At 42.6% G+C, this 57,671-nt stretch carries 43 protein-coding genes (2 of these 43 only partly in view); 35 read left to right on the top strand and 8 right to left on the bottom strand.

Going from position 1 to position 57,671, the window contains the following annotated elements; genetic code table 11:
* Window positions 1-1,178 carry the 5' portion of a peptidase domain-containing ABC transporter gene (locus BLQ87_RS10900; RefSeq protein WP_074606375.1) on the bottom strand. Its footprint begins 1,027 nt before the window's first position, so only the first 1,178 of its 2,205 coding nucleotides appear in the window; the start codon lies at window positions 1,176-1,178; its stop codon lies off the left edge, out of view.
* Between the two features lie 77 nt (window positions 1,179-1,255).
* Here BLQ87_RS10900 and BLQ87_RS10895 point away from each other — a divergent pair, with 77 nt between their 5' ends.
* From BLQ87_RS10895 to BLQ87_RS10880, 4 genes are read left to right on the top strand one after another with little or no spacing between them, the layout of a single operon-like run.
* A complete protein-coding gene (locus BLQ87_RS10895) occupies window positions 1,256-2,683 on the top strand; it encodes a DUF3526 domain-containing protein (RefSeq protein WP_074606373.1) in 1,428 nt (475 codons plus the stop codon).
* A 3-nt stretch (window positions 2,684-2,686) separates the two neighbouring features.
* Entirely contained in the window at window positions 2,687-4,111 is a 1,425-nt protein-coding gene (locus BLQ87_RS10890) for a DUF3526 domain-containing protein (protein WP_074606371.1), read from the top strand.
* A gap of 11 nt (window positions 4,112-4,122) precedes the next feature.
* On the top strand, window positions 4,123-6,297 hold the full coding sequence (locus tag BLQ87_RS10885) for a TonB-dependent siderophore receptor (RefSeq protein WP_074606369.1): 2,175 nt from the start codon (window positions 4,123-4,125) through the stop codon (window positions 6,295-6,297).
* A 10-nt stretch (window positions 6,298-6,307) separates the two neighbouring features.
* A complete protein-coding gene (locus tag BLQ87_RS10880; protein WP_216857748.1) occupies window positions 6,308-7,006 on the top strand; it encodes an ABC transporter ATP-binding protein in 699 nt (232 codons plus the stop codon).
* A gap of 108 nt (window positions 7,007-7,114) precedes the next feature.
* Here BLQ87_RS10880 and BLQ87_RS10875 read toward each other — a convergent pair whose 3' ends face one another.
* Window positions 7,115-8,029 (bottom strand): DUF6268 family outer membrane beta-barrel protein, encoded by a 915-nt coding sequence (locus tag BLQ87_RS10875; RefSeq protein ID WP_143010408.1) that lies wholly within the window; start codon window positions 8,027-8,029, stop codon window positions 7,115-7,117.
* A 313-nt stretch (window positions 8,030-8,342) separates the two neighbouring features.
* Here BLQ87_RS10875 and BLQ87_RS10870 point away from each other — a divergent pair, with 313 nt between their 5' ends.
* Genes BLQ87_RS10870 through BLQ87_RS10860 form a run of 3 tightly spaced genes read left to right on the top strand, consistent with a single transcriptional unit; the run spans window position 8,343 to window position 12,578 of the window.
* A complete protein-coding gene (locus BLQ87_RS10870) occupies window positions 8,343-11,777 on the top strand; it encodes a pyruvate carboxylase (protein ID WP_074606364.1) in 3,435 nt (1,144 codons plus the stop codon).
* A 24-nt stretch (window positions 11,778-11,801) separates the two neighbouring features.
* Window positions 11,802-11,990, top strand: a complete 189-nt coding sequence (locus BLQ87_RS10865) for a hypothetical protein (RefSeq protein ID WP_074606362.1) — start codon at window positions 11,802-11,804, stop codon at window positions 11,988-11,990.
* A gap of 48 nt (window positions 11,991-12,038) precedes the next feature.
* Window positions 12,039-12,578 carry a DinB family protein gene (locus BLQ87_RS10860; RefSeq protein ID WP_074606360.1) on the top strand — a complete coding sequence of 180 codons (540 nt, stop codon included), beginning with the start codon at window positions 12,039-12,041 and terminating at the stop codon, window positions 12,576-12,578.
* 17 nt (window positions 12,579-12,595) lie between these two features.
* On the opposite strand, the gene BLQ87_RS10855 is transcribed toward BLQ87_RS10860, so the two are convergent.
* On the bottom strand, window positions 12,596-12,970 hold the full coding sequence (locus tag BLQ87_RS10855) for a hypothetical protein (RefSeq protein ID WP_074606358.1): 375 nt from the start codon (window positions 12,968-12,970) through the stop codon (window positions 12,596-12,598).
* Window positions 12,971-13,019: 49 nt separating this feature from the next.
* A complete protein-coding gene (locus tag BLQ87_RS10850; RefSeq protein WP_074606356.1) occupies window positions 13,020-13,715 on the bottom strand; it encodes a LytR/AlgR family response regulator transcription factor in 696 nt (231 codons plus the stop codon).
* Window positions 13,716-13,901: 186 nt separating this feature from the next.
* Between BLQ87_RS10850 and BLQ87_RS10845 the strand changes: the two genes are divergently transcribed.
* The 12 genes from BLQ87_RS10845 (at window position 13,902) to BLQ87_RS10795 (ending at window position 31,699) form a co-directional block, all read left to right on the top strand.
* Window positions 13,902-14,366, top strand: coding sequence for a hypothetical protein (locus BLQ87_RS10845; protein WP_074606353.1), 465 nt, complete (start codon window positions 13,902-13,904; stop codon window positions 14,364-14,366).
* Window positions 14,367-14,647: 281 nt separating this feature from the next.
* Complete coding sequence (locus BLQ87_RS33745) at window positions 14,648-14,785, top strand: hypothetical protein (protein WP_172664752.1); 138 nt, start codon at window positions 14,648-14,650, stop codon at window positions 14,783-14,785.
* A 166-nt stretch (window positions 14,786-14,951) separates the two neighbouring features.
* On the top strand, window positions 14,952-15,524 hold the full coding sequence (locus tag BLQ87_RS10840) for an insulinase family protein (protein ID WP_074606351.1): 573 nt from the start codon (window positions 14,952-14,954) through the stop codon (window positions 15,522-15,524).
* Between the two features lie 114 nt (window positions 15,525-15,638).
* A complete protein-coding gene (locus tag BLQ87_RS10835; protein WP_245723837.1) occupies window positions 15,639-16,271 on the top strand; it encodes an alpha-ketoglutarate-dependent dioxygenase AlkB family protein in 633 nt (210 codons plus the stop codon).
* A 114-nt stretch (window positions 16,272-16,385) separates the two neighbouring features.
* Window positions 16,386-16,991 (top strand): TetR/AcrR family transcriptional regulator, encoded by a 606-nt coding sequence (locus BLQ87_RS10830; protein ID WP_074606347.1) that lies wholly within the window; start codon window positions 16,386-16,388, stop codon window positions 16,989-16,991.
* 61 nt (window positions 16,992-17,052) lie between these two features.
* Window positions 17,053-17,484, top strand: coding sequence for a DoxX family protein (locus BLQ87_RS10825; protein ID WP_074606345.1), 432 nt, complete (start codon window positions 17,053-17,055; stop codon window positions 17,482-17,484).
* 139 nt (window positions 17,485-17,623) lie between these two features.
* Window positions 17,624-21,688, top strand: a complete 4,065-nt coding sequence (locus tag BLQ87_RS10820) for a hybrid sensor histidine kinase/response regulator transcription factor (RefSeq protein WP_245723836.1) — start codon at window positions 17,624-17,626, stop codon at window positions 21,686-21,688.
* 76 nt (window positions 21,689-21,764) lie between these two features.
* Window positions 21,765-23,201 (top strand): sulfatase, encoded by a 1,437-nt coding sequence (locus BLQ87_RS10815; protein WP_245723835.1) that lies wholly within the window; start codon window positions 21,765-21,767, stop codon window positions 23,199-23,201.
* A 16-nt stretch (window positions 23,202-23,217) separates the two neighbouring features.
* On the top strand, window positions 23,218-25,329 hold the full coding sequence (cslA, locus tag BLQ87_RS10810) for a chondroitinase-AC (RefSeq protein ID WP_074606343.1): 2,112 nt from the start codon (window positions 23,218-23,220) through the stop codon (window positions 25,327-25,329).
* 118 nt (window positions 25,330-25,447) lie between these two features.
* On the top strand, window positions 25,448-28,567 hold the full coding sequence (locus BLQ87_RS10805; protein WP_245723834.1) for a SusC/RagA family TonB-linked outer membrane protein: 3,120 nt from the start codon (window positions 25,448-25,450) through the stop codon (window positions 28,565-28,567).
* A 17-nt stretch (window positions 28,568-28,584) separates the two neighbouring features.
* On the top strand, window positions 28,585-30,402 hold the full coding sequence (locus tag BLQ87_RS10800; protein WP_074606339.1) for a RagB/SusD family nutrient uptake outer membrane protein: 1,818 nt from the start codon (window positions 28,585-28,587) through the stop codon (window positions 30,400-30,402).
* A 31-nt stretch (window positions 30,403-30,433) separates the two neighbouring features.
* Window positions 30,434-31,699 (top strand): glycoside hydrolase family 88 protein, encoded by a 1,266-nt coding sequence (locus tag BLQ87_RS10795; RefSeq protein WP_074606337.1) that lies wholly within the window; start codon window positions 30,434-30,436, stop codon window positions 31,697-31,699.
* Between the two features lie 58 nt (window positions 31,700-31,757).
* On the opposite strand, the gene BLQ87_RS10790 is transcribed toward BLQ87_RS10795, so the two are convergent.
* Entirely contained in the window at window positions 31,758-32,747 is a 990-nt protein-coding gene (locus BLQ87_RS10790) for a PDDEXK nuclease domain-containing protein (RefSeq protein ID WP_074606334.1), read from the bottom strand.
* 269 nt (window positions 32,748-33,016) lie between these two features.
* On the opposite strand from BLQ87_RS10790, the gene BLQ87_RS10785 reads away from it, so the two are divergent.
* The 13 genes from BLQ87_RS10785 (at window position 33,017) to BLQ87_RS10725 (ending at window position 50,793) form a co-directional block, all read left to right on the top strand.
* Window positions 33,017-33,562: a sigma-70 family RNA polymerase sigma factor gene (locus BLQ87_RS10785; RefSeq protein ID WP_074606332.1), complete on the top strand. Its 546-nt coding sequence runs from the start codon at window positions 33,017-33,019 to the stop codon at window positions 33,560-33,562.
* Between the two features lie 126 nt (window positions 33,563-33,688).
* A complete protein-coding gene (locus tag BLQ87_RS10780; RefSeq protein WP_074606330.1) occupies window positions 33,689-34,654 on the top strand; it encodes a FecR family protein in 966 nt (321 codons plus the stop codon).
* Window positions 34,655-34,735: 81 nt separating this feature from the next.
* On the top strand, window positions 34,736-37,348 hold the full coding sequence (locus tag BLQ87_RS10775; protein ID WP_172664753.1) for a TonB-dependent receptor: 2,613 nt from the start codon (window positions 34,736-34,738) through the stop codon (window positions 37,346-37,348).
* A gap of 87 nt (window positions 37,349-37,435) precedes the next feature.
* Complete coding sequence (locus BLQ87_RS10770) at window positions 37,436-38,959, top strand: pyridoxal phosphate-dependent decarboxylase family protein (protein WP_083361795.1); 1,524 nt, start codon at window positions 37,436-37,438, stop codon at window positions 38,957-38,959.
* The gene (locus BLQ87_RS10765) at window positions 38,931-41,366 is read left to right on the top strand and encodes a GNAT family N-acetyltransferase (RefSeq protein WP_074606328.1); all 2,436 of its coding nucleotides are present in this window, start codon (window positions 38,931-38,933) and stop codon (window positions 41,364-41,366) included. The genes BLQ87_RS10770 and BLQ87_RS10765 overlap by 29 nt, the downstream gene beginning before the upstream one ends.
* Window positions 41,367-41,469: 103 nt before the next feature.
* On the top strand, window positions 41,470-42,759 hold the full coding sequence (locus BLQ87_RS10760; protein ID WP_074606326.1) for a lysine N(6)-hydroxylase/L-ornithine N(5)-oxygenase family protein: 1,290 nt from the start codon (window positions 41,470-41,472) through the stop codon (window positions 42,757-42,759).
* Between the two features lie 6 nt (window positions 42,760-42,765).
* Window positions 42,766-44,118, top strand: a complete 1,353-nt coding sequence (locus BLQ87_RS10755) for an MATE family efflux transporter (protein WP_074606323.1) — start codon at window positions 42,766-42,768, stop codon at window positions 44,116-44,118.
* A 13-nt stretch (window positions 44,119-44,131) separates the two neighbouring features.
* A complete protein-coding gene (locus BLQ87_RS10750; protein WP_074606321.1) occupies window positions 44,132-44,743 on the top strand; it encodes a Crp/Fnr family transcriptional regulator in 612 nt (203 codons plus the stop codon).
* 56 nt (window positions 44,744-44,799) lie between these two features.
* On the top strand, window positions 44,800-45,426 hold the full coding sequence (locus BLQ87_RS10745; RefSeq protein WP_074606319.1) for an FMN-dependent NADH-azoreductase: 627 nt from the start codon (window positions 44,800-44,802) through the stop codon (window positions 45,424-45,426).
* Window positions 45,427-45,538: 112 nt separating this feature from the next.
* Window positions 45,539-46,138, top strand: coding sequence for an LEA type 2 family protein (locus tag BLQ87_RS10740; protein ID WP_074606316.1), 600 nt, complete (start codon window positions 45,539-45,541; stop codon window positions 46,136-46,138).
* Window positions 46,139-46,233: 95 nt separating this feature from the next.
* Window positions 46,234-48,672, top strand: a complete 2,439-nt coding sequence (locus tag BLQ87_RS10735) for a PIG-L family deacetylase (protein ID WP_074606315.1) — start codon at window positions 46,234-46,236, stop codon at window positions 48,670-48,672.
* Window positions 48,673-48,760: 88 nt separating this feature from the next.
* A complete protein-coding gene (locus BLQ87_RS10730; protein WP_074606313.1) occupies window positions 48,761-50,464 on the top strand; it encodes a sodium:solute symporter family protein in 1,704 nt (567 codons plus the stop codon).
* An 89-nt stretch (window positions 50,465-50,553) separates the two neighbouring features.
* Window positions 50,554-50,793, top strand: coding sequence for a hypothetical protein (locus tag BLQ87_RS10725; RefSeq protein ID WP_074606311.1), 240 nt, complete (start codon window positions 50,554-50,556; stop codon window positions 50,791-50,793).
* 232 nt (window positions 50,794-51,025) lie between these two features.
* Here BLQ87_RS10725 and BLQ87_RS10715 read toward each other — a convergent pair whose 3' ends face one another.
* Window positions 51,026-51,874, bottom strand: coding sequence for a DUF2911 domain-containing protein (locus BLQ87_RS10715; protein WP_074606307.1), 849 nt, complete (start codon window positions 51,872-51,874; stop codon window positions 51,026-51,028).
* 116 nt (window positions 51,875-51,990) lie between these two features.
* On the opposite strand from BLQ87_RS10715, the gene BLQ87_RS10710 reads away from it, so the two are divergent.
* On the top strand, window positions 51,991-54,558 hold the full coding sequence (locus BLQ87_RS10710; protein WP_074606305.1) for a M1 family aminopeptidase: 2,568 nt from the start codon (window positions 51,991-51,993) through the stop codon (window positions 54,556-54,558).
* Here the strand turns inward: BLQ87_RS10710 and BLQ87_RS10705 are convergent, their stop codons facing one another.
* Window positions 54,559-55,386: a hypothetical protein gene (locus BLQ87_RS10705; RefSeq protein ID WP_074606303.1), complete on the bottom strand. Its 828-nt coding sequence runs from the start codon at window positions 55,384-55,386 to the stop codon at window positions 54,559-54,561.
* A 175-nt stretch (window positions 55,387-55,561) separates the two neighbouring features.
* Between BLQ87_RS10705 and BLQ87_RS10700 the strand changes: the two genes are divergently transcribed.
* Together BLQ87_RS10700 and BLQ87_RS10695 are read left to right on the top strand one after the other, a co-directional pair.
* The gene (locus tag BLQ87_RS10700) at window positions 55,562-55,924 is read left to right on the top strand and encodes a BlaI/MecI/CopY family transcriptional regulator (RefSeq protein ID WP_073233275.1); all 363 of its coding nucleotides are present in this window, start codon (window positions 55,562-55,564) and stop codon (window positions 55,922-55,924) included.
* A gap of 4 nt (window positions 55,925-55,928) precedes the next feature.
* Window positions 55,929-57,377, top strand: coding sequence for a M56 family metallopeptidase (locus tag BLQ87_RS10695; protein ID WP_074606301.1), 1,449 nt, complete (start codon window positions 55,929-55,931; stop codon window positions 57,375-57,377).
* Here BLQ87_RS10695 and BLQ87_RS10690 read toward each other — a convergent pair.
* Window positions 57,361-57,671, bottom strand: partial view of a TonB-dependent receptor gene (locus BLQ87_RS10690; protein WP_074606298.1) — the 3' end only. It continues 2,356 nt past the right edge of the window; only the last 311 of its 2,667 coding nucleotides appear in the window; its start codon lies beyond the right edge, outside the window — the gene reads right to left on this strand; it ends in the stop codon at window positions 57,361-57,363. The genes BLQ87_RS10695 and BLQ87_RS10690 overlap by 17 nt on opposite strands.

Genomic DNA, 57,671 nt, shown 5'->3' with positions numbered 1-57,671 from the left:
GCTTCCAGCTTCAGATCGTAAGAACGGTCTTGTAAACCTTCCCATAATTGTTGTTTTTCTTTTTCACTGCCCGTCAGTTTAATCTCCTGCATGGCATAAAAAATCTCCAGCAAAAGCTGTTGATTGGCAGAGAGCACTTTGAATTTCTTCTGGTCGATGATTTTTCTTTTTTGCTTAAATGAATTGGACCATAAGACACTGAGTGTTGCCCCAGCGAGGAAAATCAGAAAAATTTGCCAGTTGTAGTACCATAATACTCCACCCAGGACAAGGAGGGTGATCAGGGAGAGGATAAAGCTGATTAGTGAATTGGTCAGGAATTCTTCCACACGCTGGTTATCATTCACCCTTTGCATATTGTCGCCCGCCTGCCGGTTGTCAAAAAAGGAAAAAGGCAATTGCATCAGCTTCGCAAGAAACTCTTTTAACAGCGTAATACTCGTTCGGGCTCCCAGCCTGAATAAAAGACGGGCACGAAGGAAATCCATGAGCATTCGTCCGGAAAACAACATGAGCTGGCCGATGCAGATCAGAAAAAGAAGATTGGTGTTTTTTCCGTTTATCCCTTTATCAACAATCAGTTGGGTCAGTAATGGAATGATTAAAGAGAAAACACTGGCAAGAATCAGGCTAAGACCGATGGGAATTAAACTTTTGCGATGTAATTTGAGGTAGGGGAGCAATGACCATAAAGAAGCGGATTGTTCAGGAACGTTTTGTTGCTCCTGAAAGTCAGGAGTGGTTTCCAGAAGCAAAACCCTGCCTATATCACTACCTTCTTCTATCCGCCAGGAATGGAGGAAATCACTGGTTTTGATCTTCAGCTTGCTGGTCATTGCAGGATCTGATAACCAGGCGTATTTATCAGTAATATGGTATAAAACCACGTAATGTTCTTTTTCCCAGTGAAGGATGCAGGGAAGGGGTACCTTGTTCCGCAGTTGCAGGTAAGGTAATTCTGCGGCAAGTGTCTTAAAGCCCAGTGACTTCGAAGCTGAAATCATACTGGCCATGGTGGTTCCCTGTTTTCCGAGGTTGCATAATTTCCGGAAATGTGACAAAGGGAAAGTCTTTCCATAATACTCCGTAATGATCTTCAGGCAGACAGGCCCGCAGTCCATTGCATCTGGTTGTTTGTGAAAAGGAAACTTCCTGCCGAAAGAAAAAAAAGAGTACATATACAAAAGGTATTAAATACAACACTGTTGCAAATATGATAATTATAATGCAACTTTGATGCAATTAATTTATGTAAATGTCTTTGAACTTATTCCCTACATTACGGACGATAGTCCGGAAAGAATTCCAGCTGGCTTACCGGGACCGCATCATGAGTACATTGGCGGTCATCGTTTATACTTTGTTTGTAGTAAGTGGTTTACTCACTGTTTTTCAATATCAGCAGGATCAGCAAAGCCGGGAGTTTTCCAATGCGAAGTTTCGCGATCAGTTTAAAGCCCAGCATACCAATCCACATGATGCCGCCCATTTCGGGACTGTTCTTTTTAAGCCATTAAATCTGATCAGTGCATTTGATCCGGGATTAAATGATTACTTCGGTACCACCTATCGGGTAGAGGCACATGTGCAGCATGAGGTTGATTACAGCAATGCAGAAAGTAATGATGCCCTGATGCGTTTCGGTTCTTTTACGCTGGCCATGATCATGCAATTGCTCATTCCTTTATTGTTGCTGTTTATCAGTTCCTCATCCCTGACTTTTGAAAAGGAATCGGGTACGTTTAAAATGTTGATGGCTCAAGGACTAAAACCAGTTCAGCTCGTATGGGGGAAGGTTTTTGCCAATTACCTTTTTGTGATCCTGCTGGTTCTGCCCATTTTTACAGTAGTGTTGCTCTTCCTGTTTTTTGTACCTTCAGGAACAGCGTTAATCGGCCGGTTTCTCATCATTGTTGCCGGATATTTGTTGTTCTATCTGCTCCTGACTTTAACAGGGGTCCTTGTATCCGTATTGAGCAGGCGCTCAGCAACTGCGATTATGGTGATTTTAAGCCTGTGGCTTCTTAGCTGTGTCTTGTTGCCTAAAATAGCAACAGGAATGGCGGATAAACGCTATCCTTTAATGTCAAGGGCCGCCTTCAAGGACCATATCAGGGCAGGTTTTTTAAAAGGTATTAATGGTGATCCACCTTATCAGGAAAGAGCCGAAAATTACCTGAATGCCTTACTGAAAAAATATAAAGCAGCTATCGCCAGTCAGTTGCCAGTGAATGCGGATGGCTTAATCCTGCAGTACAATGAAGATTACCAGAATAAGGTGTTTGATCATTACTATGCGGAGTTGGAATATACCTTTAACCAGCAGCAATCTTTTCTGAATAATGCAGGGTTACTGAACCCTTTTATCAGTTTGAAACGGCTCTCTATGGCCATGTCGGGGACAGATTTTTTCCACCATCAGAATTTCTTTATGCAGGCAAAAAAATACCGGAACGGATTGATCCGGGAGTTAAATCTGGAACTGGCAAATCATCCTCAGAAAGGTCAGCAGGCTTACATTGCAAGTCCGGAATTTTTCCGGCAGCTGAAGGATTTTCAGTATGATTTCCCTTCTCTTTCCAAGGTTGCCGGGATGCAGAAAACGGGAATAATTTCCATCTGCTGCTGGGTATTGCTGCTCTCCCTGTCTTTACACTTCGTTTCGAAATCTTCACTGTTTTAGGATATGCCATTACTTAAATTAATTTTCAGCTTTGAATGGCGGCAATTTCTTCGTCAGCCTGCTCAGCTACTGATTCTTATCTTCTTCCTGTTGATGGGCTTTTATAGCCTGAGTACAGGACATCACTTTGTCGGACAACAACTTTCAGGACTGGATACCTTGGTTCAAAACCAAAAATCTCATTTTCAGGAGCTGCTTGGGCGTTTTGATGCAGACACGAGTACCAGCAAAGGAAAGACATTGGCTGCGCAGGCAGGATTACCTCAGGTGATTGAATACCGGGCATCGCCAATTGCTACCAATCCACCAAAGGGATTGGCTTTAATGGCGATCGGTCAACGCGATATTCTTCCTTATTTTGACATCATTAACAGTAAACGGGATATCCTTACTCCGCCCAATGCAGAGATCGCCAATCCGGAGAAACTGGCTTCAGGAAATTTTGATTTTTCTTTTGTACTGATCTATTTATTTCCGCTATTGATCATTACCCTTTGCTATGATCTGCATGCCAAAGAAAAGGAGCAACAGACAGACCGTTTGTTAAATGTGCAAAGCGGGGACCTCAACCGGATTCTGTTTCATAAACTGCTGTTTCGTTTGTTAATGGTTTGCATGCTTGGCTGGAGCCTGAGCACGATTGGTTTTTTATTGCATCCAAGGGGGACTTTATTGTCAGGAGCTGATGTGCTCCTTTGGTTTTTCGTGCTGACCACTTATCTTTTATTCTGGTTTTCTATCTGCTGGCTGGTCGTGGTTTTACGCAAATCTTCCCGTATCAACTCCCTGACTTTGCTGGGGATCTGGTTGCTGCTGACTTTAATTCTGCCGGCTGTTATGAATAAACTGGCCGCATTGAAATATCCTATGCCTTTACGAACTGAACTGGTTTCCCATCAAAGAGAAACGATGCTGGATACCTGGGAAATGCCCATTAAGGAGTTGCTGGTTCATTTTTACCGCAATAACCCGCAGTATCTACCCTTAAAACAATCATCGGATACCGCCCAATATGGAAACAAAAGATTTGTGGCTTACTATGACCTGCTTGGCAGACGGATGAACGAAAATGTAAAAAAATACCATGCCGGAGCAAGGGCACATAATTCCTGGTTAAGCAAAACGGCCTGGTTAAATCCTGTCGCTCAAATGCAAAGTCTGATCAATGCAACCGCCCAGACTGATTTAAGGGATTATCTCTTTTACCAGCAACAAGCAGGAGACTTTCAAAACCGTTGGGTGAAACTGATGAACAGCTATCTCCTGGCCAATAAAAAATTAAGCCGTAAAGAGGTGATGAACCTACCCGTTTTTCAGCTTGCAGAGGATGAAACAAGAATTAGCCGGATTTTAACTAATACCATACCCCTTTGGTTGGCGATTGCCCTGGTTTTATGGATGGCAAGAAAAAAAAGCATACTCAAATAACCCATACATAAATGAAAAAAATAATTTACTTAACCTTCCTCTATTTGATCTATCAGCCCCTGAGTTACGGACAGAAGAGCGATACTGCTTCCCGTGTTCAGAAAGTCAACAAGTTAAAGGAGGTCAATGTGGTGAAACAGAGGGTGGTCAGGCTACGCCCAGAGACCCTTACCAATACCTTGAAATTACTGCAACCTCTATTGCAGACTCCCCAGAGTATCATCAGCATTCCCTCTTCACTGCTACAACAACAAGGTGGTTTGGAGCTTAGAGATGCTGCGAGAAACGTCAGCGGTGTTTATTTTGCACTCAACAGCACTCCTTTTGACAATTCTGCTACCGCTCAGATCCGGGGATTTAATGCTTTTTCCACTTACAATGGCATGTCACGCCGCTTCAGTTATGGCGCTTTGATCGACGATGAATCGCTGGTCGAAAGCATAGAATTTGTGAAAGGCCCCGCAGGGTTTTTAAATTCCTATGGAGAACCCGGAGGATCGATAAACATTTCCACCAAGACACCTGGTCAGAAACTATTGAATGTGGTGGTCAATGGCGGAAGTTTTAACTTCTTCCGGACATCAGTTGATATTGGCTCTGAGGTTAAGAAAAAAGGTTTTTCTTACCGTTTCAATACCACTTATCAGCACAGGGATTCTTATCTGAATGATCTGCGTACGGATAAATATGTGATCGCACCTGTATTGCAATACAACTTTAGCCCCAACACCTTTGTATTGGCAGAGTATAATCTGGTAAGAGGGGAAAGTCAATATGGATCGTCTCTTGATAAAGTACGAAGTGAAGCAGATAAACTCAGCGGGCCAATCGGCATTAATTACAGTGCAGGAAATGGACTGCCAATCAGCTATGCACAAAATCAAACCGGCAGAATTTATGCGGTTCATAAATTTAACAAAGACTGGCAGCTGACTTCGCAGTCGTCTTATTTATTGGCTCCCTACTCCAGTTGGAACATGACTTCCAAAGGGAGTAAGGTGTATTTCAGACCGGATGGAATGACGGAGAGAAGGTCAAGCCGGAGCATGGGGTCAGGAAAAACATTTTCATCCCAATTGTTCGCAAGTGGTAAAATCAGGACTGGCCCAATTCGTCATCAGTTATTATTTGGCGCCGAATATACGAACAGCAGAGACTCCTTGTCACTGAATAATGGCAAAATCGAATTCCCTTACGCTTTAGCAAATCCTTCAAATTTTGTAGATCCCGATCAGGCCCGTCAAACGACACGCCTGACCAGAATCACCAACAATACTTTTTTAAAATCTGCTTTTGCCTACGACAATATTCAACTGCATAAGCAGCTGTTGTTAACGATCGGTGCGAGGTATACCTGGTTTACAAATGAGAAAATAACCACCAATGCGAGAGGAGTGGTTCCTGTTAAACAACACCAGAATGCCCTTTCTCCACGTGCAGCGCTAACTTACCTGATCGATAGCTCCACTACTGCTTTCTTTTTGTATGATCAGTCTTTTGTTCCGCAAACCGGCCAGAAAGCGATTGTCAATGCCGCAAGAGAAGTGATTGGTGCGGAACCTTTGGATCCTCAGAGGGGAAAAAATCTGGAGATCGGCCTGAAACGGAATTGGTTTAATTCCCGTTTGTATACCACTTTAACAGGTTTTCATACCATCAGAATTAATACTGCAGCCAACGATGAAGTGAATGCTGGCTATAGGATACAGTTTGGAGAGGTGACCAGCAAGGGCATAGAACTGGATATTATCGGTAACATCACCGATCAACTTTCATTGGTCACGAATTATACTTTTGTAAAAGCGGTCATTACCAAAGATAAAAATCCCGAACGTCTGGATAAACAAATGCCGCAGACACCGCAACAGATCTTCAATACCTGGATACAGTATAAGTTCCCTTTAAGGAATCTGGCGAGTCTGAACCTGAGTCTGGGACAAACCACAATCATCAAACGGAGCACTTCAGATAAAGACCAGTTCATCCCTGATTACACCAAATTTGATGCAGGAATCAGTTATGTTCAGGATAAATATTTTTTCCGTATGATCGCCGATAACCTGACGGGGAAACGTTATATGTCATCAGGTGATATCATTTCGAGTTTTCCTTATGAAGGACGTAATTTCTATTATATAGATGGAGATCCCTTTAATGTGAAATTATCTGTAGGTATAAAATTTTAATCTGAACCAGATGATGTTACAAGCAATAGAACTGACTAAAAAATATGGGGGTCAAACGGCTCTTGACCGATTGAACCTGAGTGTTGAACCTGGCGAAGTATTCTGTCTGTTAGGACAAAATGGAGCCGGCAAAACCACCACTATCAATCTGTTTCTGGGATTTACAGCAGCAAGTTCCGGGCAGGCTTTGGTGAACGGGGTATTGGTATCTCCAAATCAGGCAGACACCAAACGGTTTCTGGCCTATATTCCGGAAGTGGTCATGTTGTATGCCAACCTGACGAGTCTGGAAAACCTGGATTTCTTTAGCAGGATTGCTGGATTTCAGTATAAAAGAGCAGAGCTTGAACAGTATTTGCTTCAGGCAGGTTTACAGCCGGAAGCTTTTCATAAACGGGTAGGGAATTATAGCAAAGGGATGCGGCAGAAAGTAGGCATTGCCATTGCCGTGGCAAAAAATGCAGGGGTAATCCTGATGGATGAGCCGACGAGTGGATTGGATCCTAAAGCCACCCATGAATTCAGCGAAATTGTGAAACAACTTTCAGCATCCGGGAAAACGGTGTTTATGGCTACCCATGATATTTTTAATGCTGTAAATGTTGGAACGAGGATCGGAATTATGCGTCAGGGCGCATTGGTTCATACCTTAAATGCAAAAGACATTTCTGCCGGAGATCTGCAGAAATTGTATTTGGAAACGATTTGAGACCGGACCGCAGGTTAAAATCTACCCGAACTAAACTGCCTTTCCATTTGGAGAGGCAGTTTAGTTTTACTTAAGTGCTACATCACGAGATCCATGTTTTGAATCAGCTTATTTTGAGGCTGACCTTAACCGGTAGCTGATCCCGGCATTGACATATATATTGCCATTTAATTTATTTGTCGGCGTGCTTTTAAACATGTTCTTAATGCCACCTTCTTTGAGCTGGAAATTCCTGATGAACAGGTATCCGCCACCCAATGTGAAATCAAAACGTTTACTTTTCCATTTTCCTTCCAGCCCCAGCGGAAGTTCCATATAGTTGAGGTACCGCCTTTTGGGATTCATTTTGTTCTGAACATCATAACTGATATTCCTGTACCTTAATGCCAGCTTTACTTCCATTGCTTTATTCACTTCGTAAGCTGCGCTGACTTCGGTAGGCAGGTCTATTTTGAACTTAAATTTCCCATCTGTTCTTAGCTGAAAGATCACCGCAGGCAGAATAAGGGGGGCATTGGTGGCATTGGCGACAAAGACACCGAAGCCATAGGAAAACTTAGGGCTTTGGTTTTTAATAAAAATCAACCCTCCGCTAACAAACAGATCGTGGATATCGAATTTCTTCAGGTCGGTATTTACGCCCAGCTGGATCAATTTTACCATTCCCCATTTATTGCCTATAGAACGGTAATTGACAACTGCGAACTGTGTACTGAACAAACGATGAGGCATCAGGTCATTTTCATTCAATGGTTTGCCCAGTTGAGTATAACTTCCGTCGACCATTGCTGTCCAGCTGTTGATCTTTCTGGTCAGGGTATCGACTTTGTTGGAGATGATGAAACTATAGCCCAGATCAATTCGCCGCTGAGTCTTTTCAGTATTTTCTAAGGATCCATCCTTTTGTATGTATTTACTTCCCGGAACATAGGTCGTATTGATGTCAATGGTATTTACTGGTGTAAGCTGGGCAAAAACATTTTTTCCTGATAAGATGAGGAGGATCATCAGCAGCTTCTTCATTAAGGATTTTTCTTTATACATGTTGTGCTTTGATGGAGTTGAGGAACAGGAATACTTTTAGCATTTTCTGACCTGTTCAGGTATGTGACAACAGGTTTCCCTTTTACCCCTATCCGGGGCTGATGTTTATTATGAAAGCTGGCTGCGGATCTGCCTCGATCCTGTAAAGCAAGACCCGGGAGATAGAGTGCTTCGTGTTTTAGAAGTAAGGATAGTGTATCTTTTACAAGATAACTACCTGATAATAAATTGATTTTAATAGTGTTGGTTTAACCGGAATGTGATATTTTTGATACAATCTACAACCAAATTTATGAACATTAAGAAAGTACTGATTGCCAATCGGGGCGAAATCGCAATCCGTATTGAACGGGCATGCAGTGAACTGAACATCCAGACCGTGGCAGTTTATACTTATGAAGACAGGTATTCCCTCCACCGGTACAAGGCCGACGAAGCTTACCAGATCGGGGCCGATCATGAACCTTTAAAACCTTATCTCGACATTAAAGGGATGATTGCTATGGCAAAATATTGCGGAGCAGATGCCATACATCCCGGATATGGGTTTTTATCGGAAAATGAGGATTTTGCTGCGCAGTGTGCAGAGAACGGAATTGTCTTTATCGGTCCCAGACCGGATGTGATGCGGGCGCTGGGGGATAAGGTAACGGCAAAAAAAGTAGCGAAAACCGCGGGTTTGCCGATTATTGAAAGCAATGAGGTCGAACTCAATACCATTGAACTCGCTTTAAGCGAAGCCAACCGGATTGGTTATCCTTTAATGATTAAAGCGGCTTCCGGCGGTGGCGGACGTGGAATGCGCATTGTACAAAACGACGATCAGCTGAAAAAGAGTTTCTTTGAAGCCAGGAGTGAGGCGAAGAATGCTTTTGGTGATGATACAGTCTTTCTGGAGAAATTTATCAACAGGCCGAGACATATCGAGGTACAGATCGTAGCAGATAACTATTCGGAGGTGGTTCATTTGTTTGAACGTGACTGCTCCGTACAGCGTCGTTTTCAAAAAGTCGTGGAAGTGGCACCTTCGCTCAATTTAAGTCAGCAGACCAGAGATCAGCTGTATCATTATGCCACCTCGATTGCAAAAGCCGTAAAATATAATAATGTAGGGACGGTTGAATTCTTAATTGACGAACAGGAGCATATTTATTTTATCGAGGTAAATCCCCGGATTCAGGTGGAGCATACGGTAACCGAAATGGTGACCGGGATTGACCTCATCAAAACCCAGTTGTTTATTGCAGACGGTTATCACCTTGCCGATGCAGAAATTGGGATTAAAAATCAGGAAGCGATCCGTTGCAATGGTTTTGCCATGCAATGCCGCATCACGACAGAAGATCCTGCGGACAACTTTAAGCCGGATTATGGCACTTTAATTACCTATAGAAATGCCACTGGATTTGGCATCAGACTGGATGAAGGGAGTACCTATCCGGGGATGAAAATCAGTCCGTTTTTTGATTCCATGCTGGTAAAAGTAAGTACCAGCGGACATACGCTGGACGATGCGGCCAGGAAAATGCACCGGGCACTGAGAGAATTCAGGATTCGTGGGGTAAAAAATAATGTCCAGTTTCTGGAAAGTCTGATCAGCCATCCCATTTTTGTACAGGGAAAGGCGACCGTTAATTTTATTCAGGAACATCCGGAACTTTTTGAATCGAAAAGGAGGCTGGATCGTGGAACGAGGATTCTCACTTATCTGGGTGAAGTTTCTGTAAACGGGAATCCGGATGTACGTGAGGTAGATGAAAATAAACGGTTTGAAAAGCCAGTCGTGCCGGTGGCAGATCAGGTCGATTATCCAAAAGGAACCAAAGATCTGTTGACAGAACTGGGGCCGGAAGGATTCTCGAAATGGCTGAAAGCAGAAAAGAAAATACACTATACGGACACGACTTTCCGGGATGCCCATCAATCTTTACTGGCCACCAGGATGCGTACCTACGATATGCTCAAAGTGGCAGAAGGATTTGCCAAACAACATGCCCAAACCTTTAGTATGGAAGCCTGGGGTGGGGCAACCTTTGATGTCTGCCTGCGCTTTTTAAATGAGGATCCCTGGAGACGCCTGGAAAAATTGCGTGCTGCCATGCCCAATATTTTAATTCAAATGCTCATCCGTGGTTGTAATGGAGTGGGCTATGCGGCCTATCCCGATAACCTGATTGAATCTTTCGTCGAGAAGAGCTGGGAAAAAGGCGTAGATATTTTCAGGATCTTTGATTCCTTAAACTGGATGGAAAACATTGCGCCCTGCATTGACATGGTGCGCAAAAAGACAAATGGCCTGGCCGAGGGTTCACTTTGTTATACCGGTGATATTCTGGATCCGAAACGCAGTAAGTACAACCTGGAATATTATTTGAAGATGGCCAAAGACCTGGAAAATGCAGGAAGCCATATTTTAGGGGTTAAGGACATGTCGGGTTTGCTGAAGCCTTATGCCGCTAAAATTTTAATTGAAGCCCTTAAAGACACGGTTAAAATCCCGATTCATTTACATACACACGATACCTCTTCCTTACAGCCTGCCACTTATCTGATGGCCATTGAAGCAGGAGTCGATGTGATTGATTGTGCGTTGGGCGCCTTATCCGGCAGTACTGCACAGCCGAACTTTAATGCCATTGTGGAAATGATGCGCTTTCATGAGCGTGAAAACCCTTATGACATCAAATCTTTAAATGCCTATTCGAATTATTGGGAAACCGTAAGGGAATATTATTATCCTTTTGAATCCGGATTAAAAGCCAGCTCGGCTGAAGTGTTTGAACATGAAATTCCGGGCGGACAATATTCCAATTTAAAACCTCAGGCGATTGCACTTGGATTGGGGGATAAGTTTGAGCTGATTAAACAGCGTTATGCCGATGTCAATACCATGTTTGGGGACATTGTGAAGGTGACGCCGAGTTCTAAAGTGGTGGGTGATATGGCCCAGTTTATGGTGGCCAACGACATTAGCCCTGAAGACGTTTTTGCCAGAGGGGAACAGCTTGCTTTTCCGGAATCTGTGGTTTCCTTCTTTATGGGAGAGATCGGTCAGCCTACGGGTGGTTTTCCTGTAGCCTTACAACAGATCCTGTTGAAAGGCAAGACGCCTTTTACCGACCGTCCGAACAAACACCTGGAACCGCTGCATCTGGAAGCAGAATTTGAAGCCTTTAAGCTGGAGTTTGGAGATGATTTGAGCTATACCATGTACCTGGCTTATAAGTTTTATCCTAAAGTAACGGCAGAAGCGATAAGGGTATTCCGGTTGTATGGCGATGTATCTGTCATCCCTACACAGTACTTCTTTTATGGAATGAAGCCGGGAGAAGAAACCACGATAGAAATTGCGAGGGGTAAAACCCTGCTGATTCGTCTGCTTTCCATTGGTCCGGCCGATGACAAAGGGATGCGTACGGTTTTCTTTAAGCTGAACGGGCAGACCCGCAATATCGAAATTCAGGATAAAGCGGTTAAGGTGACGACTGCTGAAAACCGTAAGGTAGACAAGCTGAATCCGGCACATATTGGTTCCCCTTTGCAAGGCTTATTGTCGAAGGTTTTCGTTAAAGCAGGAGATGTGGTGAAGAAAAATCAACCGATGTTCATGATTGAAGCGATGAAAATGGAGTCCAATATTGCGGCAATAGCCGATTGTGTGGTGAAATCAATTGTGCTGAAGGAAGGTACGATTGTGAATACGGACGATCTGGTGCTTGAAGTTTAAAGGCAATCTCTGTTTAATACCAATTTGGAATTTATCAGCGGACAGACTGCGCTGGAAAGTGCTGGTTTTGAGACTACGGATGATGCCCTGCATGTCTTTATAGATTCAGGTATTTCTGATGCCCGTTCTTTTCCTGTTGCAGCTGGCCTTGCCGGCGATTCAGGAAGAATACGAGCGGAAACAAAAAAAAAAATTAATTTGACACTGCCATAGGGTTGTCAGTGTCGTATATTTAATTTGTAGTACAAAACAAACTAAATTATGACACCTGACAACCTTAACACTGCAGCAGCTACAAATGCAATTACTTATTTAATGAGGAACTATGTGGCTTATAATGCCTGGGCAAATACCACACTGATCAATTGGCTGAGAACCTATCCGGAAGAGGTACTGGAACAAGAAGTACGGTCAAGCTTCTCCGGTATCAAGCAGACCGTCCTTCACATCTGGCAAACCCAGGCGTACTGGTTATCGGTCATTAAAAAAGAAGCCTTTGAACCGGAACATGAATTCAAAGGAACGATAGAAGATGCTTTTGCGACGCTCATCAAACAGTCTGAAGAATTCGCTGCTTACCTGGATCAAATGACTACACAGTCTATTGAAGAAAATAACCTTGTGGTTAATCCCTGGTTTAATTGTGACTTTGCCAACTTTGAATATATCCAGCAGGTGATGAACCACAGTACTTACCATCGCGGACAAATCACCACCATTTCACATCATCTTGGTTTAAGTGGCGCACCGATGACGGATTATAATTATTATAATATATACGGCAAGAAAAAGGAAAATTAAGCGTAATATTTCATTCTTCAGGCATAAGAGTGGAGCAATTCAATTGCTTCTGCTCTTGCTGTATTGCACACATTGTCAATGGTTTCGATATGGCGTTTGAGGACTTTATATGCAGATTCTAAGGCTTCAAGTGCTTCCAGTTCAACCTTTAATTTTGTTTCCAGTCCCAGGATAGAAATACTGGGCAGCATATAATGTGCACTTTGTTTAACCTTATTGAAATCACCTGCAGCAAAGTGCTCCTTTAATAAAGCCAGGTCCTGAGGAATTTGTTCTACGAAAATCTGAACAATCTCTTTTTCAAAGGCTTTGTCGCCATTGCTGAGCTGCTCAATATAACTGAGGTCTATGAGCTGGAAACTTCCGGAAGTATAGGGAGTTTGAGCGGACATTTTATAAGGGGATGAATGTCTTGATTATCTGCAAAAAACAAGCCAATTATCAGAGGATCTGCATCCTTTTATTAAGTGCTGCACGGTAGGCATCGGAAACGGGTACAAGATTTTTATGAATGATCAGTGTACCGCCTTCGAGGGTGTCTATTTTACTGACATTGATGATAAAGGAACGGTGTACCCTAAGAAAGACACTCGCCGGTAACTTCTCTTCCACAGATTTTAGGGTGGTATGGATGTTGTAAAATTGATTGGCGACATAAATTTTCACATAATCTCCCTGGGCTTCCAGGTAGAGGATATTGTCCAGTTGCAGCCTTCTTACGGTACCGGAATCTCTTATAAAGATAAAATCTTCTTCTATAAGATCCGCAGGTAAGATTTTGGTTTTCCGGAATTCCCTTGCTTTTTCTACGGATTGTAAAAATCTGACCGTAGTTACAGGCTTGGTAATAAAGTCGATCACGTCAAGATCGAAGGCTTCTGCGGCGTAATCTCTGTTTGAAGTAGTGAAAATAATAAGTGGACGCTTTTGTCCGAGGCTTTGAGCCAGTTCCATTCCCGTCATTCCGGGCATTTCAATATCCAGAAACAACAAGTCAATAGGCTGTTCCAGGATTTTGATATAAGCTTCTGTTGCATTGCTGCACTCCGAAACCAATACTAAACTTGGATCCAGGCTAATCAGTTTTTTGAGCGTAGTCCGGGCAATTTTGTTGTCGTCAACAATTAAGCAATTCATCGGGATTTCGTTAACCTATACTAATGTAATTATAATAGATCAGAAAATGAAAGCCTGAAAAGCCTCATTCACCGTTCATTTTATCCTTTCTGTCGATTCCCCCTTTCCTATCGCTTAAAAGGCTTTTACCTTTGGTTCATCAATCAATAAAAATCAACCGGAAAAACATAAACCAGAAAAAACATTATGAAAAACTTATTAATCATCCTAATCAGCTTATTCGCTTTTAACAACATTCAGGCACAAGGGATCATGAAAGATCCGGTAAGCTTTAAACTAAAAAATGGAGTAGAGGTTATTGTTGCTGAAAATAACGGCATGGGAAAAATACTGGCTTCTGTTAAAATGGAAGGTGGACAGCTGGCTTCAAATACGAAGGTTACCATGGCTGATAAAGGTAAAGACTTTGGGCCTAAAGTAAGCTTCAGTACTGATGAAGCAAGTGTAGCTGCGGATACAGAAGATTTTGAAAATGCTTTTTTAGCAACTGCTGATGCATTGACATCTGCGAGCAGGAATCATGGGAACCTTGTACCTGCAAGAACATATATCACTATTGCCGGCGACATTACCCTTGCTCAGGCAAAAGTATTGGCTAAGAAAGCATTTGGCGAGTGGAAAGAAAACAGTTCATCCGAACTGGCAAAATAAGAACAAGATCAAACAAACGGGGAGAAGTAGGGGAGGATTGCAGATGGAAGAATTTCCATCTGCTTTTTTCATAATTTAAGTTTTAGGTTGATTAAAACCGTTGAGCGGCCAAAGGGTAAAAATATCCATTCACCGATCACTTTTGCCTTTCCGTCTATTCCCTCTTTCCAGCCTTGTAAGACCACCATATCTTTGATTCATCAATTAAAAAGATCGACCAAGAACACACACAACCTAAAAAACACCAATATGAAAAACCTATTATTCAGGCACAAGGGATCATGAAAGATCCGGTAAGCTTTAAATTAAAAAACGGCGCAGAAGTTATTGTTGCTGAAAATAATGGAACGGGAAAAGTATTGGCAAAAAGGGCATTTGGCGAGTGGAAAGAAAACAGTTCATCTGAACTGACAAAATAAGCTGGAGAGCGCAACACAGAGCGAGAGATTTAGTGAGGAGAATTGCAGGTGGTTTAAATACCCAGGTATTTATTCCATCTGCATTGTTGTTTAACGAGTAATCAATTCAAGTATATCAACCAAAAAAATAGAATTAAAAATGATAACAATTAAAAAAGTGTTAATAATGATGATAGGTGTATTCGCGTTCGGTAATATTGAAGCGCAGGTAACGATGAAAGATCCCGTAAGTTTTAAATTAAAAAACGGGATAGAAGTCGTGGTAGCGGAGAATATCGGAATGGGAAAAGTATTCGCCTCTGTTAAAATTGAGGGCGAAGACCTGAACACCAATGCCGCAGTATCTGAAGTATTAACGAAGCTTTTAACAGAAGGAGCAAGTGCTAAAGGTAAAGTTGCTTTTGCGAATAGCCTAAAAGAAATTGCACCTAAAGTAAGCGTTACTGCTGATGAAGCCAATGTGGCCGCAGATGCAGAAGATTTTGAAAATGCGTTTTTAGTCATGTCATCTGCTTTACAGGAGACCGTAATCGATCAGCCTACTTTAGATCAGGTAATCAAGGCTACAAAACAGGGGGTTTCTTTAGCCGAAGTAAAAACATTTTATAACAAACAGATCATTCCTTCAAGAACTTACATCACCATTGCAGGAAATATTAGTGTTGCCCAGGCAAAAGCATTAGCTAAAAGGGCATTTGGCGAATGGAAGGAAAATAGCGAATCTGTTATTGCAAGATAAACGGGAGCGTTAGCAAAGAGATCCATAGGGGGATGATTGCAGGTGGTTAAGTACTCAGGTATTTTTTCCATCTGCATTGTTGTTTTATAGCAGATGCTGGATATTTAGTTAAAATTGAATTATCTTTATGGAAAACTATTTTATAGTCATTCGATGTACGGAGATCATGTTAACCTCCTTCCGATTCCGGGAGAGGCCTTATTCCTTCCCGGTTTTTTTAGCGGGGAAGAAAGTAATGAATATTTTAATGACCTGACAACCGGAGTCGCCTGGAAACAGGAACCGATTAAAATATTTGGTAAAACTGTCCTGCAACCCAGATTCACTGCATTTTATGGAGATGAAGGAATCAGCTACAGCTATTCCGGAATTACGATGAATGCTTTGCCATGGACGGAGACGATGACAAAGATCAAAGCCCGTATTGAAGAAAAATATGATGCCAGGTTCAATGCCTGCCTGCTCAACCATTACCGCGATGGGAGTGACAGTATGGGCTGGCATAGGGACAATGAAAAGAACCTGGGGAAATATCCGCTCATTGCTTCTGTCAGCTTCGGTGCGCACCGGATTTTTCAATTCAGACGTTATGTAGAAAAGATCCCGATTATTTCTGTAGACCTGAGTCATGGCAGTGTGCTGATCATGAAGGGGGAAACGCAACATTATTGGGAACACCGTTTGCCAAAAACAGTGCAGGTGACCTCAGCCAGAATCAACCTGACTTTCCGGTTAATTATCGATTAACTGTTGTGTTAAGCCTTTTTATTTGTTGTATTTAAGTCAGAATTCTATAAAGACTTTTTAAAATATAATTTACCCATTACTTTTGTTAACAGTGTTAACAAAAATTCATAGTCTATGGGAATCGCAGAACGTAAAATAAGGCAGAAGGAAGAATTTAAAGCAAGCATTCTTGAAGCGGCATGGCAACAGGTCATATCTGATGGCTGGCAATCCTTATCGATCCGTAAGATTGCAGATGCGATTGAGTACAGCATTCCTGTGATTTATAACCATTTTGAAAATAAGGAAGCGATTCTGCTGGAATTCACCAAAGAAGGATTTCAAAAGCTGTCTGAGACCCTTCAGGAGGTGAAAGACCAATATGAGGTTCCGGCGCAACAGCTGGAAGCGATGGCACATGCCTACTGGGATTTTGCTTTTGACCACAATGAGTATTATCAATTGATGTTCGGTCTTGGCATTCCGGCCTGTGACCGCGTAAACCAGATCATAGAGATGAAAACGGCTACAGGGATCATGATTTCCACAATCAAAGCCGCGATTGCAGAAAGCAATCATCCGGAAGCAGACTATTTCCTTAAATACCATACTTACTTATCGATCCTTCATGGCCTGGTTTCTATTCAGATGATTCAGAAAGAAGGAAAACCGGATGCTTCGAAGAAAATGATTCTTCAGGATGCAATTTCAGGGTTCATTATTTCCATAACGAGCAAATAAATTCATAGCTTTAATAAATACCATTAATTAATAAACGATTCAAACTAAACAATCTATCCAGATGAAAAAATTATTCAACACCAATTTCAACCACGAGGGCATTCACTTTATGCTGCTGGTCCTGCGCGTTTCCATTGCTGTTTTTATGCTATTTCATGGCTATCAGAAATTACAAATGCTAACCGGTGGCGGACCTATTCAATTTGGTGATCCGATAGGAGTTGGTGAACCTGCTTCACTGGCATTGGCTGTTTTTGCAGAATTTTTATGTTCTATCCTTGTCCTGATCGGATTGGGAACAAGGCTGGCTGTGATTCCTTTGATCGTGACGATGCTGATTGCAATTTTTATCGTTCATGGACCTGATGGTTTTGATAAAAAAGAAATGGCATTACATTACCTGGTCGTTTATGCCTTCCTTTTCGTTTCCGGAAGTGGAAAGTATAGTGTAGATCAAATCATCAGCAATAACCTGAGCAAACGCAGACGCTAGTCTGCTTTTCCGAAAATACGCTTAATGTAAGAGGTCTGCCCGCATTAAGCGTATTTTTTTTGTATAATTGTCAGGACCTAACCAAGCCTTCCTGACCATCACCATGCCTAAACACCTATTTATAACCTTAACAATTGTTTTGTTTTTTAATACTGTGTTTGGTCAGTTTTCCTTTGATCATTTATCGGTTACCAATGGCTTGTCGCAGAGTACGGTTTTGGCCATCTGTAAAGACAGCAGAGGGTATATGTGGTTCGGGACGAGGGATTGCCTGAACCGCTATGATGGTAAATCCGTTAAAATATATAAAACACGGGAGGGCGATCCTTCCTCTATCAGTTCCGAAGATTATATCTATGCCATTACCGAAGACCGGCAAAAAAATCTCTGGATAGGTACTCAGAACGGGCTCAACAGGTATATTCCCGAAACCGATCAGTTTGAGCGCATCATCTTTAAACCCGGAGATCAAAATGGCATCAGTGACAAGATTATCCTTTCGATATTTGCAGGACGTAAAGGAAAAGTCTTGTTTGGTACGTATAATGGACTAAGCATCCTTGAAAACCCGAAAACCCGAAAATTCAGGAAATACTTTAAAAAAGATGGACTGGCAGGAAATATCATTTACGCTGTTTTTGAAGACAGTAAATCAAATATCTGGGTAGGCAGCACAGAAGGTCTGAGCAGGATGACGCTTAAAAATGGCCAGTATGTTTTCAGTTCATTTGTTCATCTTCCTTCCAAAGCAGGCAGTATCAGTGGCAATTCCATAAAGACCATTACTGAAGACCGGCAAGGGAGGATTTGGATTGGAACAGAGGCCGAGGGATTAAATCTTTTTGTTCCCGAATCAGGTTCATTTATCCGGTTTAAACATGATCCAATGAGGAATGATGGAATCAGCAATGACATCATTCGTAAAATAATGCCTGGAAAAGATGGTCATTTATGGGTGGCGACAATGAACGGGCTGAATATTCTGGATCCTGTAACACTCCGGTTCAAGGGCTTTAAACATGATTCGGAGAACCGAAAAAGCTTAAGCGACAATTCCATCAAAGACATTTATGAGGATAATTATGGCTCTGTATGGATAGGAACGATGTTTGGCGGAGTGAATGTGACCCATCAGAATGCGGTACCTTTTACCGTTTATAAGTATAGTAAATACAGGAACAGCATCAGCAGCGACATCATTAGTGTGATTGCCGCAGACGACAAAAAGAACCTATGGGTTGGAACGGAGGGGCAGGGACTAAATTATTTCAATACCAGGACCAATGAATTTAAGCAATATGTAAATAATCCTTCAGATCCAAATAGTCTCAGTTCCAACACCATTAAGGCCATTTATAAAGATAGAAAAGGGCAAATCTGGGTTGGCTTATTCCAAGGTGGACTGGAATTATTTAATCCTGCCACCGGAAAGTTTAAACACTACCGGCATGATCCCAATAATCCGGCCAGCTTAAGCTATGGGTATGTGAGCAGTATCTCTGAAGACCATCAGGGTCGTTTATGGATTGGTACTTCTTCAAAAGGATTGAACCTCTTTGATCCGGAAAAGCAAACATTCTCGGTATTAACCGATTTACGTTCTTCCGGTTTAAGGCTCAGCAGCAGCTATATTCGGTTCTCTTTTTCGGATAGCAAAAAGAACTTTTGGGTGGGTACCCCCAGAGGCCTCAATCTTTTGTCGCCGGGAGCAAAGCAGTTTAAAGTTTTTCTGAAAAGCACGACGCATAAAGACAGTCTGCAATCGAATCAGATCAACTGTATCCAGGAAGATCATGATAGCAACATATGGGTAGGAACGCATCATGGTGGTTTGAGTTTATATCATCCGAAAACGAAGACCTTTACCACTTATACCAGACAAAACGGGCTTGCCAGTGATAACGTTATTGGTATTCTCGAAGACAATGAGGGGAGTTTGTGGTTGAGTACCGACCGGGGGCTCAGTAAGTTCGACCTGAAACAACGTTCTTTCAAAAATTACAACATCAATGATGGATTACCTGCAAATGAGTTTAACTTCAACTCTGCTTATAAAGATGAAAAAGGAAAGCTTTATTTCGGAAGTTATAACGGACTTGTGGCTTTCACCCCAAGAGAAATAAAAGAGAATGAACACCTTCCTAAGGTTGATTTCTCGGGACTGAAGCTTTTTAATAAACCCGTTTTGGTAGGAGGGCCTGACCAATTGTTAAAACAGGACATCAGCAGCGTTAAAGAGATTACTTTTGCTGCCGATCAGGACATCTTCAGTATTGATTTCGTGGCTTTAAATTATATCCAGCCGGAACGTAATAAATATGCTTACAAATTGGAAGGTTTTGAAAAAGACTGGAACTATGTGACGATCCCTACCGCCACCTATACGAACCTGCCTGCAGGAAAGTATAAATTACTGGTTAAAGGAAGCAATAATGATGGCGTCTGGAATGAGCAGCCCACTGCATTAGATATTCGGATACTGCCACCTTTGTGGCGCAGCTGGTGGGCTTATTTATTTTATATCGTTGCGGGAAGCACACTGCTTTACCTCATCTTTCGTTTCTTCCGCAGACAGGAGCGCCTGGAATCCGAACTTTATTATGAGCACCTGAACAATGAAAGGCAAGAGGAGCTTTATCAGATGAAGCTGGACTTTTTTACCAGGATCTCCCATGAAATCCGTACACCACTCAGCTTAATTTTTGCTCCTCTGGAAAAACTCATCCAATTGAGCAAAGACAATGAGTTGATCCATCATCCGCTGTCTGGCATTAAGAAAAATACAGACCGTTTGCTACGCTTAATTACCGAGCTGTTGGATTTCCGAAAAATAGAAACAGGGAATGTCAAACTCCGGGTAACGCAAAATGAGCTGATTGCTTTCTGCCGGCAGATTTTTAACAGCTATGAAGGACTCGCTGAACTCAAAAATATCACTTATAGTTTTGAAGCTCCGGAGGAAGAATTGTTGCTCTTTTTTGACCCTGCACAACTGGAGAAGGTTTGTTATAACATCCTGTCCAACGCTTTTAAATATACACCCGATGGCGGAAAGATCCACTTTTTTGTCGGAATAGAAAACGGACAGACAAAGCTGGTCATACAGGATAACGGGATTGGAATTCCTGCGGAACTGCTGGATAAGATATTCAGTAATTTCTATCAGGTAAAATCCGGTAAAATAAGTACCGAAGGTTGGGGCATTGGTTTGGCGCTGGTGAAAAACATTGTAGAGCTTCATCATGGAGAAATTTCTGTTTCCAGTGAACTGGCTACAGTACAGCGCAGCGGAAAAACCAGTCTGACGGTGAGGCTACCTATGGGGTCGGCTCATTTTAGCCCGGAGGAATTGGCAGTATCATCGGATCTGCTCCCTTTTCCTGCAACGCTACCAGAAATACTGTCCGCAGATACCGGTAGAAAAGAGGATGCTCCTGCCGGGGAAAAGAAATATACGGTTCTGGTAGTCGAAGATAATGACGAACTGAGAGGATTTATCCTTCAATCTTTACAGCATACCTATCATTTGCTGGAATGTGCAAATGGATTGGAGGGTTGGAATGTGGCAATTGAAGAGCTCCCCGACCTGATCATCAGTGATGTGACGATGCCGGGAATGAATGGCCTGGAGCTGTGTGCTAAATTAAAGCAGGAAGAGCGGACCAATCATATCCCTGTGATTATGCTCACCGCTATGGCTTCCCATCTCCATCAGGTGGATGGACTGGAAGCAGGAGCAGATATTTACATCACTAAACCTTTTAGCATACAGGTGCTGGAGCTTAGTATCCGGAATCTGTTACTTGGACGCGAAGGGCTTCGGCAGAAATATAACAGACAGGTTTTACTCATGCCGGGAAGAATCGAAATTACCTCTCCTGATGAGTTGTTCCTCGACAAGCTCATGAGGTTGCTGGAAAACCATATGGAAGATCCAGAATTTAACGTGGGCAGCCTGGTGGAGGAGATCGGGATGAGTCAAACCGTTTTGTATAAAAAGATCAAGGCGCTTACCGGATTATCGATCACGGACTTTATCAAATCTCAGCGACTGAAAAGAGCCGCTCAGCTTTTATCGGAACACCAGTTGAATATTGCTGAGGTCGCTTATGCAGTTGGCTTTAACGACAGGAAATATTTTAGCAAAGAGTTCCGGAAGCAATTTGGTGTGGCACCTTCGGAATACGTCAGAAAAACAAATTAGTCCCCCCTTTTTAACCGATTTTTCCTCTTTAATCAGCGAATTAAACTGAATATTTGATTTCTGTAGTAAAAGAATTATGAAGAAAAATCAATTGATCATCCTGATGTTTGGCGTTTTGCTGGCTGCGTCTTCAGCAAATGCGATGGGGCCTGGAGATCGGCTACCTGGCGGTAAGCAACACAAGAGGGTAAAACCCAATGTGATTGTTATTGTAAGCGATGATGCCGGATATGCGGATTTTGGTTGCTATGGGGGAACACAGATCCCTACACCAAATATAGATGCGATTGCCAGACAAGGCATCCGCTTTACCGATGCTTACGTTTCTGCTTCAGTATGCGCGCCATCCCGTGCAGGTATTTTAACAGGTCGTTATCAGCAGCGTTTCGGCTTTGAACACAATACCTCTGTTAAAGTCGCTGCGGGATATCAGCTCAGTGATGTAGGAATGGACACTGCAGAAAGGACGATTGGAAATGAGATGCAGGACAATGGCTACAGAACGATTGCCATTGGGAAATGGCATCAGGGAGCGGAACAAAAACATTTCCCCTTGCGCAGGGGCTTTGATGAATTTTATGGTTTTACAGGCGGACACCGGGATTTCTTTGCTTACAAAGGTGCCAGAAAGAAAGAGTACGCCTTGTACGACAACCAGAAGGAGGTTCCCGAACAGGAAATTACCTACCTCACGGATATGTTTACCGATAAAGCATCCGCTTTCATAGCGAAAAATAAAAGCAATCCTTTTTTTATGTACCTGTCTTATAATGCGGTCCATACCCCTATGAACGCGAGAAAGGATTTGATGGAGCGGTTTGCGAATATTCCGGATAGCGGAAGAAGGGCCTACGCCGCAATGATGACTTCTTTGGATGAGGGAGTAGGGCGGGTGCTGAATGCGATTAAAGCAAACGGACTGGAAGAAAATACAATCGTTGTCTTTATCAATGATAACGGAGGCGCAACGGTAAATTCTTCGGATAACGGAGTCCTGAGAGGAATGAAAGGTTCCAAATGGGAAGGCGGAATCCGGGTAGCCATGATGATGAAGTGGCCCGGGCATCTTGCGGCCAATCAAACAGATCACCGGCCTGTAATTTCTCTGGATATTCTGCCCACTGTACTTGCTGCAGGTAAAGGCAAACAAAAAGGGCAAAAGAAGCTGGATGGCGTAAACCTGCTTCCTTATTTAACATCAGGTAATAAAGCAAAACCACACCAGGCCTTGTACTGGAGGAGAGGGGTTGCTGCTGCCATCAGGTCGGCCTCCTGGAAACTCATCCGTGTAAAAGATAAAGTCCTGCTCTTTGACCTTAGCAAGGACATTTCAGAAAACAACAACCTGTCGGAAAAGTATCCGGCGAAAGTAAAAGAACTAATGGCCATGCTTTCCCATTGGGAAAAGGGGCTTGATGAGCCGCATTGGTACAGCAGTTATGGCGACGAAAATCAGATCATCAAACACCGCATGGACCTGAAAGGCCGTGCAATGGAAAGACTTTACCCATAATATAAACCATAACCAAATGAAGAAATTATTAACCTGCTATAGCTTGTTTTTGTTGTTGCTGATCCCTGGATTTACGAAAGCGCAATCTGATCAGCCTTATGAAACCATCATGAACAGGATCGTATTGGACCTGGTCAAACCGGTTGGTCAGTTAGATGGACCGGCAACAAAAAATTTAAAAGCTTTACAGGCTGATGGAAGCTGGAAGGAAATCAATTATAAGGATACTGCCATCACGAATTGGATACCCGGCGATCATTTGCTGAAATTGCAAACACTCATTCAGGCCTATATCACTAAAGGCAGCCGCTATTATCAGGATGAGCAAATGTTTCAGGGGATTTCCAATGCTTTCAGTTATTGGTATGCTACCGATCCTAAAAGCAGCAACTGGTGGCACAATGAAATTGCGACTCCCCAGGCCTTAGGGGAATTGCTGATTCAGCTGCGTTATGGAAAGAAACAACTGGCAAAAGCTTTGGAAGGATCATTAATGGAGCGCATGAAACGTGGTGATCCGGAGAAAAAGACAGGCGCAAATAAGACTGACATCGCCCTGCATTACTTTTACCGCGGATTGTTGACCCGGGATCAGTCGTTGATGGATTTGTCTACCCGGGAATTGTTTGCACCCATCCGCTTTGTGCATTATAAAGAGGGCTTGCAATATGACTATTCTTACCTTCAGCATGGTCCGCAGCTTCAGATTTCCAGCTATGGTGCCGTATTTATTACCGGCGTTTTGAAACTGGCAGGATATGTAAGAAATACGCCTTATGCGCTTAGTGAGGAAAAACTTGAGCTATTCTCTAAATACTATAGAGGCAGTTATTTAAAAACCATTCGTGGAAGTTATATAGACTTTAATGTAGAAGGGCGTGGCGTAAGCAGGCCAAATATTTTAAATAAAAAAGGAGAAAGCAGCCGTTTAAAGGTAGCGAAGCTGATCGATCCGAAACACCAGCAGGAATGGGACAGTGCCATCGCGAGAACCGATAGCACTGTTGGGCCGGAAGCTCAGGTTGAACCCCTGCATCAGCAGTTCTGGAATGGAGATTATACCCTTCATTTGCGCCCTGGCTATTCCTTTAATGTCCGGATGGTGAGCAACCGGACGAAACGTAGTGAGGCTGGAAACGGAGAAAACCTGCTGGGCAGGACGCTGGCCGATGGGGCCACAAATATCCAGGTTCGCGGGCCTGAATACTACAACATCATGCCGGTCTGGGAATGGGATAAAATTCCGGGGGTGACGGCCAGGGATTACGCTACAGATCGTCAGATGACTAAATTCTGGGGAGAAGAAGGAAGTAATGCCTTTGCAGGCGGGGTTTCTGATAAAACCTATGGCGCAAGTGCCTATGCCCTGGATTATGATAGCTTATCGGCAAAAAAATCATGGTTCTTTTTTGATCAGGAAGTGGTATGTCTTGGAGCCGGAATCCATAGTCTTGCTGCGGAACCGGTAACGACCACCTTGAACCAAAGCTGGTTAAATGGGCCGGTACAACGTTCTTCAGACCGGCTTCGGGTAGGAGCTGGAAAGACCCTGAATTTAAAGGGGAAGGCTCAGGACTGGATCTGGCATGATGGGATTGCTTATGTCTTTCCTGAGGGCGGGAATGTAAGTCTGAGTACCAATCTGCAAAAAGGCAATTGGTTTCACATCAATAACTCACACCCTAAGAAAGAATCATTTGGAAGTGTGTTTAAGCTTTGGATCAATCATGGGCCTAAACCTATCAATGGTAAATATGCTTATATCGTCTTGCCTGATGTAAAAGCTGCGGAAGATATGGAACAGTATGACTCAGGCCGTGTACAGGTGATTGCCAATACAGAAGCGCTGCAAGGCGTGTATCAGCAGCAGCTGGATATTGCTCAGGCCGTATTTTACCAGGCAGGAAGCATTAGCTTTCCTTCCTTCTCCATAAAAACAGATAAGGCATGTATCCTCATGGTCAGAAATGTAAACGGGAAAAGGCTGGTTTATGTAACCGATCCTTTGCAGAAAGAGAAAACCATATTACTGAGCCTGATCGACTCAAAAACAGGAAAGGTAATCAGTACTGAGATCGCACTTCCGCAGGCTGAAATGGCTGGATCTACTACAATGGCTGTTTTTTAACTGATTATTACCCTTATAAAAATCAATTAGGCCCCCCTGGTTCGGATTATTGATATGCAAATTTGATATCAATAATCCATGGGAGGGTTATTAAAAACCAAATCTAAACTTACTGAGTATGAAAAAAATGTACTTTTTTATGATGTGCATGATGTGTGTCTGTGCAGGCTTTGCGCAGGACATGCGGAGGGTAGAAGGCATCGTCACTGACCGTACAGACGGACTTCCTTTAATAGGCGTAAGCGTGTTAGTGAAAGGAAATAAGGGCGGCGCCACGACGAATAAAGATGGAAAGTATGCGATCCAGGTTCCTGTAAAAGGAAGCACCACCCTGGTTTTTACGTATATCGGATATTTGCAAAGAGAAATTACGGTAGGTGATAAAGGGATTGTTAACCTGACCCTGGCGGAGGACAGCAAAGTGCTGAACGATGTGGTGGTGATCGGTTATGGTTCGGTTAAAAAAAGAGACCTGACCGGCGCAGTAGGTAGTGTGAACATGGCAGACCTTCAGAAGGCACCTGTGAAATCTTTTGATGAAGCTTTAGCAGGAAGGGTTGCCGGTGTACAGGTTGCTTCCAACGATGGACAGCCAGGTTCTTCCTTTAACATTGTGATACGCGGTCAGAATTCCATTACCCAGGACAATTCTCCTTTATATGTGATCGATGGCTTCCCCATTGAAACCGCCAATAATAACGCCATTAATCCGGCAGATATTGAATCCATTGAAGTCTTGAAAGATGCTTCTGCAACTGCGATATATGGAGCAAGGGGTGCAAACGGAGTCATCCTGATTACCACTAAAAGTGGTAAGATCGGGGCCGCCGTCATTTCCTATACCGGGACCATAGGATTTCAGCAAAATATCAATAAAATGGAATTGATGAATCCTTATGAGTTTGTGAGGCTTCAGCAGGAGATAGATCCGGTAAATACGCCGCTTTTGTATTTTACAGACGGTAAAACCCTTGATTCTTATAAGGGGATGAGCGGGACGGACTGGCAGAATCAGATCTACAGAACGGCACCTTCACAGGAACATAATATTTCCCTTACCGGTGGAACTGATAAAACAAAATATGTGATCTCAGGGTCGGTTAATGATCAGGATGGCATCATCATCAACTCCGGTTTCTCCCGTTATCAGGGAAGAATGTCCTTGACACAGGAAGTCAGCCCGAAATTAAAGGTTTTTGGAAGTTTCGATTACAGTAATATCAAAACCAGCGGAACGATTCCCAATTCAGGAACAAATTCTGCAACGAATGGTCTGTTGTATAGCGTATGGGGATACCGGCCTACTTCAGGAACCGGAGGTGGTGATTTAATTGATCAGCTCTTTGACCCGGGAGTGGATGGTTCCAATGATTATCGTGTGAATCCTGTGATCTCTACAAAAAATGAATTGAGGAATGCCACTACCAATAATTTACGCGCCAATGCTTACGCACAATATGCGTTTACGAAGAACCTCACTTTAAAAGTTTCCGGAGGAATTACGAACAACCTGCGCAGAAATGATGTGTTTTATAATAGTCAGACTTATTACGGCGGACCGAGAAGTTTAACCGGTGTAAATGGTTCCATCATCTACAATCAAAACAGCAGCTGGTTAAATGAGAACATTTTGACCTTTGCAAAGCGCATCAACAAAGTGCATAACCTGAATGTTTTAGGAGGCATTACTTTTCAGGGAGACCGCTTTTCCAGGTATGGATTGTCTGCTACGCAGGTGCCAAACGAAACGCTTGGTCTGGATGGATTGGATGAAGGGATTCCACAACCGGTAACGGCAGTAAGTTCCAACAGTAAACTGCTTTCCTTTTTGAGTCGGGTAACCTATGATTACCAATCAAAATACTTCCTGAGTGCCTCTTTCCGTGCCGATGGTTCCTCTAAGTTTATGGCAGGAAACAGGTGGAGCTATTTCCCTTCCGGCTCTTTGGCCTGGAGGATGAGTAATGAGGACTTTTTGAAAAAGCTGACCTTTGTAAATGATGCAAAGCTGAGGGTAGGATATGGCGTAACCGGAAACAACCGCGTTGGAGATTTCTCTTACCTCTCGGTATTGGGCTTACCCATCGGGGCTTCTTATGGATTTAACAATACGATCAATCCCGGAGCAGTCCCATTGGCTTTTGGAAATCCCGATCTGAAATGGGAGAGTACTTCACAGGCAGATATTGGTTACGACCTGAGTATGTTTAAAGACCGGATCGGGCTAACGGTAGATGTTTACCGTAAAACAACTTACGATCTGTTGCTGGATGCCGATCTTCCTTATACCACGGGATATGTCAGCGCTTTTAAAAACATAGGAAAGGTAAGAAATCAGGGACTGGAATTTACGTTGAACACCAGGAACATAGACCATAAAGATTTTAAATGGTCAACAAGTTTTAACATCAGTTTTAACCGTTCTAAAGTTCTGGCTTTGAATCAGGGACAGGATTTCAGAACCACCTCTCTGGCCTGGGAAAATTCGTATAACGGTATTCCATTATACATTGCGAAGGTAGACCAACCTATCGGGCAGTTCTATGGCTACCAGTTTGATGGGATTTATCAGTTTAGTGATTTTAACGAAGGCAGTCCGGGAGTATATACCCTGAAAGACAATGTGCCCAATAATGGAAATGTAAGAAGTACAATCAAACCTGGTGATGTAAAGTACAAGGACCTGGATGGAAATAATCTCGTTGATAGTAAAGACCAGACTGTGATTGGCAGAGGTCAGCCATTACATGTAGGTGGTTTAACCAATAACTTCAGTTATAAAAACTTTGACCTGAGTATTTTCCTGCAATGGTCTTATGGAAATGACATCTATAATGCCAACAGGATGTTGTTTGAAGGGAATATGCTGGACAAGACTAATTTGAACCAATATGCTGGATATGCTGACCGCTGGACACCGGAAAATCCAAGCAATACCCTGCACAGGGTAAAAGGACAGGGGCCAAGGGTGTACTCTTCCCGTGTGGTCGAGGATGGTTCTTTTCTAAGGATAAAGACTGTTTCATTGGGCTATAATTTTGGGGCGGATGTGTTGAAAAAGCTGAATCTGAAAAGCCTGAGAGCTTCGGTCTCCGGACAGAACCTATATACTTTCAGCAATTATTCAGGAATGGATCCGGAGGTTTCTGTAAGGAATTCTGCCCTGACACCAGGTTTTGATTATTCGGCCTATCCGCGGGCAAGGACAATGGTGTTCAGTATCAATACTTCATTTTAATTTTAAAATCTGATCAAATGAAAGCTTTAAGATATTTATTACTCCTCATTATAGTTACCGGAAGTCTTTCCTGTAAAAAGTTTCTGGATACTCAACCAACAGATACACTGTCTCCGGATTATTATTACGCAACTGAGGCACAGATGAACAACTCGCTGACCGGTGTCTATGACATTATGGGGAGCGAAAATGTGTATGGAAATTCCATTTTTACCAGGCTCACTGCAGCTACCGACGAAAGTTATTACCAAAGGAGTACCCAGGCGACTGGTACACAGGTGTTAAACTTTGATTCCTCCGATCCGGATATCCGCTTGCTTTGGCAGTCGCTTTATCAGGGGATCGAAAGGGCGAACCTGGTTCTGGCCAATATCAAAAAGCCGGCGATGGACGAAACAAAACGGGGCGTGATTGAAGGGGAAGCCTTATTTCTAAGGGCATATTATCACTTTTTGCTCGTTAGCAATTGGGGAGATGTACCGATGATCCTGAAACCTACCGCTTCTATTGTTTCTACTGATGTAGCCAGAACCCCTGCAAGGGAGGTATACGACCAGATTCTTTCGGATATGACGAAGGCCGAAGGTCTGGTGAAATCCATTGCTGAGATTGGATTTGGCGGCCGTGTGAGCAAAAGTGCTGTACAGGGAATCCTGGCCAGGGTAAATCTATATATGGCAGGATATCCTTTGAAAGACGTTTCCAGATATGCAGAAGCCTTGTCATGGGCTAAAAAAGTGGTTTCAGGTCCTGCTGGTCATGCCTTGAATAACGATTACAAACAGATTTTTATCAATTATGCCCAGGATAAGTATGATACTAAGGAGAGCATCTGGGAGGTAGAGTTCTGGGGAAACCGTTTAGGCAATGCCTATACTGAAGCCGGAAGGGTTGGGAACAACAATGGCATTTTATGTACCAATGAAAAAGAAGGATATGGCTATGGATTCATAGGCGCAACACCTGGGTTGTTCAAACTGTATGAAAATGGCGACTTGCGCAGGGACTGGGCCATTGCCCCATTTAGATATAACGGCGCGACGACTACCCGGATCAACTGGACTGCTGCGGAAATCTATCAGCGAAATTCTGGCAAGTTCAGAAGAGAGTACGAACTGCTGGAGAAACAAAAAAATTATACCCCTCAAAACTTTCCTTTGTTAAGGTATGCAGATGTGCTCCTGATGCTTGCTGAAGCAAGTAATGAAGTAAACGGACCGGGGACTGAAGGTATTGATGCAGTAAACTTGCTAAGGAAACGGGCTTTCGGTAAGAACCTGTCAGGCGAGCAAGTGAGAACGATTAGTGTAACCGCAGGTGGGGCCGGATACCTGGCAACTAATCCTCCGGTGATTACCATTACAGGTGGAGGAGCAAGCCGAAATGCTACTGCTACAGTGACGATTGTGGGGGGTAAAATTACGGCAGTCAACATTACCGACTTCGGTGCTTTTTATACTTCCATACCTACCGTAACCATTTCCGGCGGGGCAGGCACAGGAGCATTAGCCAAAGCAACAATTTCGGTTGTGGGAGATGAGTCGCTTACGCCGGCACAAACGGCTTCAAAAGAGGCCTTCCGTACCGTAATTAAAGAGGAAAGAGAGAAAGAGCTTTGCTTTGAGGCCTTGCGCAGGGCAGATCTGATCCGCTGGGAGGACTATGTTGGAAAACTGCAAAAGACCGCTGCAGAAGCCACGGCAGGAGCTCCGGCAAATTTCAAATACATCGCGATAGGAGGGAATAATGTGGATGTCAGACATCTGTTGTTCCCGATTCCATTGTACGAGACCTCGGTGAACAAACTCTTGCTTCCGAACAACAAAGGCTGGTAAACACGACGTAATAACCCTATAAAACAATCAAATGAAACTAAGTAACTTAATTAAGAAAAAACAGCAGGTGTTGCTGGCTTCGGCATTGGCACTTTCTGTGTGCTCCTCTTCCTTTTTATGGTTCTCTCCTAAAACAGAACTGATCGGGAAGGACTTCGCTGTAGCAGAAAAACAATACACCCAAATGCTGACCACAGCGAAGGACCTGAAGCTTTTTCCGCGTACCACCAATCCGGACGGATCTGTGAAATATACAGATGTACACGACTGGACGGGAGGATTCTTTCCAGGAGGATTATGGTATTTATACGAATATACCGGTGATGCAAAATGGAAAGCTGCAGCGGAACAATGGACTGCGGCGCTGGAAGAAGGGAAATACAATACGGTGCATCATGATGTAGGTTTTGTGATGTATTGCAGTTATGGAAACGGCTTGCGTTTAACAAATAATCCTGCCTATAAGGACATTCTGATCCAGTCGGCAGCGTCTTTATGCAGCAGATATGATGCAAAAGTAGGTTCTATTAAATCCTGGAATCCAAAGATGTCATGGGACAAGAAAACAATGTGGAAGTATCCGGTGATCATTGACAATATGATGAACCTGGAACTGTTGTTCTATGCTTCTAAAGTAACGGGTAATCCGAAGTATAAGGATATCGCGGTTAGTCATGCTTTAAATGCGATGAGAGACCATGTGAGAAAAGATTACAGCTCTTATCATGTGATCAATTACGATGCGCAAACCGGAAAGGTGTTAAACAGTCAGACCAATCAGGGGTACTCAGATAACTCGACCTGGGCGAGGGGACAGGCCTGGGGCATTTATGGATTTACCATGGTTTACCGGGAAACCAAAGACAAGCGTTTTTTGGAAACAGCAAGGAAAATGGCTGATTTCTATTTGAAAAACAGTAATCTCCCAAAAGACAAAATTCCTTATTGGGACTTTAACGTTAACCAAAAGGGCTATCAGCCGGACTGGAATTATGATGCTTCAAAATTTGCCGTGGTTCCACGTGACGTTTCCGCAGCGTCAGTAGCGACTTCCGCACTTTTTGAATTGAGTACTTATTTGGGAAAAGATGGAAAGACTTATTATCAGCAGGCAGAGCAAATGATCAATTCCTTATCAAAAGCGCCTTACCTGGCTGAGCCTGGAACAAATGCCGGATTTATTTTAAAGCATTCTGTGGGCAGTATTCCTCATACTTCAGAGATCGACGTTCCTTTGGTCTATGCAGATTATTATTTCCTGGAAGCTTTGTTAAGGTATAAAAAGCTTAAGGGGTAGGTGTTAATGACGATCAACCGCATTTATTTTGAGGTTGATCGTCACTAACGTTCTTTGATTATTCCGGCGGGTTATTCAGTTCAAACCTGACACTATCCTGTTCAATTAATTGTTTCAATTCCAATTCATCAGGAAGATAGAGGCGGTACTTACTGGCAAATAGTTTTTCGTTTTCAGCCAAAACAGAATATTTTACCAGTGTTTCATCTTTCTCTGTGCAAAGGATCATTCCAAGCGTCGGCTGATCGTCAGCGCCTTTTTTCAAGTCGTTGTACATTCTTACATACATATCCATTTGGCCAATGGCTTCATGACTAAGTTTTTGAGTTTTCAAATCTATCAGAACAAAACATTTGAGGTAGTAGTTGTAGAATACCAGGTCTATAAAGAAGTCAGAGGTATCCGTTACGATGTGTTGTTGCCTGGCGACGAAAGCAAAACCTTTTCCTAATTCCATCATAAAATGCTGAATGTGATTTATTAAAGCTGTTTCAATATTGTTCTCGGAAGAAGGAATATCTTTTGTGATTCCCAGGAATTCGAATATGTAAGGATCTTTGATGAGTTGTTTTGCTGCAGGTATTTCCGGGTGATCTTCTTCCAGTATCCTTCCAATATATTGGGTTTTGATATTTCGTTGAAGGGTTCTGGTATCCCAATTGCCTTCAATGCAGTGTTGTATATACCTCGATCTTAATGATATCGTTTCCAGACGACTGATGATACGATAGTGGGTCCAGCTCAATTCAGTACGCACCGCGTTCCAAATCGGAAATGCATTGTAAAAAGAGCGGATATTATTGAGGTTGCGCTCATCGAAGCCCTTTCCGAATTCAACTGTAAGCAATTTCGATAAGTTTTTCAATGTTGCCTTTCCATATACCGCTTTGGCTTTGCCTTCCTGTTCGTCTTCTATGATCAGCTTCCCAATCTGCCAATACATTTGTAATAAGATCTTATTGCTATTCTGATAAACCCTTTGCTTGGCCTCGCTTACCACAAGGGATATTTCGGCATAAAGCTGATCTTGTTTTTCTAAGTCCTTCATTTTTTCTATTGAATTAGTTGTGCTGTTTTTTATAGGACAGCTATTTTCTTGTCTAATTTCTTTTTTTTACTTTAAATTGTTTTAATAAATTAATAAGTATCCTAAAAGATTATTTTATCCGGTAGAATGGCTGGTTATTGTTTTATTTATAGAAAGGCTAATTACAGCAAAAGAAATAGACCAGAGGCTAATCCGTTCGTCTAAATAATTTATTATTTACAGTTGTTTATAATCAGTCTAAATAATACCTTTGTCCAAAACATAGGGATTTGTCAGACCATACCAACAATAGCGATTTAGTTGCCTTTCATCTGGATGAACGATCTTTTCAGCAATTGTATCGTAGCTATTGGCAGAAAATATTCGGAATCTGTTATTTTTCACTGAAAGATAAGGAGGTGGCTGCGGAGCTTACCCAGGATATTTTTGAATCACTTTGGAAGCGCAGAGACACACTTAAGCTAAGCTCGGGGATAGAAGAATATATGTTCCGTTCCGCTAAACTGGAAGTTTTTCAATATTGCCGGACTACCGCCAACAGAAAGAGAATCCTTCAACATGCTTTAAAGGATCATTCTAATGCTGGTACTTATACTGAAGACCTGTTAAAATATCGTGAGCTTGCTGCAAATGTCAATGCTCTTGTGGATCAGCTGCCCAGCAGGTCCCGCGAAATCTATCGGTTGAGCAGGGAAAAAGGGTTGGATAAAAAATCCATTGCCAACCTGCTTTTGGTCTCGGAGAAAACGGTAGAGTATCACCTCTATAAGGTGCTTGATTTTCTCAGAGAAAACCTTGTAGACTACAATAGATAAAAATAATTTAAAATTATCTGTCTTAATATCAGTTGTTTGTGATATTGTTTAGAATTAGTCTTAGGAAAAAGATCTAGTTAATCAGCTATACTATCAAATCACCGGAAGTATCCGGATTATTATTGGATGAGCATCAGAATAACACAAGAACTTTTAGAGCAATACCACCTCGGACTTTGTAGTGCAGCGGAGAAAGCTGCCGTGGAAGAGTGGCTGGGTACTGCTAGTATCCAAACTGACTTTCCTGAAGATATTGATCTCCGGTTGATGGAAGATCAGGAATGGAATAGCCTCTCTCATCGTCTTAATTTAAATAAAAAGCCTCGTTTGCTTATTTTCAAACCATGGATGAAGGTTGCAGCAGCAGCCTGTTTTGCGGTGCTTATTGGTACCGGAGTTTTGCTTTATGCCCTGCAAAATGCCAGACCGCAAACAGATCAGGTAGTTGCTGCATTAAAGTTTCATGAACTCAAAACCGGAAAAGGAGAAAAGTTAAACCATACTTTGCCCGATGGAACTGTTGTCCATTTAAACGCTCAAAGCAGTTTGAAATACCCGGAGCATTTCAGCGATTCTTCGAGGGTGCTTGACTTTAGTGGAGAAGGCTTTTTTGTCGTTGCAAAAGATGCAAACAGACCTTTTATTATCCATACCGCACAGACCAGCACCAGGGTTTTGGGCACGAGTTTCAATTTAAAAGCTTATCCGGGAGAAGAAGAGACCGCCATTGTAGTGACCGAAGGAAAAGTCAGTTTCTCAGACAGGGCCCGGAAGCAATCTATCCTTGTTAATCCTGATCAATGTGGTACTTATATCCCTGGTAAATCCCTGCTCAATACCAATGTCTATGCTGCAAAGTACGCGGCGTGGAAGGAGGGGAAGTTGGTGTTCGACAATGAAAAACTCTCTGCAGTGGCGCTGAAAATGGAGCGTTGGTTTAATGTGAAGATCTTCATAGAAAGGACGGGACTAAAAGAAGACCGCTTTAGTGGAAAGTTTGATCAGCCAACAGTATCAGGAGTCATGCACAGTTTGTCTGTAGCCATTCAGTTTAAATACAAAAAAGAAAAGAATATGATTAGAATTTATTAAAAGCATTAACCCGGTGTTTCATCGCCAAACTACGCACCGGGCATGTCAATCGAGTATATCAATTTAACACTTAACAAAAATATGAAACACTTAATTACTGTCGGCTATATTTCAAAGAAATATTGCGGTCAGGATTCGATCCAACAGAAAAAATACACAAAAAAGTTGCCAGTACTATGTTCCGCGTTGATTTTAATGTTGTTTTTCTCCTTAAATGTAGCCGCTCAAACCAGTATCCTGGATCGTGCCGTAAACATTCAGTTAAAAAACGTACGTCTTTCTGACGCGCTGTCTGCCATAGGCGATAAAGCCGGTGTAAATATCACTTACAGCAGTACAAAACTGAACGTTGCTAAAATCGTCACCGTAAATTCCAGCAATAAATCATTGAAAGCCCTGTTAAGCGAATTGTTAGGCAAATCGCTAAAAAGGCTGGATGTAAAAGATAACGTCATTACGATCGAGACAAAGGAGATATCCCCGGCGACCACAGAAAATATCAGACAGATGGAAGATCTGAATGAGGTTGTGGTGGTTTCTTCCCGTACCCCTAAGCACATCAGTGATATTCCAGGGACGGTGTGGGTGGTAGACAGTGCCAAACTGCAGGCGCAGATCAGGTCTGGTGTTCCTTTAAAGGAGGCATTGGGAATTTTAATTCCGAGTCTTGATCTTGGTAACCAGGGAAGGTCCAATTATGCACAAAACCTGCGTGGCAGAAATATTCTGGTGATGCTCGATGGCGTTTCTTTAAACAGCAGCAGGGCAACCAATAGGCAATTTGATGCGATTGATCCGTTTAATATAGAAAAAATCGAAGTTTTATCTGGTTCCAGCGCTATTTACGGCGGCGACGCTACCGGCGGGATTATTAACATCGTCACCAAGAAGGCAAAAGCGAAAAAGTTATCTCTGGAGACGGAGGTTGGCGGAAGGAGTGGCCTGCGCAATAGTAGCGATCATGACCTGCGTTTTGCACAATCCATCTCTGCAGGAAATGAGGTCATCAAAGGAAGGTTGGGGTTTGCTTACCAGCAAAATGCCGCTGCTTTTGATGGTAAAAACCGTCAGATCGTTATTGACACCAAACAGAGTGATTTCCAGTACAACCGCAGCATAGATCTGTTCGGTAATGTCGATATTAAACCAGGCGAAAACCAGACATTGAACTTTGATGCACAGTATTACGAATCCAAATACAATAGTGATAAGGGCTTGTTCCTCGGACAAAACCTATCTGGTGGACTACCTGCTAATGCGAACGGTGGTATAGCTCCCAACCCTTCTTTACTCGATATCAAAAATGGTTTCAGCTCAGATGTTGTGCCACGTAGCAAGCGGTTATTTGTGAATGGACAATACCGGATTACCGATATACTTGGTGGACAGAATTTTCAATTCCAGGGTTATTGGAGAACAGAAAAGCTGGATTTTAGTCCTTCTTTTCCAGAGGGAATTGTGCGGACCAGAGAATTGACCGTATCGCCGGGAAATGTATTGCCGTTACCTTTAGCTGCTTCCCGTCAGAATACCAATTTATGGGGCTTCCGACTGGTACTTTCTAAACAGTTTGATCAGGTAAATCTTACCTACGGCGCAGATTTCGACAGAGAAAGTTTTGTTGGGAAGCAAGCGTTTTTCGATACACAGACTACGTATAACAGCGGCGGACTGATCAATAGAACGGCCAATACGCTTGGTCGTTTTCCCGATAACCGTATTGTTGGATTCTCTGGTTTTGCACAGGCGAGCTGGGCCGTAACGGATCAACTGGCGATTGCAGGTGGAATCCGCCGCCAGCATATGAGTGTCGCTGTGGATGATTTTGTTCGTTTTCAGCAACAGGTTTCTGTAAATTATGGTGTGGGCACTTCTGCCGACGCTATTCCAGGTGGAAAGAACAGTTACAATGTAACGCTGTTTAATGGAAGTGTAATTTATAAGCTGAATGATCAGCAACAGGTATGGACTAATTTTGCTCAGGGATTTTCTGTTCCGGATCCGGCAAAAACATACGGAATCGGTTCTTACCAACGAGAGGGAGATCACTGGAAATTATTAAACAGTATCAATGTAAAAGACAGCCCTTTAAGTGGCGTGAAAACCAACCAGTTTGAGTTGGGCTGGAGGAGACCTGCAAAAAGCGGCTTGAATGCACAGGCTGCAGTTTATTATTCGATCTCGGATAAAGCGCTATTGACCAATTTAAGCACGTTTACGATTTCGGTAAGTGATCAGCACGTCCGCAATTATGGATTAGAGGCGGAAGTAAGTTACCGTCAGGCTCCTGAAGGATTTGATGTAGGCGCAAGCGCACATGTAATTGTTTCTGAAATTAAGACGCCTGCTGATGGCTGGAAAAGGAATTCTATCATCACGAATAACCCCTCAAAAGCAGTGGCTTATGCGGGTTGGAAGGCTGATCAATTCTCTGTCCGCGTTCAGGGAGTACATACTTTTAACCTGAAAGACTATCAGGCCCTGGAATTGAAAGGTTTTACGACCATAGATTTATTGGGTAGCCTGAAACTACCGCTCGGTGTCTTATCTGCAGGGGTACAAAATGTATTCAACAGGCAATACGTGACTTTCTGGGGTCAACGTGCGGTGATCTTTTATGGTGCACCGTCAGAACTTTACCAATATAATGGCAGAGGCAGAACCTATATGCTGAGTTATTCCATCACCTATTAATAATCCCCCCTACCTCTATAATCAAGAAACTTCATGAGCATCCCCCCGGGCTCATGAAGATTTCATCACCTATTAGAAACAAAGAAAATGATAGCAAACTCAAATGTCAATTATGAACATGAGGATGTACTTGCTGCCCTGGCAGCGAATACCCCTTTTGATGATATTTTCTATGAAGATTCTTCTGATGAATATATCAAAGCGATAGGTCTGGCCAGCAGATCTGTAGTTAGTTTCCTGCATAACAATAAAAAGCCGTTTAGCGGAGTGAGTCCGGCTCAGCTCAGACCTCAGTTTGAGTCTATAGACCTGAATGAGCCACTTCCTGATTATGAAACCGTCATTTCGGAGGTCGAACAGCTGTACACCAAACATGCCATTGCCTTTCATCATCCCAAATATGTTGCCCATCTGAACTGCCCTGTTGTCATCCCAGCCATTGCTGCCGAAGTGATGATCAGTGCAATTAATTCATCCCTTGATACCTGGGACCAAAGTGCTGGCGGTACATTGATTGAACAAAAACTGATCAACTGGACCACCAGTGCTATTGGTTTCGGCAGTCAGGCAGACGGGATCTTTACCAGTGGTGGTTCTCAAAGTAACCTGATGGGATTATTACTGGCAAGGGATCATTTTTCGATTGCACATTTAGGGCATAATATTAAAGAAAACGGATTGCCAGCAGAGGCTTCCCGTTTCAGGATCTTTGTTTCTGAAGCCGGACATTTCAGCATTCAAAAGAATGCAGCCATTCTTGGGCTGGGCGAAAAATCGGTCATCAGTATCAGGACCGATCGTTCATTCCGTATGAATACCGTGTTACTGGAAGACGCCATCCGTCGGGAAATTGAACTCGGTAATATCCCTATTGCAGTGGTTGCTACGGCAGGGACTACAGATTTTGGGAATATCGATCCCATGACGGAGATTGGAAATCTTGCTGCTAAATATAAACTCTGGTTCCATGTAGATGCCGCTTATGGTTGTGGCTTATTGTTGTCAGATAAACATGGGCATTTACTGCGAGGCATTGAACTGGCCAATTCTGTAACTACCGATTACCATAAAGCCTTTTTTCAGCCGGTGAGCAGCAGTGCTTTCCTGGTGAACGATAAACGTTATTTCGGTCTGATTACCCACTATGCCGATTATCTCAATCCAAAAAGTCAGGATGACATTCCAAACCAGGTGAATAAATCTATCCAGACTACGCGTCGTTTTGATGCACTTAAACTCTGGTTTACCCTTCGCATCATGGGACGGGAAAAGCTGGGAACTTATATTGATAAAGTTATCGAGACAGCTGCTCAGGTAGCCGTTATCCTGGATGAACATCCTGACTTTGACCTGTTGAACCACTCGGATCTTTCTGCATTGGTATTCCGGTACAATCCTTTTTTGATCAAACCGGTCAGTGCAACGAAAATGAACCAATTCATCAAAGCTAAAATGCTCCAGCAGGGGGATGCACTTGTTGCCGGAACTAAAGTTAACGGTGCATTTTACCTGAAATTCACTTTACTCAACCCATTGACTACCACTACCCACATTAAAAACATCCTTCTAACGATTAAAAAACATGGAAACGACTATATTGAAAACAACTGAGCTGCTTGAAGAAGCCGTTGCAGTAAATTATACCGCATTATTGAATTGCTACTGCAGGGAGTTCAGTAACTGGAGCAGATATATGGGCATCCCGAAATATGATCAGCCGGTGGCAGCTCATTTTAAGGCTTCCGGATACGATAAACACCTCAGAATAGATTTCTCTTCCATTGACCTGGAAGTTTATATTCCTTTAAAATATTTCTCAGAAACCGGACGTCACCTTTTCCATTTTCCCATTGTTCAGCGTGACCTGAAAACAGATGAGATCAAAGCAGTTAGTCCACATGATTTTGTAGGTTTAACAGTGCGCTATGGAAAAGCCTTATATCCAGGTATTGATGCTGTGATCACGCAAACCCGCCTACAAAACAGTATTGATAATCTGGAGACCTACCTGAACCATTTTCTCGAAAATGAAGGGTTGGTCAATGAAACAGAAATGTCTTTCATTAAGGCAGAGCAGTCTTTATTACTTGGACATATTGTACATCCATTGCCAAAATCAAAACTAGGCTTTAATGAAGAAGACCTGTTGAAGTATTCACCGGAGACTGCCGGCAGGTTTAAGCTTCATTATTTTCTGATCCATAATGAAAATATTTTAGAGAAGACAGCCGATGATATTTTGCCTTCAGTTGTATTAAAAGCAGAACTTTTACAGCTCGTTGCCGGGGATGCAGTTGTCCTGGGATTATTGCAGCAATATCCTGAATTTACAGTAGTTCCTATGCATCCATGGGAGGCATTATACCTGCTTCAACAAGAAGAGGTACAGCAGATGCAGGCAGAAAACAGGTTGTTCAGCTTAGGACAATGGGGCGAATTATTCACCCCAACTTCTTCTGTCCGTACGGTATATAACGAGGATTGCGACTGGATGTTTAAGTTCTCTCTGCATGTGAAGATCACCAATTCAGAAAGGATTAACCTTTATCCTGAATTACATCGGGGCTATGACATCAGCAGATTGCTGAAAACCGAATGGGGAAAGGGATTGCAAAAAGATTTTCCTGAAATCGATTTTATCGTTGATCCTGCTTTTATCGCCGTTCGCTTTAACAATAAAGTGATCAATGGGTTCAATATTTCCATTCGTCGCAATCCTTTTAAAGGAGAAGCCGGCAATAAGAACGTGACGCTGCTCGCTGCGCTTTGTCAGGATGGGATCTTAGGACAACCTTCAAGACTGAGTAACATTATCTCTACTGCTGCGGAAAAGCAGGGGAAATCTATCTCCTATATTGCTGAACTCTGGTTCAAGCAGTACCTGCACATCTGTATCAGGCCGATCGTTGGGATGTTGAACAAATATGGCCTGGCCTGTGAGTTCCACCAGCAGAATGTGATGGTAGAACTGGATAAAAATCTCTTCCCCGCAAAGTTGTATTTCCGTGACAATCAAGGTTTCTTTTTCAGGGAAGGCAGACAGGCTGAGGTTAGCGCTGCAATTCCTGGCATTGCCGAGGAAAGCCAGTCGATCATGAATGAAGCTTATCTTGCACCAAAATATACCTATTACCTGGTCACGAATAATATCCTTGGTGTTGTGAACGCCTTTGGTTGTCAGGGACTGGCAGATGAGAAAAGGTTGCTGGACCTGGTATACAAGGAATTTAAAGACCTGGAGGATACCGACGAAACAGGTTTGGTTAGCTATATACTGAACAGCCGCAGCTGGGACACCAAGGCGAATTACCTGACCAGTTTGCAAAACATCAATGAGGCAGATGTGTCTATGGAATATCCTGCAGTTTTTAAGGATGCCCCGAATCCGCTGAGTAAATATTTCTTATGTCACTCGCTCGTGAAGCCTCAGGGTAAAGAGGTGGTCTATACCCGTTATTTTGAAGAACAGGACATTCATATTACGCTTCGTCCTTTTGATATCGACCGTGATCTTGAACTGGTTCATGAATGGTTCAACCGCGAGCATGCGATTCCTTTCTGGAAAATGAACGGTCCGATCCGAAATCTGGAGACTTTTTACCGGACCATATTGCCAAGTGATGAGATGCACAGTTTTATCGGTGAGATCAATGGCGTTCCTGCATTTACTTTTGAGCCTTACTGGCCAATGAGAGATGTAGTAGGTGCGTATTATGATGCTTTGTCCACGGATCATGGAACCCATTTCTTTGTTGCAGAAACACAGAAAGATAAGAAGTTTTCTTTCCAGTCTTTCCAAACCGCGTTGGACTGGATCTTTGCGCAACCAGAGGTAGGCAGGTGTATTGGAGAGGCATCCAATGATGCAATCGCCTGTAATAAGCTGATTGTTAAATTGGGATATAGCCTGCAGGGCATCATCGAGATGCCCCATAAAACAGCCAGTCTGACCTTTTGTACCCGGGAATCTTATTTTGAGAAATGTCCGGAAAGTAAATCTGTTAATTCCCTATTGTAAACCCTCTCTCGTTTAATTTCAAATACACCTTGTACTCCGGCAGACCTGCCGGTTTACAGGGTGTTATGCATAAGCAATAAACATTTTGTAAAATATATTTAAGTTGAGCACTACAAAAAAATACGATATCATAGGGATTGGAATTGGTCCTTTTAACCTCGGCCTTGCCGCATTAAGTGAGCCTGTAAAGGAATTGTCCACGTTATTTCTGGACCGTTCAGCAGCGTTCGACTGGCATCCGGGCCTCATGCTGGATTCGGCTACCTTACAAGTTCCCTTTATGGCAGATCTGGTTACCATGGCAGATCCCTCCAGCAAATACAGCTTTCTTAACTTCTTAAAAGAAACAGACCGCCTGTATAAATTTTATATCAGAGAAAACTTCTACATTTTACGGAAAGAGTACAACGTCTATTGTAAGTGGGTGGCCGCAAATCTATCCAACTGTTTGTTCAGCAGGGGAGTAGAACTGGTAGAATACATCGAATCCGAAAAGCATTACCGTGTACAGGTCATCAACAGTCTGACCGGCATGGAAGAAATCTATTATGCGGCAAAGATTGTACTCGGGACGGGCACCACGCCATGTTTTCCTGATCTGGCTGGCGGCATTCCGACTAAACACGTCATTCATACCTCGGATTATCTGTCCCATCGGGCAGAAATTGTGAAAAGTGGATCTGTAGCCTTAATTGGATCCGGACAAAGTGCAGCAGAGATTTTTCAGGACCTTTTGCCCGAAACGGAAAATGGCTTACAGATGAGCTGGTTTTCCCGTCCTGACCGCTTTTTTCCGATGGAGTACTCCAAGCTCACACTGGAACTGACCTCACCGGAATACGTAGATTATTTCTATAATATGGCTGCTGAAAAGCGTAAAGCGATCTTGCTGAAACAGCCACCACTTTATAAGGGCATTAGCTTTGACCTGATCAATGAGATTTTTGACCAGCTTTATGAAATGAGCGTGGATAACAAACCGTTGAATGTCGAATTGAGGCCATGTAGTCAGCTGGATCAGATTAGTCAGGATGCGTCGGGAATGAATACTTTACATTTTACCCAGGTACAACAACAGGAGTCCTTTACCCATAAAGCCGCATTTGTGGTACTGGCCACAGGATATAAATATAAAACACCTGCCTTTATCAAAGGGATGGAAAGCCGCATCGCCAGAACTGAAGATGGCTTATTTGATGTGAAACGCAATTACAGTATTGGCCGGGGGGAAGAAGATATTTTTGTTCAGAATGCAGAGCTGCATACCCATGGTTTTGTTACGCCTGATTTAGGTATGGGTGCTTACCGTAACGCGAGTATCCTGAATGCAATTGTAAAAAGACAAGTTTATAAAGTGGAGAGCAAGATCGCCTTCCAGCATTTCGGCGTATAACCCAGCATGACGAGTCAAAAGCATTTCATCCTGAACGGACCTTTGAAAAGTGTGATGTGGCAAATCTCATGGCCGGCAGTCCTGGCGATTGTCCTGTATGGGCTTAACAATTTCCTGGACGCGATTCTTGTGGGCCATCTGATGAACAGTAATGCCTTGGCCGCAGTCGGGATTGCCTATCCCTTGTCACAGATTACACTCGGTTTTGGCCGTTTGATTGGCATCGGATCAAGCGCTTCCATTAGCATGTGGCTGGGTTCCGGGCAACAGGATAAATTGTACCGGATTTTTGGAACGGTGAATGTATTGAGCCTGCTCTCTTCGGTACTCTTTTCTATACCGGCCTATATTTTTGCCGAACAACTGGTTCATATGATGGGAGCAAGGGGAGAAATGGCCATTCTATCTGCCGAGTATTTTAGGGTCACCTTGTTGGGTTCGTTATTTTGGATTCATGGGTTCTCTGTCAATATGATGATTCGTGGAGAAGGGAAAATGAGAACTGCCGCCTGGATGATCGGCCTTGGTCTGGGAATCGACGTACTGCTGAAACCCATTTTTATCTCTACACTGGGTTGGGGTGTCTCGGGAGCGGCATGGGCAACCAATATTGGGATGCTGATGTATTCGGTATTGGGCTTATGGCATTTTTCCAATGGGAAGTCATCCTTTAAAACGAAATGGGCTTCCTTTGCTTTTGATCGGGCCATCGCCTCGAAAATTCTGTCTCTTGGCTTGCCTGAAATGATCTTCACGGTGATGGCAGTATTGCAGAACCTGGTGGTTTTTAATGCGCTTTCCCGTTTTGGTTCTGAACCGGATCTGGTGTTCTATACGGTGATCAATCGGTTTTATCTGTTCTTACTGACCCCTTTGTTTGGTTTAATGAGGGGACTGCAGCCCGTTGCAGGGATGAATTATGGTGCCGGGCAATTACCAAGAGCCAGGCAATCTTTATTGATATTCATCGGTACTGGAGTATTGATCGTACTTCCTTTCTGGGCGGTTACAATGTGTTTTCCTCATCAGGTACTCTCTGCGATTATGCCTGATATGGCCATTACAGGTAAACTCATTTATAATTTGAGAATCTATATGTCTGTATTGCCACTCTTGCCTGTCATTGTGATGGCGCTATCGTATTTTCCGGCGATCAACGAAGGTAAGAAGGCGAGCATGCTGGCCATTTCCCGGCAGGCGGTATTCTATCTTCCATTGATGTTTGTGCTGCCCATGTTTTTCGGAATTGAGAGTGTGTATTGGGGAAGTGCGGTCATTGATCTGATGATGACGCTGATTACGTTCTTTTTTCTATGGCGGAGCTTCAAACCGGCAGCTTTTCAGCAAGGAATTTTATAAATTTACCTGGATAATGCCATTAAGGATCAATTTGAACTCAATACAGAAATTAACCGATAACATTTCGAAGCATGTCAGGCTCAGCGAAGAGGAGATTCTGCTTTTAAATTCATTCTGGACGAGAAAGGTGCTGGAGAAAAACGACTACCTGCTGAGAAACGGAGAGATTTGCCGAAAGGACAATTACATCATCTCCGGAACGCTGAAAGCATTCTATATCAACGCGGATACCGGACAAGAGGAGATTCTTTATTTTGCGACTGATGAATGGTGGGCGACAGATATAGAGAGTTTCCGCAAGCAAAAACCTTCTATATACAACATTCAGGCATTGGAGAAAACTGAACTTTTGCAGACGAGTTTTGCTTCTTTTCAAAGCATGTTGGAGCAAATCCCGGCACTGGAAAGATATTTCCGAATCATTTTGGAAGGTTATGTGGGTACTTTGCAGAAGAGGATGGTAATGAATAATGTCTACAATGCGGAACACCGGTATTTAGATTTTTTACAAAGTTATCCAAAGCTTGCGGCTAAAATTCCGCAATACCTCATCGCTTCCTACCTGGGGATTTCTGCTGAATTTTTGAGTAGGATCAGACGAAGAAATAAAAAGCCATTGAACTAGGTCAATATTTTTGAGGTTCCTTATGCTGAATTTTGCTTTCCTAAAATTTAAAGCAGATGAAGAAATTACTCATTATTAACGCGAGTGTCAGAAAGGAACGATCATATAGCAGGATGTTGACGCAGTTATTTATGGACAATTGGACAAGCAGGTATCCGGAAGACCGGTTTACGCTTCGGGAGATTGGACTTGAAGTTGTACCGGCCATTGATGAAAAATGGATTGCAGGTGCCTTTTTAAAACCAAAGGACAGGAATACTGAAAATCAGACAGCATTACAATTCAGCAACGAATTGGTTCAGGAATTGAAGGAGAATGATATCTATGTCATTGGAACTCCTATGTATAACTGGTCTATCCCCAGTGGATTGAAATCCTATATCGATCAGGTAATGCGGATCAATGAAACATGGAAGTTCCGGTCTGGGAAACCCGACGGGGATTACCAGGGGCTGCTTGAAAACAAAAAATTGTACATCCTTTCCAGCCGGGGTGATACAGGCTATGGGGAATATGAAAAAAATGAGCATATGAATTTTCAAACCAGGTATTTGCAGTTCGTTTTCGGAATGATGGGGGTTAAAGATGTAACCTCAATTTCACTGGACAACGAAGAGTTTGGAGGAGAAATATTTGAAAAATCGAAGCAGGAGATTTTTGAGGCTATAAGTGCGATCGGCTGACCGGGAAGGAAATAAACTTTGCTAATATCATTTGAGGGATTCATCCGTTATAGCTAAATGGCGCTATTATTGTACCTTTAAATCTGCACACAAAGAAAACAACAGATATATTATGAAAAAGATCATTTTCCTTTGCCTGACGGCGATTATTATGCAGAGCTGCGGCGTCAGCAGACAGCAACAACAGATCAAAGCTTTAGAGAAATGTACTTATAAAATCCATTCAGCAGATAATATTTCCCTTGCTGGTACCGATGTTAAAAGATTACTGAATGATAATAATATCAATTTGGGCAGCCTTCCCGGACTGGCATTGGGTTTACTGAGAAAAGACATTCCCTTAAAGGCACGTTTAAATCTGGAGATTACCAATCCCTCTTCCAACATAGCAGGGATTAACGAGTTTGAATATAAAATTCTGATCAACAGACAGGAATTGGCGGGTGGTTTTGTAAACCAGGCGGTAAACATTGAACCCGGACAATCAACCACCGTACCCGTAGATCTGATTGCCAATATTTATCCTTTTGTAACCAATAGTAAGGTGATGAACGAAATCACTGAATTTCTACAGGGCAATAAGAATGGTGGAGAGAAAAAAGGAATCCTGACTTTAAAAATCAGACCAAGTATCAAAGTGGGGGGAACATTGGTTAAGTTACCCGGATTTATTACCATTGATAAAGAAGTAAGCAGCAAGATTCTCCTATAAGACGAGTCGTCTTTTTCAGGATTGTTACGGATATTGACGGAATTAAGTTTCAGATTGGGGATGTTTTATTTACATTCGAGCATTAAGATCTGTTTATGAAATTTCGTCAATACCTGTTTTTATTGCTCGCTGTGTTTCCTTTGTTGATAAAGGCACAGTACAGTCCAACACTCAACGCTGCCGAGATAAAACAAGGCTTAGAAAGCTTAAACGTTAGCGGGAGCGTTTTGTATATCGCTGCGCATCCCGATGATGAAAATACCCGATTACTGGCCTACCTCGCCAAAGAAAAAAAAGTAAAGGCGGGTTATCTTTCCCTAACCAGGGGGGATGGAGGTCAGAACCTGATTGGTACAGAACAGGCAGAACTCTTAGGCCTGATCCGGACACAGGAATTGCTTGCTGCCCGGAGAATGGATGGTGCCGCACAATTCTTTACCAGGGCCAATGACTTTGGTTTCTCAAAAAATCCGGAAGAAAGTTTTAAGATCTGGAATAAAACAAAAATCCTTTCTGATGTCGTCTGGGTGATCCGTAAGTTTCAACCCGATGTGATCATTACCCGTTTTCCTGAAGATGCCCGTGCCGGACATGGCCATCATTCCGGTTCTGCCATCCTCGCGCGTGAAGCTTTTGCTGCAGCTGCAGACCCTAAACAATTTACGGAGCAGCTTGCTTTTGTGAAACCATGGCAGGCAAAGCGCATCGTTTGGAATACTTTTAATTTTGGAGGAAACAATACCACCTCAGAAGATCAGCTGAAGATTGATGTGGGTTCATATAACGCATTATTGGGCAAAGGTTACGGAGAGATTGCCGCAGAAAGCAGGTCTAACCATAAGAGCCAGGGATTTGGATCTTCCAGACAGCGGGGTTCAGCAATTGAATATTTTAGCCCCGTGGCTGGTGAAAAAGCGAAATCAGATCTCTTTGAAGGAATCGATTTCACCTTGAACAGGAACCCTGGGATGTCTGAAGTTCAGAAATTGTTAAATGATATCAATGCGACTTATCAGGTTTCAAATCCTTCCGCGTCAGTCGCAAAACTTTTAAAACTACGCGAGCTGGTTAAAGGAAAACCTTTCAAACAGGAGCTATTGGATGAACTTATTCTTGCTTGTTCGGGAATCTGGATAGAAGTAGCTGCTGCTAATCCTGCTTATGCACTGAACGATTCCATTGCGGTGAAAATACAGGCGATTGCCAGGGTAAAAGAAGATTTTCCATATTCTATCAATATTCAGGAAATGCAAAGTAAGGTGAAGGCCGATCTTTCTCCAAACAGGATGATGGCGATGGACCGTAAAATATTTGGCAGTGGAGATCAGCTTAGTCAACCTTACTGGTTGGCAAAAAAACATGAACAAGGCAGTTATGAAGTGGATGATTTATCCCTGATTGGCCTTCCTGAAAATCATGCATTGGTCAATGGAATATTCAAAATTAAGATTGCTGATCAGACCATAGAAAAGAAATATCCGGTGATTTATAAGTTTACCGACCCTGTAAAAGGAGAAGTATACCAGCCACTGGTCATTGCTCCTCCGGTTACAGCTACAATTGGAGAAAAGGCATTCCTGTTTAATGGAAATGAAAGTAAAACCATTCACGTTGAGCTGCAAGGCTTTCGCGCTCAGGTTGCCGGAACATTGATCCCTCAACTCCCTTCAGGATGGAGCATCAGTCCGGAGAAGATTGATTTTAAGCTGGAAAAAAAAGGAGAACAACAAAGCCTCTCCTTTAAACTGAGCCCTTCTGCAAAATCAATTGGTGGAGATTTCGCCTTAAATGTAATGGTGGATGGCAAAAGTTACCATCAGGGCCTTCGTGTGCTGAGCTATGATCACATTCCGGTACAGACCTTATTTCCTTTTTCGGAAGCAAGAATAGACCATACTGATTTGAAAATTGCAGGCAAAAGGATCGGATTTATTGCCGGAGCAGGGGATCTGGTTCCGGAGTCTTTGAAGCAAATTGGTTTTGAGGTTCAGCTGCTTTCCGAGCAACAGGTGATTCACGGAGACCTTTCCGCTTTTGATGCCATTGTTACCGGGGTTCGTTTGTACAACATTAATGAACAACTCAATGCGATGCAGCCTAAGTTGATGAAATATGTGGAGAATGGCGGCGTCCTGCTCGTTCAGTATAATGTAAATTCACCATTAAAACGTAACGATATCGGACCTTATCCTTTTGGATTGTCCAGAGACCGGGTAACTGAGGAAGATGCAGCAGTTACTTTACTCGCGGCAAATCATCCGGTGTTGAACTATCCGAATAAAATCAGCCTTAAAGATTTTGAGGGTTGGGTGCAGGAGCGCGGTTTATACTTTGCGGGTGATATTGATCCAAAATACACTTCGATTCTGGAGATGCATGATCCTGGAGAATCAGCGAAGAACGGTTCCCTGATTGTTGCTGATTACGGTAAAGGAAGATTTGTTTATACTTCTCTTTCTTTCTTCAGGCAATTGCCTGCCGGGGTTCCAGGCGCGTTCCGTCTGTTTGTTAATTTAATCTCGAACAAAAAATAATGGAGAATTACAGGGTCTTTTATCGTTTCCTGATTGGCTGGCTGATCTTCCTGATTCTGATTTTTTATGCATTTACTAAATATTTTCAATGAGTAGTCTCGACTGGGGAGTATTGATCCTCACCTTGGTGGTGATTGTCGTTTACGGCGTATATAAGAGTCGCGGGGCCCATAATATTCAAGGATACCTGTTGGGGAATCAAAGTTTGCCCTGGTACCATGTCTGCCTTTCGGTGATGGCTACGCAGGCCAGTGCCATTACTTTTCTATCTGCACCAGGCCTTGCTTATTCTTCAGGAATGAGCTTTGTGCAGTTTTACTTCGGCTTGCCTCTAGCTATGATTGTATTGTGCATCACCTTTGTGCCAATCTATCACCGCCTGAAAGTATATACTGCCTATGAATTTCTGGAACAAAGGTTCGATTTAAATACCCGGGCCTTAACGGCCTTTCTGTTTTTGATCTCCAGGGGACTTTCTACCGGAATCACCATTTATGCACCCTCGATTATCCTTTCTACGATTTTAGACATCAACACGACCTATACCACTTTATTTATCGGAAGTTTAGTCGTCTTTTATACGGTTTATGGCGGTACTAAGGCCGTATCCTATACTCAAATGTTGCAAATGAGCATTATTTTCTGCGGACTTTTTGCGGCAGGAATTATGGTTGTTCATTTATTACCCGGAGATATCGGTTTTGGTAAAGCACTCAGCATTGCCGGAAAGATGGGGAGAACGAACGCCATTGATTTCAAGTTTGATTTCCAAAATCCATATACAATCTGGTCTGGATTGATTGGCGGTTTCTTCTTACAGCTTTCTTATTTTGGAACCGATCAAAGTCAGGTAGGACGTTACCTGTCTGGCGCCTCCGTAAATCAAAGCAGGTTAGGCTTGTTGATGAACGGACTGGTAAAGATCCCCATGCAGTTTCTTATTTTGCTGATTGGCGTACTGGTATTTACCTTTTATCAATACAACCGCCCGCCCATTTTCTTCAATAGCTTTGAACTGAATAAGCTCGAGAAAAGTGAATATAATCCGGAACTGAACAAGTTAAAGGCAGATTATGATCTGGCCTTTAAAGAAAAGCAACTGGTGGTTAATAAGATGAACCAGGCCCTGGACCAAGACAATAAAACGGAGATTGACCTTCAGCGGAAGGATTTACAGACCGCTGATGAAAAAGGGAAAAGTATCAGAAAAGAGGTGACAGACCTGATGACTAAAAATGATAAAACAGCAGACATCAACGACAACAATTATATCTTCCTCAGCTTTGTGACGCAATATCTGCCAAAGGGATTAATTGGTTTACTCATCGCGATCATCTTTCTGGCATCCATGGGGTCTACTGCCAGCGCACTGAATTCTCTGGCTTCGACTACGGTAATCGATATTTATAAACGGCTCATCCGGAAAAAGGGTTCTGATCATGAGTATTTGCAGGCCTCCAGATGTGCAACCGTATTCTGGGGGGTGGTCTGTATCATTATGGCTTTATATGCGAGTAAGATCGGGAACCTGCTGGAAGCGGTGAATATTCTGGGTTCCTATATTTATGGAACAATCCTGGGCGTATTCCTGGTTGCTTTCTATGTGAAGCAGGTGAATGGAAGGGCAGTATTCCTGGCTGCCATCGTTGCAGAAACAGCAGTGATCCTGATTGGCCAGCAGAAATGGGTGGCTTATTTATGGCTCAATGTAATTGGCTGTTTGCTGGTGATAATGGTCGCGGTCTTGCTACAGCAAATTATAGGAAAAGACAAACCAAAGACTGTCAACTAAAAAATCCCTATGGTGGGATTAATAACCTGCCTTTGCAATAAACACATATTTTAGGTATTTTTGAATTGCATTTTATTGTATCGTGTTTTATGAACCCAATAGATCGTATTTCCAGAAGAATAAATACATTAATTCAATTGCCAGAAAAGAAAGATGTAATTCTTATTACTGATCTTAGGAAGGAGTATCGTCAGGATCTCAGAAATTTTATTGTTGGGGAGACTTTAGGTGTCAGGGACGGAAAAATGGTAATTGGAAAAAATCTTTACAGAAGATGGCTTCACAAAATTAAAACCAGAGGTTTTGATTTTGATGTAAAGTTTATTTAAATGGTAATCGAAGATCAATTTAAAACCATAAACAGACTTCAAAACCAAGTTCTTAAGCTCGCACCTCATCCGGAACAGTGGGATGAGGAATATTTGGATAAGGTGAAAGTTGATTTTATACAAAAAGAATATAGAAAGCAAAAAAGGAGTGGAAATCTTAGATCTCTACTCCTTTTTTGTTTGAATCTCAATAAGATTCTTTAAAAAGCCAAGGCGATAAAATAAGTTAAGCTTATTTCTTAGCCTCAGCCAATAACGCGCTGTTTAGCCTTACATATTCTTCAATTTTAGCTTCTGTAGCCAATTTGATTCCAGCTTCTGCGGTTGCAATAGCACCTGCTTTATCGCCTTTTTTCAATTGAATACGGCCTTTCCATAATTTTACCCATGGTGCTTTACCGTCTGCTGCTTCAGCTGCATTAGCCCATTCTAAGGCTTTATTCAGATCTTTGCCATTTTCGTAGTAATATTGTGCTGCCGCGAAATAAGGTTTTTTCTCCCCTTTCATTGCTTCATCAATACTTGCCATTACCTGTGCATCAATTTCTGTAGACAGGTCGATGTTTAGACCGGTGTTTTCCCATGCCAGTTGTATCTGAGCAGTGGTCGGAAGAACGTTAGCAAACTGAATGGTAAAGGTTTCTACTTTTTCTTTAAGTTTCACCGGTTTAACCTTGATGCGCAATACATCTTCAGCTTCTTTATATTCATAAGCACCCCATTGTTTGGCGTCTTTATTGAATATTACTGTCCATTCATCTTTACCAGGAATGGTAAATAACCCATAAGTTCCGGCAGCTAATTCCTGACCGCCAACTTTTACTGCATCTGTGAAAGTGATGGAGGTTGCTCCGTTTGCTCCGGTACGCCAAACCTTATCAAAAGGTTCCATTGCTCCGAAAATTTTGCGGCCTTTTGTATTCGGACGTGAGTAAGAGAGCGTCACTTTTCCTAATCCAAAGCCTTGTGTGATGGTCTGAGCAGGACTTGCCTGTGGCAATTTAACGCCCTGGGCCTGAAGCTCCGTGTTTAATGATACTGCTAATGCAAGAATCAGTACCGTTTTTAATGATGTTTTCATCTGATTTAAGTTTTGTTGCTACTAAATTACATTAAAGAATGCTTATTTCAGTGATATCTCTCCTTTGTTCTTAAACTTGACAGATAAATTAGAAAATCATTCCCTAAATTAGCCAGATGCTTAATGTACGTCATATTCTTCCGGTATTTGCTGCCGTTCTGATTTCCTGCTCAGGAATAAAGTCTACCTCGGTTGTCCATCCGGAAAAGGGAGTCTCCCAACAGCTTGCCAATCATAGAAAGGAAATCATCAGTAAAGTTCATTACCAGCTGGAACTGGATATTCCTGCCCAAAAAGATCAGAAAATCGGGGCTGTAGAGAAGATCTCTTTTCAATTGAAATCAAAAAAATATTCATTGCATCTTGATTTTAAGGAAGATCCGGCAAAGCTGAAAAGCATTGCTGTGAACGGTGTCCCGATTGAACTTTTGCATGTGGATGAGCACATCATCATCGGGGCTAAATATTTAAAGACCGGAGAGAATGTAGTTGATCTGGAATTTACAGCAGGGGATGGTGCATTGAACCGGAATTCGGATTATTTGTATACTTTATTCGTTCCGGATAGGGCAAGAACGGTATTTCCTTGTTTTGATCAGCCGGATTTGAAAGCCGTATATACCTTAACATTGAAAGTTCCCGCCGACTGGAAAGCAATCGCCAATGGCGGACTAAAAGACTCGACATTAGCGGGTGCCCGTAAAACTTATCATTTTAAAACCTCAGATACGATCAGTACCTATCTCTTTGCTTTTGCTGCAGGCAAATTCAAATCTGCGAAAGGAGAAATGGATCACTTACAAGCGAACTTTTTATACCGGGAAACAGATACTGCCAAAATCAACCATAGCCTGAACGAAGTATTTAAGATTCATGGAAGTTCGTTGAAATTCCTGGAAGACTGGACGGGGATTCCATATCCGTTTCAGAAATTTGATTTCGTCTCTATTCCCGATTTTCAGTTTGGAGGAATGGAACATGTAGGGGCAATTCAATATAAGGAATCGGCTTTGTTCCTGGATGCAGGAGCTACAAAAGACCAATGGAATTCCAGGAACAACCTCATTGCCCATGAAACAGCGCATATGTGGTTTGGCGATCTGGTGACGATGAATTGGTTTACAGATGTCTGGATGAAAGAGGTCTTTGCTAATTTTATGGCCGATAAAAGCACCGAAGGCATTACAGGAAAAGATGTATTTGACCTTAAATTTTTAGTAGACCATTTCCCTGCAGCTTATGGGGTGGACCGTAGTATTGGTGCGAATCCCATCAGACAGGATTTAGCTAATTTAAAAGATGCGGGAACGCTTTATGGCAATATCATTTACCATAAAGCGCCGATCATGATGCGGCAACTGGAGCGTCTGATGGGAAAAGAGAAGTTCCAACAGGGGGTAAGGGAATACCTGAAGAAATTCTCAAACGGGAATGCTTCCTGGCCTGACCTGATCGCAATTCTGGATAAATATGCAGATGCGGATTTACAGGAATGGAACAAGGTTTGGGTAAATGATACGGGAAGGCCTGTTGTAGATTATGTGCTGGAACAAAAAGACCATAAAATCAGCAAATTTAGCATTCAGCAAAAACCGGAATATGGAAATGGGAAAATCTGGCCGCAGCTTTTTGAGGTCAGTTTGCATTATCCCGGTGCTGTTAAAGAATTGACCGTAAATCTGAATGCGGCAGAGCTGGAACTGAAAGAGGCGATCGGAATGGACGCTCCTTTATTTGTGCAGTTCAATTCTTCTGGTCAGGGTTATGGCTTATGGCCTGTGGATCCGGCTATGTTTAAAAGTCTGTATGCCATTAATAAGCCCTTAGACCGTGCTTCAGCTTATATCTCTTTATATGAGAATATGCTGAGTGGGAGGTCTGTAAAGCCGGCTGAGCTTTTGAGTCTTTTCATTGCAGGGCTCGACAAAGAAAAAGAAGAGTTGAACCTCAAGCTTATCAGCGGTTATATTTCCACGATTTTCTGGGAATTTACCGATGCAGCTGGTAGGTCAAAACAAGCTGCTTCGCTGGAACAGGCGCTTTGGAAAGCAATGTTGAATCAGCCTTCAGCCAACCATAAAAAACTACTTTTTAAAACCTATCAGGATATCTTCTTGTCTAAAGAAGCGGGCCGTCAATTGTATCAGATCTGGAAAGATCGGAAGGCACCTGAAGGTTTGAAACTCTCTGAAGACGATTATACGGCTTTAGCTTTTTCATTGGCACTAAGGGAAGAAGACAATTCAGCTCTTTTGAAAGCACAATTGAGCAGGATTAGCAATGAAGACCGGAGGAAACGTTTTGAATTTATTATGCCGGCAGTGTCCTCTGTTCCTGCAGATCGGGATGCGTTCTTTAAAAGTCTGGAGTTAAAGGCAAACCGGGCAAAGGAATCGAATGTGGGCGTTGCCTTGTATTATCTGCATCATCCGCTCCGACAAGCTACTTCAGTGAAGTACTTGTCTAAGAGCCTGGAGATGCTATCGGAGATTCAAACTACCGGAGATATCTTCTTTCCACAGAACTGGTTGTCTGCTACTTTTAGCAATTATCAGACTGAAGAGGCTGTTCAGGTAGTGACAAATTTCCTGAAAGCGCATCCTGATTACAATCCTAAGCTAAAGGCAAAAATATTGCAGTCGGTTGATTACCTGTTCCGGGCAGAACGCCTATTGAAAAAATAGTTATCCCGGTTTGATTACTCTATAGGTGATTTTCATGGTTTCTGTGCTACCACCCTTTTTTATGATGATTTCTGAAGGGTAGCCGCTACTATTATAGGTATAGCTGAATGTTTTATTTTCTGAAGGGTTTTTGAGGGAAGAAGTACTCAAGGGGTTGCTGTTTCCCATACTGAAGTCCCGATACGCCTGTTCTAAGAAGAACAATCTGGCGTAAGGAAGCTTACTGAATATTCCGCTTTTATCGTCATAAGTCCAGCGCTGTGCGTCAATGACGTTCTTGTTATCCCAGATTATGGCTTCCGGGTTGCCAGATGTGGTATAAGCAAGCGTTTCTTCTTCAACAAGATTCGAGGCCGGATCATATTTTTTAATGCTGACGACGGACTGTTTATCATATCCGACAACATATAGATGCGCCAGGGTCAAATTTGCATTGTCCTTATTCCAGCTTTGTATTTTGCTGATCCGGAATTCTGCGTCCAATGCGTAATTGAAATACCGGAATTGTTTATTGTTTTTATACTGTTCCAGTCTTTGGGGATAACCCGCTTTCGTATAAACGATTTTCCATACTTCTCCATTAGGGTGGCTGATCTCATTCAATACAGATTTACCGTCCTGGTACTTCAGTTCAGTGACCAGCTTGCCGATTTCAATTTTTATAGGAATCAGCATTTCCTTTAAAGGTTCTGTTCTTTCTTCTTCTTGTAAAGCATCGGTTAAAGGCTTTTGTTTTTTGCAGCCATGCGCAAAAAATAACAGCAGGAATGCAAACCCGTAAACCGGGAGTTTTAAATTGTGGCGGTTGAAATCAATTTTTAGAATCATAATAAAATGAGATTGATGAGCGGTGAATCTATATAGTATTACTTGTAAATGGTGATGGTTGTAACTATTGGTTAAATTGTTGTTATGCTGAACTGACTAAAGAACCCTGGAATGGCAGATCATTTTTTTGATAAAGTCAACGTACAATTCGTATATTTACGATAATATCGTATTTATGGAAAAGTTAACTATACAGGAAGAAGAGGCCATGCAGGCCGTTTGGCAATTTGGTGCAGGCTTTATTAAAGATTTTATGGAGCTGTTGCAAGAGCCTAAGCCTCCTTACACCACATTGGCTTCCACCGTTAAAAACCTGGAACGGAAAGGTTTTTTGAAGAGTGAGAAATTTGCAAATGCTTACCGTTATAGTGCTAAGGTGAAAGAAACGGAGTATAAAAAGCGCTTTATGAGTGGCTTTGTGAATGACTACTTTCAGAATTCTTATAAGGAGCTTGTTGCTTTTTTTGCAAAAGACAATAAGATTAGCGCCGATGAGCTAAAGGAAATTATCAACCTTATAGAAAACCCTAAAAACTGATGTGATGCCCGAATTCTTTGTTTTTCTGTTGAAAGTAAATGCTGCATTGATTCTTTTTTGTCTGGCTTATTACCTGATTCTCCGGAAGCTTACTTTCTATACGCTTAACCGTTTCTTCCTGCTGGCAGGAATCGTATTTTCCTCTTTGTATCCATTCGTTGATCCTATGGCCTTTTTTGGTGGACAGGAGGAAGCATTGAAACCAATCGCAGCAGTTTTACCTACTTTTTATATGGCAGCCGCTGATGTCGCAGGTTTTGATTACTGGTTAATTGCCAGGCTTGTTTTCTGGGCTGGTGTAGTGATGATGTCTGGCCGGATGCTGATCAGGTTTTACTCCCTTTATCGGGTACATCAAAACTCTGTTCCGGGAAAGATCAGCGCGTATGATGTTCGTCTTCTGGAAGGAAACATCAGTACCTTTTCCTTTTGGCGGAACATCTACCTGAACCCCGAACTTCATCAGCCAACGGAACTGGATGCGGTATTGGAGCATGAACAGGTACACGTAAAAGAATGGCATACTGTAGACATTCTTCTGGCGGAGCTGACCACTGTTTTTTATTGGTTTAATCCTGGGGTATGGTACATGAGGAAGGCAATTAAGGAAAACGTTGAATTTATCACAGACCAGCAGATTTTAAAGAAAGGAATTGACCGTAAAGCTTATCAATACAGCATGATCCACACTTTGTCCGCAGGGACGCCTTCAGTTCTGATGAATAATTTCAATATCACAGGAATAAAAAGACGGATTGTCATGATGAATTCTAAAAAATCTTCAGGTGTTCAGTTGATCAGGTATGTGTTTTTATTGCCGGTACTGCTGGTCCTGACGACCGCATTTACCTTATTTAAAACGGAGATAAAAGCAAACCTTGGTATTCAGGATACCCTTAAAACCAACACAAAATTGTCAGCTGATCCGAAGGCAGAAAAATCAGTTGCAGTACTTAAAAAAAGCGTTGTTAAGGCGAAAGAGAATCCTAAAAATGTAAGATTAAAAGTTGTTCCGGAACCGCAAAAAATTAGTAATGCAGCTGAAATAGAAACACCTGTAAGCATAGCGCAAACAGATACCGGAAAACGGTTCACCACCATAAAAATCAGCCGGATTAATGCCGGGGAAACCAATGCCGATGGTACTCCGGTAACCACAAGGATGATGGTTTTCAAAAGTCGGGGAGCCGGATCTATGCATTTAACCAGTAAAGATTCTGTGAAAGTACTGGTGCTTAAAGGAAACAGGAGCGACACAAAGCCTGCTCAGGCAACCTTTCCTGGCCAGGATCCTGACCTTAAAATTTATATTGACGATGTAGAGGTTTCGGCAGAAGAGATGAAAGAATTGAACCCCATTGATATTGAAAGTGTAAATGTCCAAAAGATGGATCAATACCCAAAAACCAAAGGGGTTCGTATTTATACAAAAGTCTTTAAAAAGTTAAAGTAGCTTTAAGCATCGCTATTCTGCCAGGTATTTCATAAGTGCCGGAAGTAAAAGCGTTGCTGGACAAGTATACTGTACGATAGGTTTTTATATTCCCAAGGTTGCTGATCCCCAACTCAAAATCGGTATTGATCTTGTTTACTTTATAGCGGGCACTCAGGTCTGAGAAAAGATAGCTCAGCCGGCCTTGTCCGGATTGTTTGGTGTAGAGGTGCTCAGCAGATAAGTTTAAGAAAAGATCATCGATGGGCATAAAGGACAATTCGGCTTGTTGCCTGAGCTGTTTATATTTTATAG

The organism is Pedobacter steynii, assembly GCF_900103665.1.
In the GTDB taxonomy this organism is placed as follows: Bacteria; Bacteroidota; Bacteroidia; order Sphingobacteriales; family Sphingobacteriaceae; genus Pedobacter; species Pedobacter steynii.
The sequence above is the reverse complement of the archived record's forward strand: the minus strand, read 5'-3'. Positions and strand labels throughout refer to the sequence as shown.

Bases quoted from the DNA above. Each gene is read 5' to 3' on its own strand.
- BLQ87_RS33745 (WP_172664752.1), top strand. From the start codon at position 14,648: ATGAAAGATCCGGTAAGCTTTAAATTAAAAAACGGCGCAGAAGTTATT.
- BLQ87_RS10805 (WP_245723834.1), top strand. From the start codon at position 25,448: ATGAAAAAAATGTACTTTTTTATGATGTGCATGATGTGTGTCTGTGCA.
- BLQ87_RS10860 (WP_074606360.1), top strand. From the start codon at position 12,039: ATGACACCTGACAACCTTAACACTGCAGCAGCTACAAATGCAATTACT.
- BLQ87_RS10700 (WP_073233275.1), top strand. From the start codon at position 55,562: ATGGAAAAGTTAACTATACAGGAAGAAGAGGCCATGCAGGCCGTTTGG.
- BLQ87_RS10735 (WP_074606315.1), top strand. From the start codon at position 46,234: ATGAAATTTCGTCAATACCTGTTTTTATTGCTCGCTGTGTTTCCTTTG.
- BLQ87_RS10725 (WP_074606311.1), top strand. From the start codon at position 50,554: ATGAACCCAATAGATCGTATTTCCAGAAGAATAAATACATTAATTCAA.
- BLQ87_RS10705 (WP_074606303.1), bottom strand. From the start codon at position 55,386: ATGATTCTAAAAATTGATTTCAACCGCCACAATTTAAAACTCCCGGTT.
- BLQ87_RS10815 (WP_245723835.1), top strand. From the start codon at position 21,765: ATGAAGAAAAATCAATTGATCATCCTGATGTTTGGCGTTTTGCTGGCT.
- BLQ87_RS10770 (WP_083361795.1), top strand. From the start codon at position 37,436: ATGATAGCAAACTCAAATGTCAATTATGAACATGAGGATGTACTTGCT.
- BLQ87_RS10775 (WP_172664753.1), top strand. From the start codon at position 34,736: ATGAAACACTTAATTACTGTCGGCTATATTTCAAAGAAATATTGCGGT.
- BLQ87_RS10890 (WP_074606371.1), top strand. From the start codon at position 2,687: ATGCCATTACTTAAATTAATTTTCAGCTTTGAATGGCGGCAATTTCTT.
- BLQ87_RS10750 (WP_074606321.1), top strand. From the start codon at position 44,132: ATGCCATTAAGGATCAATTTGAACTCAATACAGAAATTAACCGATAAC.
- BLQ87_RS10855 (WP_074606358.1), bottom strand. From the start codon at position 12,970: ATGTCCGCTCAAACTCCCTATACTTCCGGAAGTTTCCAGCTCATAGAC.
- BLQ87_RS10825 (WP_074606345.1), top strand. From the start codon at position 17,053: ATGAAAAAATTATTCAACACCAATTTCAACCACGAGGGCATTCACTTT.
- BLQ87_RS10830 (WP_074606347.1), top strand. From the start codon at position 16,386: ATGGGAATCGCAGAACGTAAAATAAGGCAGAAGGAAGAATTTAAAGCA.
- BLQ87_RS10755 (WP_074606323.1), top strand. From the start codon at position 42,766: ATGACGAGTCAAAAGCATTTCATCCTGAACGGACCTTTGAAAAGTGTG.
- BLQ87_RS10715 (WP_074606307.1), bottom strand. From the start codon at position 51,874: ATGAAAACATCATTAAAAACGGTACTGATTCTTGCATTAGCAGTATCA.
- BLQ87_RS10765 (WP_074606328.1), top strand. From the start codon at position 38,931: ATGGAAACGACTATATTGAAAACAACTGAGCTGCTTGAAGAAGCCGTT.
- BLQ87_RS10710 (WP_074606305.1), top strand. From the start codon at position 51,991: ATGCTTAATGTACGTCATATTCTTCCGGTATTTGCTGCCGTTCTGATT.
- BLQ87_RS10695 (WP_074606301.1), top strand. From the start codon at position 55,929: ATGCCCGAATTCTTTGTTTTTCTGTTGAAAGTAAATGCTGCATTGATT.
- BLQ87_RS10840 (WP_074606351.1), top strand. From the start codon at position 14,952: ATGATGATAGGTGTATTCGCGTTCGGTAATATTGAAGCGCAGGTAACG.
- BLQ87_RS10800 (WP_074606339.1), top strand. From the start codon at position 28,585: ATGAAAGCTTTAAGATATTTATTACTCCTCATTATAGTTACCGGAAGT.
- BLQ87_RS10880 (WP_216857748.1), top strand. From the start codon at position 6,308: ATGATGTTACAAGCAATAGAACTGACTAAAAAATATGGGGGTCAAACG.
- BLQ87_RS10740 (WP_074606316.1), top strand. From the start codon at position 45,539: ATGAAAAAGATCATTTTCCTTTGCCTGACGGCGATTATTATGCAGAGC.
- BLQ87_RS10875 (WP_143010408.1), bottom strand. From the start codon at position 8,029: ATGAAGAAGCTGCTGATGATCCTCCTCATCTTATCAGGAAAAAATGTT.
- BLQ87_RS10885 (WP_074606369.1), top strand. From the start codon at position 4,123: ATGAAAAAAATAATTTACTTAACCTTCCTCTATTTGATCTATCAGCCC.
- BLQ87_RS10850 (WP_074606356.1), bottom strand. From the start codon at position 13,715: ATGAATTGCTTAATTGTTGACGACAACAAAATTGCCCGGACTACGCTC.
- BLQ87_RS10790 (WP_074606334.1), bottom strand. From the start codon at position 32,747: ATGAAGGACTTAGAAAAACAAGATCAGCTTTATGCCGAAATATCCCTT.
- BLQ87_RS10745 (WP_074606319.1), top strand. From the start codon at position 44,800: ATGAAGAAATTACTCATTATTAACGCGAGTGTCAGAAAGGAACGATCA.
- BLQ87_RS10895 (WP_074606373.1), top strand. From the start codon at position 1,256: ATGTCTTTGAACTTATTCCCTACATTACGGACGATAGTCCGGAAAGAA.
- cslA (WP_074606343.1), top strand. From the start codon at position 23,218: ATGAAGAAATTATTAACCTGCTATAGCTTGTTTTTGTTGTTGCTGATC.
- BLQ87_RS10795 (WP_074606337.1), top strand. From the start codon at position 30,434: ATGAAACTAAGTAACTTAATTAAGAAAAAACAGCAGGTGTTGCTGGCT.
- BLQ87_RS10730 (WP_074606313.1), top strand. From the start codon at position 48,761: ATGAGTAGTCTCGACTGGGGAGTATTGATCCTCACCTTGGTGGTGATT.
- BLQ87_RS10870 (WP_074606364.1), top strand. From the start codon at position 8,343: ATGAACATTAAGAAAGTACTGATTGCCAATCGGGGCGAAATCGCAATC.
- BLQ87_RS10780 (WP_074606330.1), top strand. From the start codon at position 33,689: ATGAGCATCAGAATAACACAAGAACTTTTAGAGCAATACCACCTCGGA.
- BLQ87_RS10845 (WP_074606353.1), top strand. From the start codon at position 13,902: ATGAAAAACTTATTAATCATCCTAATCAGCTTATTCGCTTTTAACAAC.